Origin of the sequence: Acinetobacter gandensis (genome assembly GCF_001678755.1) — a bacterium.
Taxonomy (GTDB): domain Bacteria; phylum Pseudomonadota; class Gammaproteobacteria; order Pseudomonadales; family Moraxellaceae; genus Acinetobacter; species Acinetobacter gandensis.
In genome coordinates this window covers 173,014-230,684 of record NZ_LZDS01000026.1, presented here as the reverse complement: position 1 = coordinate 230,684, position 57,671 = coordinate 173,014, and the positions used below count along the sequence as shown (strand labels likewise).

Genomic DNA, 57,671 nt, shown 5'->3' with positions numbered 1-57,671 from the left:
GTCTAGATCACGCTGACCATTTAAATACTCAGAAAGACCTGGTTGGTTGTCTTGATTGAAGTATTTATTTAAGTAACCACGACGCATATCGGCATCAACAATCAGTACGCGCTTATCACTCTGCGCCAAAATAGTCGCTAAATTCGTTGAAACAAAAGATTTACCCACTTCAGGTGCTGGACCTGAAATCATGATCAAATTATTTTTTGCAGACGATAAAGCAAAGTGAATTGCAGTACGCATACTACGTAAACTTTCAATCGCAATGTCATCACTGTGTTTAACAGCAAGTACAGGAATTGTTTTCTTCTTCTTCAACAGTTTAATGCGGCTTTCTTGAACTGGAGAACGCGGTACCGTTGCATAGACAGGTAGATCAAGGTTGTTTTCGATTTCAGTTGAATCTTTGATACCTGAACGCATCATATTGCGAAGGAGTGCTAAGAGTGTTCCTAAGAAGCCACCTAGGAAAATAGAGAGAATTAAAATTTGTAATTTCTTAGGTGCGATTGGCGCAATAGGTTCAACTGCTGTGTCAACAATCCGTACATTACCAATTTCACCTGCTTTCGCAATACGTAATTGTTGATAAGAGTTAAGTAGAGCAGTGTACAGTTGTTGTTTTACTTCAACTTCACGATAAAGTTGTAAATAACGACGCTGTAAATCTGGAAGCTTTTTCAAAGTTGTATTGAGTTCACCAATTTTGCTATTGATTGCACCAAGTTGTGCATTCATTTGCTGCATCACTGGATGTTCACTAGTGTACTTTGCAGACGCCTCAGCTACTTTTTGTTCAAGCTGTGCTTTTTGGGTTTCGAGTGTAATACTTTGAGTTAAATACAACTCAGACTCTTTAGTGACATCTACCGTATTAAACTCTTGACGGAATTTGTTAAATTCGCGTTCCGCAACATCCAGTTGTTGTTTTAGTTCAGGGAGTTGTTCATCAAGGAATTTTAATGTTTGTGCACTTTCAGCTGAACGTCTTTCAATATTTTGATGACTGTAGGCTGCAAGGATGGCATTTAAAACTTGTGTAATATGTTCTTTATCTTGCCCTTGGTAGTCTAGTCCCAGCACGCCCGTCATTTTACCCTTTTCAGCAACAGAATAATTTGCCAAAATACTGTCAACTGCAGCAGGTAGAGACTGCTTTTGAATTAGGTAGTGATCTTTTAACTTGTCGCGGGTAAAAATCGAAATATCCCACGATCCATCAGTGGTACGTAATGAATTCGCTTGATTGAGCTTCGCAGTCAGAATTTTTTCTTCAGTTTCGGTATCTATCAGTGTAATGAGATTATCTTCGAAGCTTAAACTGAGGTCTTTATCACGATATACGTTAGGCACATTAAATTGACGGACTTCAAAACTTTTTTCATCGTCTTTAAAAGTTACTGATTTATTTTTATATTCTGTGACATATTCATGCGGGGAAAATAAGCGATCAGTGAAAGAATTTTCTGTACCGGAAATTTTTAGGTCGAGATGTAAACTCTGAATGACATTACCAAGAACTAAACGTGATTTAAGAATCTCAATTTCTGCTTGGGCAGGCTGCTTTTGATCAATCATGCCTGATAGATCACCTAAGAGTGCAGCAGAAGTCCCTTTACTCTCTTCCACTTGTACTAAAGCATTGACTGAATAAGTATCCGGTGTTGCTCTTAAATAAAGTAAAGCACAAACAAGACTTAAAATTACACATAGAGCAATTAACTTCCACTGTGCAATCAGAGAGAAAAATAATTCTTTTAAATCAATTGTATCTTCTGTATTGGTATTTTGGCTCATAATCGTACATCAAAAGTTAAATTTGTTTAGTCCAATCTGCAACGCAAGATTGGATCAGTTCTGAGGTCTGGTCAAAAAAAGCCTGATCATGCTGGTATGGGTCAGGCACATTTTTACCTTGCCAATGACCTAAACGAAAAGTCTTTCCTTTTGCAAATGGCCATGTCTGTTCAATATGCTTTTGTTGATTTGAACTCATGACCAAAATTAAATCTGATTTTTTGATCAGTTCAGCATTTAATTTTTGGGCAATATGTCCACTCATATCGATGCCAATTTTTTGCATACAGTGTTGCGCTTTTGCATCAGCAGCATGCCCAATCATACCTGAGATTCCAGCTGAATAAATATTCAGGTCGGGATGATCTTTTTTTAGGAGATACTCAGCCATTGGACTACGGCAAATATTACCCACACAAACGACGAGGATATTCTTAAAATGCATTATTGACCCATTCTATCAAAGTTATAAATTATATTTGAGAATGGAATCACCTGATTGATTACACGTTGCCAACGTGCCAACCCAGATGCATCGATATAGACGATATCATTACTACGCATTTTAAATTGATTGGCCAAACCGAAGTCACCAATACTGGTTAAATCTAAATGGTAAATTTCAGTCATCGGGCTGTTCATATCGCTACGCACTACGTAGATTTTACCTCGACTTGCTGAAAGTGAGTTAATACCTAGACTTTCACCTAGGACATCACTGAGGCTCATGCCTTGTTCACGCATTGGTAAAGATTGGTTTTTACCAGACTCTCCCATCACATAAATTTTTTGGTTTTCACGTGAGTTGACATAAATTGTGTCATTCGGTTTGATGAGTAAGTTGTGTAAAGAATATCCAGCTTTTTCAAGTTCAATACTATTGAGTGCATAACTTTGTCCATTTCTAACCAAAGTTAATGAGGCATTGTCACCAAATTGACTATTTACACCACCGGCAAGGCCAAGTGCAGTGTAGATGCTTGTAGGCTGATCGGTAAGGTTAAACTGACCGCCTTTCATTACATTACCTTGCACTGAATAACGCTGGCCTTGGTAGGAAAGCACACGAACGATCACATCAGGTGTTTTTAAGTAACGTGCTAATTGGTTACGTAATTCTTGATTGACTTGATTGAGTGATTTACCTGCTGCTTTATAACGACCAATGATTGGGAATTGAATGTAGCCATTTTGATCAATCTGATAACCATTTGACTTAATGGCTTCTTGGTTGCTAATTGTATTTGTAGGTGGTGTTATTTCTGGATATGCCCATAAATAAATAGATAAAATATCACCTGAACTTAACCGATAATTTTTTTGTTGCTGATTAAAAAGGTGTGCAAAATTTTGTTGATTAATTTGCGCAGGCTGAACCGCTGCTAAATTATCTTGGGATAATTTAATCACATTTACAGTAGACCCGAGCTCAGTTTGATAAGTGCCTTCTTTAGGAAGGTCATATGTTTGAAGACCTGATGTAATTGCACAACCCGTCATACCTAAACTGAGTGCTAACAAGAAGCTATAACGATAGTAACTCACTCGAAATCCTACTTATAAAAATAATTGAATTGTAAAAAAGGCAAAAGCCTGATTTTTAAAATATATAACGGAACATTTTATACTATGTAAAGTAAACATCCTAGGATTTGCTGTCAAAATGTGTTGCAGCAATGTAATGAGTTTTGTGTGAAATAAAACACATTTTCTTTCAAGAAGAAAAAATAATTTAATTTACAAAATAGGTATTAAAAATCAAATATTAATATATTGGTTAAAAAATAAACGTTTAATTTTGCAGTTATAATTTTCGATTACGAAAAATAATAATTCTCGAAAAATATAAGGGCGATTTCTGCTATATTATGAGGCGTTTTTCACATGATTAAATCATAAATTATAAGGCTCTGGAATGTTGCAACTCTCGGAACTAAAAATTGCTGTAATTGGGTTGGGCTATGTGGGTTTACCACTAGCTGTTGAATTTGGTAAAAAAGTACCTGTAGTGGGTTTTGATATTCACCAAAAACGAATTGATGAGCTGCGTTCAGGGCAGGACCATACGCTCGAGGTATCTCCAGAAGAATTAGTACAATCTACACATTTAACATATAGCGCAAATTTAGAAGATCTTAAATCTTGTAACTTTTTTATTGTTACTGTGCCAACACCAATTGATGAGTTTAAGCAGCCAGATTTAACGCCCCTTGTTAAAGCCTCGACCAGTATTGGCCAGGTACTTAAAAAAGGCGATGTCGTGGTTTATGAATCTACTGTATATCCAGGTGCGACTGAAGAAACCTGTATTCCAGTTCTGGAACAAGTATCTAGTCTAAAATTTAATCAGGACTTCTTTGCCGGTTATAGTCCGGAGCGAATTAACCCGGGTGACAAGCTGCACCGTGTCACCAATATTCTGAAAATTACCTCAGGTTCTACGCCTGAAGTTGCTGAATTTGTGGATCAGGTGTATAACCTGGTGATTGAAGCAGGTACGCATAAAGCAACCAGTATTAAAGTGGCTGAAGCGGCAAAAGTAATTGAAAATACTCAGCGTGATGTCAACATTGCCCTGATTAATGAACTGGCCGTGATCTTTAATAAAATGGGAATTGATACTGAAGCAGTATTGCAGGCTGCCGGTACTAAATGGAATTTCTTGCCATTCCGTCCAGGTCTGGTCGGTGGACACTGTATTGGGGTGGATCCGTATTACTTAACACATAAGGCTCAATCTTTGGGTTTGCATCCAGAAATAATTTTAGCGGCACGCCGTTTAAATGACCGTATGGGAGAATATGTCGCAACTCAACTGATCAAAGAGATGGTAAAAAAACGCATACAGGTAACTGGATCAAAAATTCTAGTAATGGGTTTGAGTTTTAAAGAAAACTGTCCTGATATCCGTAATACCAAAATTGTAGATATGGTTAAAGCTTTAAAAGAATATGAGCTTGATATAGATATCTATGATCCTTGGGTTAATCCTTCAGAAGCAGAATTAGAATATGGTTTAAGGCCTATAAAAGAATTAATTCAAAATAATTATGATGGAATTATTCTAGCTGTAGCTCATGAGCAGTTTAAACAAATGACGGCTAGAGAAATACATACTTTAGGCAAGCCTTTACATGTCTTATATGATTTAAAATATGCATTAAATAAACAAGATAGCTCAATTCGATTATAGGATAATACTGTGAAAAAGAAAGTATTGTTAGTATTTGGTACGAGACCAGAAGCTATTAAGATGGCACCATTAGCTTTAGAGCTAAAAAAAAGAGCTAGTTGTTTTGAAACTAAAGTCTGTGTTACTGGGCAACATAGACAAATGTTAGATCAAGTACTTGATCTTTTTAGTCTTGTCCCTGATTTTGATTTAAATTTAATGAAAGAAGGACAAACCTTATCTGATATCACCTCTGGTGTACTAAAAGGTTTAGAAAAAGTTTTCGCTGAATGGAAGCCAGATATTGTATTAGTACATGGTGATACTGCAACAACTTTTGCAGCCTCTTTAGCCGCATATTATCATAAAATTCCTGTGGGTCATGTAGAGGCTGGTTTACGTACAGGCGACATTTACTCCCCGTGGCCGGAAGAGGCTAATCGTAGATTAACCGGAGCCTTAACTACATATCATTTTGCACCAACTCAGTCATCTTATAGTAATTTAATTAGAGAAAATATAAACCCTAAAAGTATTACTATCACAGGCAATACAGTAATTGATGCCTTGTTAACAGTGAAAAATAAGGTAGAAACAGATCGAGCTATTATTAAACAATTTGAACAGCAATTTGATTTTTTAGATCCAAACAAAAAACTGATTTTAGTAACAGGACATCGTCGTGAGAACTTTGGTCAAGGTTTTTTAAATATTTGTTCAGCTTTGGCTAATATTGCCAAGCAGTATCCTGAGGTTCAAATCGTATATCCTGTCCATTTAAACCCGAACGTACAAAAACCTGTCAACGAATTGCTCTCTGATATTTCTAATGTTCATTTGATTGCACCTCAGGATTATTTGCCTTTTGTGTACTTAATGAACCGCAGTTATTTAATTTTAACTGATTCTGGGGGTATTCAAGAAGAAGCGCCTTCATTAGGTAAGCCTGTGTTAGTGATGCGAGATACTACAGAGCGTCCAGAAGCAGTGGAAGCAGGTACTGTTAAACTAGTTGGTACTAATGCACAACTAATCCAACAGTCAGTTATCGAGCTTTTAGAAAATCCAGATTTATATCAAGTAATGGCAATGGCACATAACCCATATGGGGATGGAAAAGCAGCTAAAAAGATTATAAATATATTAATTGATGATTTAAGCACGAATTAATTTTTTTATAAATATGTACTACTGAAGAAATTATATGTAATGAATTTATATTTAATAGTATTAGTGATTTTCCTTTTTTCTAGTATTCATTTTATTGAGTTTCTTAGTTTTTACTCAAGAATTGCAGGTATTAGAACGGATAATCGATTGATTTCCTACTCTTTACAACAAACTGCATTTGTTGGAACAAGATTCTTTTTTATTTTTTTAATGCCAGTTTTAGGTTTTATTATAGATAGTAGAATTGATAAAAATACATACTTGATTATGGTTATTTTTTCACTTGTATTTGCTACAGTAAGCTATTTAATAGCATATATTTTGAGAGAAAAAATTATATTTTTTTTTATTAGTGTTATTGAGGAATATAGTCAAAATACTGGCTATCTTAAATCAATATTAAAGAGTATTTACAAGACTTTATATATTGGGGATATCCCTAAATATAAGGTAAAAGGTATAATTAATAAAAAAATGGTATTTTTTTCAGCTTTAATTTTTTGCTCCTATAGTATTGCAGTTTTTTTATCTTTTTATTTTGCCTTAGTTTTTTACGAGTTTAGATCAACAATCAGTCAGCTTTCGGGAGTGGTTAATGCTTTTGCTACTTTAGTGTTAACTTTATATATAGAACCTCGGATATCAAGATCAATAGATAAAAAGTTACTAAATGCTGAATTTGATGTATATTCGCTTTTACTAGGACGTTTCTTAGGAGTGGCCATTATTTCACCCGTAATAGTTGTGTTAGTAGGTTTAATATGACTAATCTATTAGATAAAAAAAATATTCATAATTTTTTTCTATTTATTGCTATATTTTCTTTTTTTATATTACCTAGATTTGTGGCAAATATAAGACTAGAAGAAATTGTTACAGTAATATATGCTTTTTTTGTATTACCATATTTTATATTATTCTGCTTTGATAGGAAAATCATGCCATGTATTATCTATTTTATTTTTTTAATATTTAGCTTTTTTTTAAGTTTATATAGTGATGTTTTATATTATGATATCCAATTTTTTAATTGGATATATTTTTCTAAATATTTTTTATTTTTTTCATTTATTTGTTTAGGGTATTTTAGTGGGAAATTTAATTCCTTTAATAATACTACTATAAAAATAACATTATATATATGTTTGGGACTTAATTTTCTTTGGATATTCTATCAGATTATATCAGGGAATCTTGGATCTTTACTGGGTGCAGATAAAGCTTTTTCATATGGTTTAGCATTAATTGGAGAAGCAGCAGCATTTCAAGTTGGCTCTTTACTATCTTTATTTTTCTTTATAAGTCTAAGTTTCTTTTATGAAAAAGAAAGTTTAAGTTTTAAAGTTTTAGGGTTTTTATTGGGGTTATTTTTGGCTTATGCCGTATATTTAACCCAGTCTAGAGTAAGTCTATTAGGTGTTTTGTTGGGATTTATTATATATATATATGTTAGAACTAATATATTTTATAAGTATTTAATTATAAGTTTTTCTGTAATTGCTTCTATGTGGTTATTTAGTATTATTAAGATTTCTATTTCTAAAAGTGATAATAATAGATTCACTTTAGAAGGAGTTTTAGCTTCATATGAGGCTAGGGGAGGGGATATATGGGCTGAACCAATTGGGAAAATAAATGAAAATATTTTTATCGGGCATGGTTTGGGTGCTTTAAGTCATTTTAATAAAAATACAAATGAAATGCATAATTATTATCTTAAGCTTCTTTTAGAAGGGGGGATTTTTTATCTAATTGTTTTTATATTATTTTTGATTAGTATTATTTTCTTAAAAAATAAACAAAATAAATATTTCATTTCCATGAAATTATATTTATTTTGTTTATTGCTTTCTGGATTCTTGCAAGATAGTTTTTCATCAAATAAAGCAGTAATTCCTTTATTTTTTTTAATTGGCTATTTTTTATATTTTATCAAGTTTAAAGGTGTCAGAAAGAATGTCTAAGCATATTCTAGTTATCGTTGAAGATTATCCAAGTGAAATTAATGCCTATCCTATGGCTTATGTACATACTAGAAATAAGCTTTATTTAAATGAGAATGTTGATCTTAAAATTTCAATACTTTCATTTAAAGCCAAAAAATCATATGTATGGGATGGTATTCAAGTTTATTCTGAGAAAGAAATTAAAGAAATAGGTCTTCATAAATTTGATTCCTTTGTTTCGCATGCGCCAAATTTGAAAAATCATGTTAGATTTTTAAAAAAAAATAAAATTGAAAATGTGACTTTTTTTATTCATGGTCATGAAGTTTTAAAAGTAAATAAATACTATCCTAAGCCTTATAGTTGGGATAAAGAAAAAAATAAGTTATTAAGAATAATATATGATTATTTTAAGCTTAATATAATTTCAAATTTTTTTATTCGCAGTAGTAGTTTTAAGTTCGTATTCGTTAGTAACTGGATGAAAGATGAAGCATTAAAAAATTTAAAACTTCAGTACTTGTCTAAAACTTTTATTATTCATAATCCAATTAATGAAATTTTTTCAGTAAATACTTATGATAAAGAAAGTAAAAAAATATATGATTTTATTACTATAAGACCATTAGATGGCTCCAAGTATTGTATGGATGTGGTGTATAGATTAGCTAAAAAATATCCTGAATTTAAATTTAAAATAATTGGTAAGGGCGATTTTTTTAAACATAATCCTAAATTAGATAATATTGATTGGGATGATAGGTTTTACAAGCCAAATCAATTACTTGACAAATTGAATGAAGCTAAGGTTGCCTTAATGCCTACTAGATTAGATTCTCAAGGAGTTATGATGTGTGAATTGGCTACTTATGGTATGCCAATAATTACTTCAGATATCCCTATTTGTTATGAAATGCTTGGCAAGTATAATCAAGCTTATTTTATTAGTAATGAAAATCCTGAATTAATGTTTCAAAAAATTATTTCAAACGAAGATTTTTTTGTCAATAAAGAATCAAATCGAAATTTTTTATTAGAAAAATTTAATATTCAAGAGATTTCTAAACAAGAGCTTAATGTTATTCTAGATTTATTATGAAAATTATTTACTTACATCAATATTTTAATACTCCTCAAATGTCTGGTGGCACACGTTCTTATGAAATGGCTAAGCGTTTAGTTGCCGCTGGTCATGAGGTTCATATGATAACCTCTTGGGTTCAGGAGACAAATCATCTAGATTGGTTTAATGAAGAAATTGATGGAATAAAGGTCCATTGGTTTCCTAATCCATATAGTAATAAAATGTCTTATAAACAGCGGATTCAGGCATTTTTACGCTTTGCTTATGCTTCTATGCAAAAAATAGCGACTATTCCTGCTGATATAGTTTTCGCAACAAGTACGCCTTTAACTATTGCCATACCCGGTGTTCTTGGTGCACGTAAACAAAAAATTCCGATGATTTTTGAAGTCCGAGATTTATGGCCTGAAGTACCTATCGCTATGGGAATTTTAAAAAAGCCGTATCAAATATTCTTAGCCAAAAAATTGGAAAAATGGGCTTATAAAAATTCTGCCCATATAGTAGCTTTATCTCCAGGTATGAAAGAAGGAGTAATTGCAACTGGTTATCCTGAAAATCAGGTGTCAATCATACCAAATAGTTGTGATAACGATCTATTTGAAGTGCAATCTAATGATTTTGAAATTTTTAAGTCCCATAACGCATGGCTCCCTGAAGGAGATCTAATCATATATACCGGTACATTTGGTATAGTTAATGATGTGGGTATCGCTGTTGATCTAGCTAAAGAATTAAAAAACCGCCAATCGAGTATTAGTATTTTGTTAATAGGAGATGGATTGGAGTTCGATAAAGTTTATAAAAGAGCTATAAATGAAGATGTATTAAATCAAACTTTATATATTCGTAAACAGGTTCCTAAAACAGAGATCCCTTATTTTTTAAAATATGCTGCTATGGCTTCTAGTTTTGCAATAAATATTCCAGCTATCCAAGCTAATTCTGCAAATAAATTTTTCGATGCTCTTGCTGCTTCAAAACCTATATTAATTAATTATGGTGGATGGCAAAAAGATATTATTGAAAATAATCAATGTGGTCTCGTAGCTTGGGGGAAATCAATCAAAGAAACGATTGATGATGTAGAAAATTTTTTAAACAATAAAGAAAAATATAATCAAGCATGTAGAAATGCAAAATCTCTTGCTTTAAATGATTTCTCAAGAGATATGTTGGCAAAAAAATTAGAAGCCATTTTAATAGAGGGTGCAAGAAAACAAGGAAAGTTTAATGATTAAACGCCTTCTCGATATTATCATCGCCTCCATCGCCCTGATCCTGCTTTCACCACTTTATGCCTTTGTGGCTTACAAAGTGAAAAAAAATCTGGGCTCTCCGGTCTTGTTTCGCCAGGTGCGTCCCGGTTTACATGGCAAGCCCTTTGAAATGATCAAGTTCCGTACCATGAAAGATGCTGTAGACTCACAAGGCAATCCGTTGCCAGACAGTGAGCGCTTGACGCAATTTGGCAAAATGCTACGTTCAACGAGCTTGGATGAAATGCCTGAGCTTTGGAATGTCATAAAAGGTGATATGAGTGTGGTTGGCCCACGTCCATTACTTATGGAATATTTACCTCTCTATAATGCAGAGCAAGCAAAGCGCCATGATGTTCGCCCAGGTATGACAGGTCATGCACAAGTAAATGGTCGTAATGCCATTAGCTGGGAAGAAAAATTCAAGCTGGACACATGGTATGTCGAAAACCAGTCAACCGTATTGGACTTTAAAATCATGTTGAAAACTGTGCAAAAGGTTATTGCTAAAGATGACATTAGTGCAGAAGGTGAAGCGACCATGACAAAGTTCACAGGCACTAAACCGGAGCAACATCATGACTGAAACGCTGTATGCGATTTATGGCGCTTCTGGCTGCGGCCGAAGCCTTATGCCTGTTGCAAGAGAGCATTTAGCGCGTACAGGTATTCAGGCTGACATCTATTTTATAGATGACAATCTAGCGGAACCGACTGTAATTAATGGACATCAAGCAATTAGCTACGAAATGTTCAAGGTCTTAAAGAGTTCTCGGAAATCAGTTTTAATTGCGATCGCAAATAGCAAAGTGCGTGAAAAATTGGCAAATAAACTCGATCAAGATGAAATTGAACTTTGGTCGGTTCAAGCGAATAATACTATTATTATGGATGGGGCTATTATTGCCGCAGGTGCAGCATTAAGCCCATTTGTAACAGTAACGTCAAATATTCAAATCGGTAAATGTTTTCACGCAAATTTATACAGTTACGTCGAACATGACTGCATTATTGGTGACTATGTCACATTTGCACCAGGTGTAAAATGCAATGGCAATATTCACATTGAAGATCATGCCTATATTGGTACTGGTGCGGTGATCAAACAAGGTACCCCAGACAAACCATTAGTGATTGGTAAAGGTGCTGTGGTTGGTATGGGGGCAGTCGTGACTAAAAGTGTTCCCGCAGGTGTTACTGTTGTAGGTAATCCAGCCCGAATTTTAGAGAAGAAATAAAGATTTTTAAAAAATCAATTTAGGAAAGAGATATGTTAAACACTGCATTTGAACCGTGGCCAAGCTTTACGCAAGAAGAGGCAGATGCTGTATCAAAAGTTTTACTGTCAAATAAAGTAAACTATTGGACGGGTCAAGAATGCCGTGAATTTGAAAAAGAATTTGCCGCTTTTGCAGAAACTCAATATGCCGTAGCTTTGGCAAACGGTACGGTTGCACTCGATGTTGCACTAAAAGCCTTAGGTATTGGGGCAGGGGATGACGTGATTGTGACTTCACGTACGTTTCTCGCTTCTGCAAGTTCCATAGTGACGGCTGGTGCAAACCCTATATTTGCAGATGTAGAGTTAGATTCACAAAATATATCTGCGCGTACGATTGAAGCTGTTTTAACACCAAATACTAAAGCTATTATTTGTGTGCATTTGGCGGGTTGGATGTGTGATATGGATCCAATCATGCAGCTAGCGCACGATAAAGGCATTTATGTTATTGAAGACTGTGCACAGGCACACGGTGCAAAATATAAAGGTAAATCTGCGGGTTCAATTGGTCATATTGGTGCATGGTCTTTCTGTCAGGATAAAATCATGACCACTGGCGGTGAAGGCGGTATGGTCACCACCAATGATGAAGCGTTATGGAAAAAAATGTGGTCTTATAAAGACCATGGTAAAAACTTCGACAGTATTTATAACAAACAACACCCGCCAGGTTTCCGCTGGTTACATGATTCGTTTGGCACCAACTGGCGCATGATGGAAATGCAAGCAGTCATTGGGCGTATTCAGTTGAAAAAAATGGCTGAATGGACCAAGGTCCGTAACGAAAATATGCAGAAAATCTATGCAGCCTTTGCTGAAACACCATATATTACTGTCTCACAACCAAGTGAGGAATATGTACATGCAGCATATAAATGTTATGTGCAAGTGAATGCAGAGCATTTACCAGAAGGTTGGTCACGTGATCGCATTATGAATGAAATCACGGTACAAGGTGTCCCATGTTTTAGCGGTTCATGCTCTGAAGTTTACTTAGAACATGCTTTTGATGAAACGCCTTGGCGCCCTGAACAGCGTTTAGCAAATGCACAAAAACTTGGAGAAACTAGTCTGATGTTTATTGTGCATCCAACCTTAAGTGAAAGTAGTTTAAGTACAACAATTCACGCAATTCAAAGTGTACTTTCAAAAATTTAATTCATTTTCTGTGTGGCGAGTCTCAGTAATTGAACTCGCTTACATTTTTACATTTGTTTAAAAATGCTAGATCGACTAAAAACATTTTTAGTTCAATTATATAAATAGCATAGAGAAGACTAATCCTGTGAAATCAGTCATTATGCCCTTGGTGAATTCTCCTCGATACGCCAAACAATTATTTTTAGTAATTTTAGATTTTTTAGCGTTTCCAGTTCTCATTTGGTTTTGTTATGCGTTACGTGAATTTAATTTAGGTGCTGAAGTTGTTCCTAATATCGCATACGGCTCACTTTGGGTAAGTACTCTTGCTGTAGCTATGTCACTCATTTGTGGACTTTATCATTTTATTGTTCGTACATTTAACGAAGTTTTTTTTACGCGTTTAGCAATTGCTACAGGATTAACAATCTTAGGTTTATATGCTTTAGCGTATTGTAGTCATGCATTTATACCAACTTCAATTCCGTTGATGTTTGGTTTTTTAATGTTTGCTTGGGTGTGGTTTAGTCGTAGCGCAATTCGTTTTATTGTGAGAGCGAGTTTACAGACGAATATGCCCAAAAGAAAAATTGTGATTTATGGTGCAGGTTACGCAGGTCAACAAATTGCGGCTATGTTAAATCGTTCTGATGAGCATTTTCCATTATTTTTTATCGATGATGATGAGTCACTTACAGGGCAAATTATTGGTGGATTAAAAGTTTATAATGCTGATCAAGGACTTAAACATCTCAATAATGAAAAAATAGATGAGATATTAATTGCGCTTCCTTCAGTTGGACGTACACGTAAAAGTGAAATTGTTCAATTTTTAGAACCTGCTCATATCAAAATTACTGAAATTCCTGGCTTAACTAAGCTTGTAGATGGTGATATCCAAATTTCAGATATTCGTGAAGTCGATATTATTGATTTATTAGGTCGCGATCCAGTACCACCAATTCCTGAGCTGCTCGCTAAAAATATTCATAATAAAGTGGTGATGGTAACAGGAGCAGGAGGCTCAATTGGGTCAGAGTTATGTCGGCAAATTATTAAAAACCATCCACAGAAATTAGTAATATTTGAACTCACTGAGTTTGCACTATATAGCATTGATAAAGAGCTACGTCTGAATTGTAATATTGAAATTATTCCAATTTTAGGAACAGTATTAGATGAAGCTAAACTTGAGCGAGTCATTGAACAATACCGCGTGCAAACGGTTTACCATGCAGCGGCCTATAAACATGTTCCACTTGTAGAGTGTAATCCATTAGCAGGTTTGAAAAATAACTCTGTAGGGACTGCATTTAGTGTAAATGCAGCTGTTAAAAAAGGCGTGGAAACCTTTGTATTGATTTCAACTGATAAAGCAGTTCGCCCAACCAATGTGATGGGTGCTTCGAAGCGAATGGCAGAGCTATATTGCCAAGCAATGGCTGAGGCGCAAAATCAAACACAAATTAGTATTGTGCGTTTTGGTAATGTTCTAGGTTCTTCAGGTTCGGTTGTACCTTTGTTTAAACAGCAAATTGCCAAAGGTGGACCAATTACCGTTACACATCCTGATGTCACACGTTACTTCATGACAATACCCGAAGCATCACAATTGGTTATTCAGGCTGGAGCTCTCGGCACAGGTGGTGATGTATTTTTGTTAGATATGGGAGAACCTGTTCGAATTCAGGATTTAGCACGTCAAATGATCGCTTTAAGTGGTTTAAAAGTTCGTGAAGAAGGAACAGATATTGGCGATATAGCAATTCGCTATTCTGGACTACGTCCTGGTGAGAAATTGTATGAAGAGCTATTGATTGATCAGGAAGATACTCAAGTGACTGATCATAGTCGTATTCTCCGCTCATTTGAAAAACATTATCCTTTAGAACAGTTATTGCCTATTTTTGAGCGAATTTCAGGGCTTACAGCAATTGAGAGTGATGTTGAGTGGGCTATTGAGCAATTAGAATTGCATGTAGATGGTTATATCCGTGGCAAAGAAATAAAAGTGAACTAATATCATTATTCTTTGAAAAATAAAACTGAATAAAAAGGGCGCTTAAGCGCCCTTTTTAATACCCTCAAATTATTCCACCGTCACAGACTTCGCCAAGTTACGTGGCTGATCGACATCTGTTCCACGTAGCACTGCAACATGATAAGAGAGCAGTTGTACTGGAATGCTATACACAATCGGTGCCAAGATTTCATTCACGCTTGGCACATAAACCACGTGTTGACGCTCTTTGGCTTTAATCCCACTATTTTCATCAGCGAAAACAAATAACTCACCGCCACGTGCTTGGACTTCTTCCATATTTGATTTGAGTTTATCCAGCATGTCATCTTTCGGTGCTAGAATCACAACAGGCATGTCGTTATCCACTAAAGCCAATGGACCATGTTTAAGTTCACCGGCAGCATAACCTTCTGCATGAATATATGAAATTTCTTTGAGTTTTAAAGCACCTTCAAGTGCGATAGGGAACTCAGTACCACGGCCTAAGAATAAGCAGTGATTTTTTTCAACAAACAGCTCAGATAAACGCAAAATTTCTGCATTGTTTTGCAGCGTATCTAAAATCACCTTAGGCGTATGCCACAAGTCTGCAATAATTTCAGCAATTTGAGTTTCAGAAATGGTCTGCTTAATTTGCCCCATTTTTAGAACTAAAAGCATGAGTGCTGCAAGCTGCGTAGTAAATGCTTTGGTTGAAGCGACACCAATTTCAGGGCCTGCAAGTGTCAACAAACTATAGTTGGTTTCACGGACCATTGAAGACGTCGCAACGTTACAAATGGTCATGGTGGTAATATCTAAACCCTTAGCGCCAGCACGCTTTTGTGTATCACGCAGTGCAGCAAGCGTATCGGCAGTTTCACCAGATTGAGAAATACACACATACAGGGTGTTATTCACAATCACTGGTGAGCGGTAACGGAACTCACTAGCAATTTCAACTTGGCAAGGTACGTCAATGAGTTGCTCAAACCAATATTTGGCAATCATACCAGCGTGGTAACTGGTACCGCAGGCAATGATTTGTACTTGCTGAATTTTAGTAAAAGCATCAGTCGCATTGATTAAGAAATCATCACGTAGTACATTGCCATTTAATGCCTGAGAGATCGTTTGCTTAATCGCTTCAGGTTGCTCATAAATTTCTTTGAGCATGTAATGCTTGTATTCACCTTTCGATGCGTTACTTACCGTTGCATCTAGCTCTTTAATTGGGCGGTTCACGAGTTGACCATCAACAAATACTTCAATGGTATTACGGGTTAAACGCGCAATATCACCTTCTTCAAGGTAAATGAAGCGATTGGTAATTGGAAGTAGTGCCAATTGGTCAGAGCTAATAAAGTTTTCACCAATACCTACACCAATCACAAGTGGTGAACCTTCACGTACCGTGATTAATTCATCAGGATGGTCGGTATGTACGATACCCAGTGCATAAGCGCCTTTGAGTTGAGGAACAACTTGCTTTACCGCTTCCAATAAACTTGGCGTACTTTTTAGGGCATCATTGACTAAATGTGCAACAACTTCGGTATCTGTTTGTGAGGTAAATACATAGCCTAAAGCTTCAAGATCATCTTTAAGCTCTTGATAGTTTTCAATAATACCGTTATGAACAACAGCAACTGTGCCAGAAATATGTGGATGGGCATTATTCTCTGTTGGCTTGCCATGGGTTGCCCAGCGCGTATGTGCAATCCCGACAGAACCTGTAATGTCAGCTTCTTCTACAGCTTGCTCTAAATTTGCAACTTTACCAACACGACGTTCGCGAAGGACGTGACCTTTATTGATCAGTGCTAATCCTGCTGAATCATAACCACGGTATTCAAGGCGTTTTAAACCTTCTACTAAAATATTGGTAATACTACGTTCTGCAACGCCACCGACGATACCACACATAATTTTATCCTCTTATTTCTTCAATTTTTGGGGACGTTGATAGTTTTCTTTGGCAAATTGCTTAGAACGTTCTACCGCAAGGCTATTGTCTGCCACGTCACGTGTAATGGTTGAGCCAGCACCCACTGTTGCACCATGACCAATGGTGACAGGAGCGACTAATGAGCTGTTTGAGCCAATAAAGGCATTGTCACCGATAATGGTTTTAAATTTGTTTGCGCCATCATAGTTGCAGGTAATGGTGCCTGCACCAATATTTGATCCAGCACCCACTTCAGCATCACCTAAGTAGGTGAAGTGATTGGCTTTAGAGCCTAAGCCAATGCTTGAATTTTTTACTTCAACAAAATTACCAATATGTACTTCTGCAGCTAATTTTGCACCTGGGCGTAAACGTGAGAATGGGCCAATTTGCGTATTTTCACCCACAATAGCACTGTCAAATACACTATACGGTTGAACTTTGGTGCCTGCGGCAATTTGCGTATTTTTTATTACACAACCAGCACCGATTTCGACATTGTCACCGAGCTCACAATTGCCTTCAATGATCACATTAATGTCAATGCGAACATCTTGACCTGCTTTTAATGTGCCACGTAAATCAAAACGAGCAGGGTCGATGAGGTGAACGCCTTGTTGCATTAACTGTTTTGCTTGGAAATTTTGAAATTCACGCTCTAATGCCGCTAATTGTACACGGTCATTCACACCTTCGACTTCGAATGCACGCTCTGGTTCTACAGATGCAACTTCGAGACCGTCAGCAATCGCCATGGCAACGATATCGGTCAGGTAATATTCACCTTGCGCATTATTATTGCTCAATTTTGGTAGCCATTCATGCAATTTGGCATTGCTCACTGCATAAATACCGGTATTAAATTCTTTGATTTTACGTTGTTCTTCAGAAGCATCTTTATGTTCAACAATGGCTTGAATCTTACCATTTTCACGCACAATGCGCCCGTAACCTGTCGCATCAGCAACCGTTAAGGTCACTAAGCCAATACCTGTTTGAGTAGATGCATTGAGTAGTTTTTGTAAAGTATCTTCACTAATGCATGGAACATCACCAGATAAAATCAGTGATACACCTGTTTTAGCCAAAACGGGCAGGGTTACTTTCACTGCGTGACCTGTTCCCAATTGTTCAGCTTGTTCAACCCATTTTATATTTTCATGGGCAAATGCTTTTTGTACTTGATCACCGCCATGCCCATAGATGGTAATTATTTCTGCTGCTTGTAGTTTTTTTGCAGTGTGAATGACATGGCCGAGTAAAGGTTGTCCTGCAAGTGGTTGTAATACTTTGGGTAAATTTGAACGCATACGTGTTCCTTTACCTGCAGCAAGAATAATAACGCTCGTAGACATTTTAAATCCTAGGTGTTTCTATTACATAGACGAAATATAAAAATAAATACAGATGCAAAGCGCAGCCCAAAGGCCCGCAATAATATCGTCAAACATGATGCCAAAACCGCCACCCACTTGACGATCAATGACACGAATAGGCCAAGGCTTCCATACATCGAATAAACGGAATAGGGCAAAACCAATCAGTGCCCAAGTCCAGTTCATTTGTCCGAGGTATAAAACGGGAAGGAAAGTAATAGACTGTCCTGCAAACTCGTCCCAGACAATGCGCCCATCGTCATGCACGCCCATCACTTTCGCGGTTTGACCACAAATAAATATGCCGACAATTGACATGATGATCATGACAATAATGGAGTTGATAAATCCAATTGCAAGCCAACCAGGAATAAACAATAAAGCAAACGCAGAGCCAAATGTTCCCGGTGCTTTGGGAGCAAGACCAGAACCAAAGCCCACGCCACAGAATGCGATTATTCTGTTGGCCCAAGACATTTGTTTGAAGTTAATGGCTGGTTTATGCAAAATGCTGATATCCCTGAAATTTTAGTATATGGTCAGTGCCGTAGTTTTTGTAACGCAGCCCGAGTGGCTCAGTAATTTGACCAATTTTATGAATGTTTACATCTAATTCTAGTTGCAGAAGTTTTTGATAATTCTGCGGGCTTATTGTAAAGCATAACTCATAGTCATCACCACCCGCGAGTGCATACTGCCATTGGGATTCTTGTTGTAATTGTTTTACATGGTCGTCGATAGGAAGTTGATCTAACTCGATTTCTGCACCCACTTTAGAGGCATGCAAAATATGTCCTAAGTCCTGAGCCAAGCCGTCAGAGACATCGATCATGCTATGAGCTAAGCCTTTGAGCTGTTGACCAAGTTGGCAACGTGGTGTTGGATAATCTAAACGCTTTTGCAGTGGGTGTCCTAAATGCTGTATTCCATACGCAGCATCGCCAACTTGACCGCTGACACAAATGAAATCACCAACTTGAGCGCCTGAGCGGGTTACTGCTTTGCCTATATCGACCCAGCCTAATGCTGTGACTGAAATCGTCAGATGAGGACTTTGAGTGGTATCCCCACCGATTAAACTCACACCAAATTGATCGCAACAATCATATAAACCCTGACTAAAGCCTTTGAGCCATTCATGATCAATTTGGGGTAGGCTTAATGCCAGTAAAATACTATGCGGTTTGGCGCCCATTGCAGCAATGTCAGATAAATTGACGGCAACAGATTTCCAACCAATGGCATGTGGGTTGGTGTCGAGAGGAAAATGACGTCCAGCAACGAGAGTATCGGCACAGATGACCAATTGTTGCTGTGGAGGAGGGGTGAGCAAGGCTGAGTCATCACCGACTCCTAAATCGACAGCACTGCTGCTGTGACGATTAAAATAGGTATCAATGATAGAGAACTCAGCCATACAACGTGCTACTTAATAAATTAATTAGCTTGTTGCTTTTCTGCTGCACGCAATGTAGTCGCTAAACGATCCAATACACCATTGATGTACTTATGGCTGTCTGCACCGCCAAAATGTTTAGCTAACTCGATCGCTTCATCGAGTACGACACGGTAAGGAATCTCAAGGTGTTCTTTGAGTTCATACGCGCCTAAACGAAGGGTTGCAAGTTCAACGCCATCTAAGGCTTCAACTTCGCGATCGAGTACAGGGATTAAAAGCGCATCCAATGCTTCATGATTGGCAACAACCTCGGTCAATAACTCGTGGTAATAGCCGAGATCTACCTTGTGCATGGCATTTTCCACACGCGTACGTGCTTCAATCTCATGCACAGGATTGCGGCTCATTTGCCATTCATAAATTCCTTGTACAGCAAAGCGACGTGCTTTACGTTTTGCTGCATAAGTTGCTTGAAGTGTTTGCGACATAGCGTTAAATAGCCTTTAACAAGTTAACCATTTCAATAGCAGTCAAGGCAGCTTCACTACCTTTATTACCTGCTTTTGTACCCGAGCGTTCAATCGCTTGTTCAATACTATCCGTAGTCAATACACCATTAATTACTGGTAAGCCAGTGTCTAGACCAACAACGCCTAAACCTTTGGCACATTCGCCAGCAACAAAATCGAAGTGAGGCGTGCTACCACGAATCACTGCGCCAAGCGCGATGATGGCATCGAAACGATCTGAAGCTGCAAGTTTCTTTGCAACCACTGGAAGTTCCCAAGCACCTGGTGCATGAACAACAGTGATATTATCCTCTGATACGCCATGACGTTTCAATGTATCAACGGCACCTTCTAGCAAATGTTCAACAACAAAGCTATTAAAACGACCAACTAAAATCGCATAACGGTCTTCGTTCGCGAGATGTAACATACCTTCAATACGGCGAACTGCCATAGCAACCTCGATTATTTCTCTGATGTTTGATTTGCGGTGATGTATTCCACCACTTCTAAGTTAAAACCTGATAATGCATTAAAACGTAATGGCGAGCTAAGAAGCTTCATTTTTTCCACGCCTAAATCACGTAAAATTTGTGCGCCGACACCAATGGTTTGATACTGCTGAGACAGTGCCGCATTGGATTTAACATTTTTCGGTGCAGTTAAATTTTCTAAAGCAGGGCCTAAGTCCTGTAAATGACGCTGACCAATCCACACTAAAACACCACGATCGCTGGATGCGATTTCTTTGAGTGCTTTATCGAGATTCCACGCCGGAGCGCCATCTTGTTTATTCAGTTTTAATAAGTCACGAACTGGGCTGAAACCGTGTACACGTACAGTGGTCACGCCTTGCTTTGGTTCGCCTTTAACCAGTGCTAAATGAATATCTGGATTACCAATTTCACGGTAACGGAACAATTCAAATGTACCGTATTCTGTATCTAGTGTTTGCTGGTCTAGACGTTCAACCGTTTGTTCATTGGTCATGCGGTAGTGAATCAGATCTGCAATGGTCCCCATTTTTAAGCCATGCTTTTCAGCAAACACTTCAAGGTCTGGGCGACGCGCCATAGTGCCGTCTTCATTGATGATTTCACAAATCACAGATGCGGGTTCTAGGCCGGCTAAACGCGATAAATCACAGCCTGCTTCAGTATGACCTGCACGGTGTAGTACACCACCTGGCTGCGCCATAAGCGGGAAAATATGGCCTGGCTGAACAATATCAGCAGGTTTTGCATGTGCTGCTACAGCAGTTTGAATGGTATGTGCACGTTCAGCAGGAGAAATACCAGTTGAAATGCCATTTGCTGCTTCAATCGATAATGTGAAGTTTGTACCGTGCTGTGCACCGTTTGCATCGACCATTAAAGGTAAATTTAACTGCTGGCAACGCTCTTTACTTAAGGTTAAGCATACAAGACCACGCGCATGCGTAATCATGAAGTTGATATCTTCAGGGCGTACGTGGGTCGCAGCGATGACAAGGTCGCCTTCATTTTCACGATCTTCATCATCCATCAGGATGACCATTTTACCTGCACGAATATCAGCTACGAGCTCTTCAACAGTATTGAGCGGCATCAATCTTCACCTTTTTGTTTGTCTCGAATGACATTTACTTGCATTGATTGTTGCATAGTCTAACGTTTTTTTGCGTCCTTTGCCTATGCTTATGAGTTTCCTTTACTGGCTCATTGTTATACACAGTCGTCAGAACCTTGAAAAGAGGACTTTATTTGAATTGTGCCATTTATGCTGAATCTTTAAACACTTGAAAAGCATAAAAATGGGTAAGCTTATACAGATTTTAAATAATTCAAATGAAAAAGATGAACAGTTTGTCGGAAAACTGTCGGTCTTTAACTCCATGAACTGTCACATAAAAATGAATCACGTTGATACGGCGGGATGACTGTCTAAATATTGCCGAATAATCATCTTATTGGCGTCTAAAATGTTTTTTTGCAAATGTGGATCAGTAGCTGCTCGCGCAATTAAAATGGCACCGGCAAGTTGGCAGATGATGGCCCAAGCGAGTTCTTCGCTACCGAGATGCTGACTAAATAAAGCGTGACCACGCAGTAATTCAGTTTCATATATCAACTTAGTGTCCTGATCTGCACGCGCTACTTCACTCGCAAGCGTGGGGAGTGAACAACCTTGCTCGGGATGCTGAACATGTGCAGGGGTTAAATAGCGGTCAAGCTCAAATTCAATCCAATCTTGCGCATTATCATGTGGATTGTTTTGCCACATATCAAAACTGTGTTGTAACTCATGTTCAATTAAGGCTTTAAGTAGCTCTTGTTTAGACGAAAAATGTGAGTAAAAGGCACCACTGGTGACGCCGGCGGCTTTCATGAATCCATCCACACCTGTTGCGGCAAAGCCGTCTTTTTTCGCAATTTGTCCGCTGATCGTTAAAAGTTCTTGGCGTTTTTTTTGTTTGTATTCGGGTTTGTAGCGCATCTGCAATACCCTTGAAAATAAGATTGACGATAAATTAACCATAACATAGTATTCGTTATAGTAACGATCGTTATTTAATAATGTGTGGTTTAAAACCGACGCGTAAATAAAATGAGCGTGGAATAAAAATAAAACAGCAATGGAGTGAGACTATGCAACAACTCAATCGGACTTCGTCAAAAGTCGCTTTAGTGATTGGTGCAGGTGATGCAACTGGTGGTGAAATAGCCAAGCGGTTTACCCGAGAGGGTTATATTGCCTGTATGACACGACGAAATGCAGACAAATTACAGCCTTTAATTGATGAGATTGAACAACTCGGTGGCAAAGCCTATGGTTTTGCTTCTGATGCACGTAAAGAAGAACAAGTCATTGAGTTGGTAGAGCAAATAGAGTCCAGTATTGGTGCTATTGAGGTGATGGTCTTTAATATCGGTGCCAACGTCCCTTGTAGTATTTTGGAAGAAACAGCGCGTAAATATTTTAAGATTTGGGAAATGGCTTGTTTCGCTGCATTCCTCACGGGACGTGAAGTGGCGAAGCGCATGGTGACACGTGAACGAGGCACGATTATTTTTACAGGGGCAACCGCTGGGAAACGTGGTGCCGCAGGCTTTGCCGCTTTTGCTGGGGCAAAACATGCGCTTCGTGCCTTGGCACAAAGCATGGCACGTGAACTTGGACCAAGAAATATTCATGTGGCACATGTAGTGGTTGATGGTGCAATTGATACCGATTTTATCAAAGATACATTCCCTGATCTTTATGCTAAAAAAGAGCAAGATGGTATTTTAAATCCAGTACATATTGCGGAAAATTATTGGCATCTCTCACAGCAACCACGGGATGCATGGACGCATGAATTAGATCTGCGACCATGGATGGAACATTGGTAAGCACTGATTTAAAAATATTAGGAAAATAAGCAAAAAAGGACGAAAAAAATGAAAGTAATCGAGTTTTATTTTGATGTTGGCAGTCCATATAGCTACATCGGATTTCACCGTATTCAGCACATTGCTGAGCAATATCAGGCAGAGATTATCTGGAAACCGATGTTATTGGGTGGGGTGTTTAAAGCTACTGGCAACAGTAGTCCGATGGCTGTGCCTGCAAAGGCACGCTATTCCATGCGGGATCTTAAGCGCTGGTCAGATCTATGGCAGATTCCCGTGCAAATGAATCCGTATTTTCCAATCAATACTTTGCAGTTGATGCGTTTGATAACCGCAGTCCAGTTATTTCAGCCTGAAGCATTTCTCAATGTGCTGACGGGTATTTTTAACGCGATGTTTGGTCAGCCACGCAATTTAAATGACCTACATGAATTAATTCAATTGATGCAAGAGCTTGGATTGGATGTAGCGCAAGTTAAATCGTGGCTTGAGGATGAAAAAGTAAAGTCTGAGCTTAAAGTTATTACCGAAGAAGCCATTGCACGTGGTGTGTTCGGGGCGCCAAGTTGGTTTGTCGATGATGAGTTATATTGGGGTGTCGATCATTTACATTTTGTTGAGCATGCCTTGTCTGCAAAATGAATGACCCAGCGCAGCAAACTGTTCATTCAATTTAAACGTAGCTCTAATAAAAAAGCGAACCGAAGTTCGCTTTTTGTTTTTCAATATTCAGACTTAGAAGAATCCCATTGGCTTGGTGTCATAGCTCACCAACAAGTTTTTGGTTTGTTGATAATGATCAAGCATCATTTTGTGGTTTTCACGGCCAATACCTGATTTTTTATAACCGCCAAATGCTGCATGGGCTGGGTAAATGTGGTAGCAGTTAGTCCAAACACGGCCCGCCTGAATCGCACGGCCTGCACGGTAAGAAGTATGCGCTGAACGTGACCAAACACCTGCACCTAGACCATAAATGGTGTCATTGGCAATTTTAATGGCATCATCAAAGTCTTTAAAGGTTGCTACTGAAAGCACAGGGCCGAAGATTTCTTCTTGGAAAATCTTCATGTCATTGGTGCCTTTGAAAATGGTTGGTTCAATATAGAAACCTGTACCGACTTCATTACGTGGATCACCACCAGTAATGAGCTGTGCACCTTCATTTTTACCTGTAGCGATACAGCCTAAAATTTTGTCTTGCTGCTCTTGCGATGCCTGTGCACCAATCATGGTGTCTGTATCAAGTGGATGACCCGTCTTAATACGTTTCACACGCTCTACTGCCATTTCCAAGAATCGATCTGCAATGCTTTCTTGTACCAATGCACGTGATGGACATGTGCAAATTTCACCTTGGTTGAGCGCAAACATGGCAAAACCTTCGAGTGTTTTATCTAAGAATTCATCGTCTTTGTCCATGATGTCTTCAAAGAAAATGTTCGGTGATTTCCCACCGAGTTCCAATGTCACAGGAATGATATTTTCAGTGGCATATTGCATGATCATTTGTCCCACAGCGGTTGAACCGGTGAAAGCAATTTTGGCAATACGTGGATTAGTCGCCAATGGACGACCAACTTCTACACCATAACCATTGACGATGTTGAGTACGCCTGGTGGTAGAATATCTTGAATTAATTCAGCTAAAACTAAAATACTCACCGGTGTTTGTTCTGCAGGTTTCAATACAATACAGTTACCTGCAGCAAGAGCCGGTGCAAGTTTCCATGCAGCCATCAAGATAGGGAAGTTCCATGGAATGATTTGCCCAACCACACCCAACGGCTCGTGAAAATGGTAAGCAATGGTATTTTCATCAATTTCAGAAATACCACCTTCTTGTGCACGGATACAGCCTGCAAAATAACGGAAATGATCAATACACAGTGGAATATCTGCAGCTAGAGTTTCACGGATCGGTTTACCGTTGTCCCATGTTTCAGCCACTGCCAGAAGCTCAAGATTCTCTTCTAAACGATCAGCGATTTTTAACAAAATATTGGAACGCGTGGTTGGTGAAGATGCATTCCACTGCGCTTTTGCTTTGTGCGCAGCATCGAGAGCCAATTCAATGTCTTCAGCTGATGAACGTGGCACTTTGGTAAAGACTTTACCATCTACAGGGGAGATATTTTCAAAGTATTCGCCTTTGACAGGTGCGACCCATTCGCCACCAATCAGGTTTTCATACTGAGCTTTAAACTGAACTTTTGAACCGGGTTGATTAGGATCGACATAACGCATATAAATCTTCCTTTGCTTGTTTATTATGATCTGGTCTTGCTGCTTTACCTTAGCTGTCTACAGCTTTGGTATAAGGTACTTTTGTACATTATTTGATTAGCATAGCTTGTATAAGGTTGGAAAAAGGTTGGAGACAAGAAGGTTTACAATATTTTTTTCAGCCCTTAAAACAAAAGCCGTTAAAATGGATTTTCAGTCATGAATTGTTGTGAGAATAATGAATGATGATGCAGCAGGATTTATTAGAAAAACGACAGAATATTGAACGGTTAAGGCAGCGAACCAGTCTGTCTAAGCAGCAAAATTCGCAGCTCAATGAGAGTATTGCGAGCTCTTGGCAACGCTCTGCACAGGCGGAAATTCCTGAGCATCGTGTTGCTGCGCCTTTACTTCCAATTCCTTCAAATTCGCAACCAACGGCCTTACAGCATGCCTTACAGCATTGCGCTGATGAGTTGAAACATATTGCCCAGCAGTCTTCGATGGTGCTTGCAGTGGGTGATGTGGGCAGTACCATTATTTGGAGTGCTTCAAGCCGGCAAATGCAAAGCGCTGCTGAAAGCGTACATTTTATTGCAGGTGGGCAGTGGCGAGAAGAATTGGTCGGCACAAATGCGCTGGCATTGACACTTAAAACACAGCAATCGAGCTGCGTATTTTCCAATGAGCATTACATGCCTTCGGTACATGATTGGGTTTGTTATGCTGCCCCAATTATTGATCCGCATACCCGACAAATTTTGGGGGTCATTGATTTATCAACAGTGTGGAAAAACCATAATAGTCTGGGTTTATTGGCCGCAGAACGTTGTGCTTCGATTATTCAATCAGCGTTATTAGAGTTTCAAAAGCAGCATTTATATATACGAGCATTTTCAGTGCCGCAAGTGCTCTTTAATGGCAAGGTGATGGTACTGACGCCGCGTCAGATTGAAATACTCACGATTTTAGCGTTGTGCCCGCAAGGCATGACTTTGGATACATTGCATCAAGCTTTATATGGCGAACGCAAAGTCAGTATCGGTACTTTAAAGGCTGAAATGTCGCAGTTGCGCGATATTTTGGGTGGTATGTTAGGTTCACGACCATATCGCTTATTGGCGCAAGTGGAAGCCGATTTTTTGCAAGCTGAACAGGCACTCGATGCTGGTTATCTCGATTCGGCCTTAAAACTGTGTTCAGGTATCTTCTTGGCGAAAACTGAAAGCCCATTTTTATGTGCATGGCGAGATTGTTTGGAATCACGTCTGAGTCAGGCGATTTTTAATGCCAAAGAAACCGATGTGCTGTTAAAACATGTGGCACGTTTCCCTGAGGCGATTGATGCTGTTGAGCGTTTAATTGAGTTGATGCCTGGCAATCATCCTATTCATCAAACTTTATTAAAATTTAAACAGCACCCATAGCTTATTCATTTGTGAAACATCCGTTATTTAAGCGTTGATTGGTCTATAAACCTTTACTGTTCAGCCATTGGAATAAATTGTGATAAACCTGTTCGCGTGCTGATTTCTCAGAAAGGACTAAGTCATGTAAACCATTTTGGATACTTTGAATAGTTACATCGCCCTGAATTTTTTTGGCATATTTTTGAATGTCTTTTACCCCTAAAATAACATCACTGCTTTGAGCCGATTTACCCCATTTTTTGGGATTTTTAGTTTGATGTGAATGCATCACTAATACCGGTACATCAATCGTCACACCTTGATGAATTTCCTTTTGAGCTTCATAAATACTGCGGACGAAACTGATGTATACCATTGGGTAGCGAGTTTTTTTCCAGTCTAAATTAAAGTCCCACTCACCTTTTAAATCTTGATGTAGGCTCGCCGTATACCATTTATTCAGCTCACTTGGGAATTTTAAATTTGGAAAAGTCTTTGCCAGTCTACTGAGCTGTGGAATCCCCAGCGCACGCTTAATCGGATTCATATTAAAGTCATAAAATGGGCTGTTACACCACAAGGCTTTAATTAGAGGATGATTGGGATGATGGGCTGCATATAAGGTCGTGGTGAGGCCACCTGTGGAATGACCGCAGAGCAGTAAGGCATCGTGACCTTCAGCGGAGATAATCTCAAGGGCCTGGTCAATTTCAGCATCGTACTCGGGGAGGTTGTGCACATTATAATATTTTTGATGCGGTAGAATTGATCGTCCATACTTTCTTAAATCTAGTGCGTAAAAGTCGAAGCCATGCTGATTAAATTGTTCGGCCATTTCGGTTTGGAAAAAATAATCAATAAAGCCATGAATATACAGAACGGCTTTAGATGTGGACTTTGCTGCTTTTTTTCGAACTAATGTGGCAACAACAGCACCTTCGTAATCATCCGGAAAATGAAGTGTGGTTTGTTCATAGCCCGTGCCTAAAATGTCGGGTTGATAGTGCACTGCTGAATGCGTCATTTTTATAGTGTTCCATGTTCTTGAATTTATACTTTATCCTTGATGAGACATGGCATTTTGTCAAATTAAATAATGAAGGTAGGTGGAATAATTTAGAAAGAGAAAAAGAACAACCTGAGCATGAAAGTGACCCGTCCTTGGTCAGCCTTTCCTGAATGAATGTGAAATGGATACTCAGTTGAGCCTGCAAAAGCTGAGATTTTGCAGGCACTCAGGTTGCTAGCATGAAGCAAGAAATATAGAACTTAAACAGCTGCTTTGAAGTCAACAACAGATGCACTTGGTTTTAATGCTGCTTTAAAGATATCGACCACTTGAGCATGAGTCGCTTTACGTGGGTTGGTCAGCATGCAGGCATCTTTTTGTGCATTTTCAGACATTACGCTTAAGTCTTGTTCTTTCACACCGAGTTCAGACAGACTTGATGGAATACCAATGGATGCTGAAAGTTCACGAATTGCTGCAATTGCTGCATAGGCTGCTTCAGTCACAGTAAGACCATCAGTTGGAACACCCATCAACTGTGCAATACGTGCATAACGATCAGGGCAAGCGATCAAGTTGAATTCACAAACGTGCGGTAATAGTACGGCATTACACACACCATGAGGTAGGTTGTAGAAGCCACCCAGTTGGTGTGCCATTGCGTGAACATAACCAAGAGACGCATTGTTAAATGCCATCCCTGCAAGATACTGTGCATAGCTCATCGCATCACGCGCTTCTAGGTTTTCACCATTGGCTACCGCAGGACTTAACCATTCGCTAATCATTGAAATAGCTTTTTCTGCGCACGCATCGGTAATTGGGTTTGCAGCAGTTGATACATAAGCTTCAACGGCATGCGTTAAGGCATCCATACCAGTTGCAGCAGTTAATGCCGCAGGTTTAGCAATCATGAGTTTTGGATCATCAATTGCGATGAGTGGTGTGCAACGCCAATCGACAATGGCCATTTTTACATGGGTTTCAGTATTGGTAATGATACAGAAACGGGTCATTTCAGATGCTGTACCAGCAGTGGTATTAATCGCAATCAGCGGAGTCATTGGCACTGTACTTTTATCAATGCCTTCATAATCACGAATATGCCCACCACCTGCAGTCACTAAACCAATGCCTTTGGCACAGTCGTGTGAAGAGCCACCACCGAGAGAAACAATAAAATCACAGCCGTTGCTGTTATAAGCGTCAACACCACTGTGTACGTTCGTATCCGTTGGGTTAGGTTCTGCGCCTGGGAAAATGTGACAGTCAACGCCAGCTTCTTTTAAGTAGCCAGCAATTGTGTCTGCCACGCCAAATTTAAATAATCCAGCATCGGTAACGATGAGTGCTTTTTTTGCACCTAAATTTTGCGCCTTGGCACCAATCTCTTTGGCACAACCTGGGCCAAAAAGTGAAACGCAAGGGATATAAAAACCGTTTGTTTGATCTGCAATATTTTTAAAAGCCATGGTGCGATTCCTTCTACCATCATTTTGAGTTGTTATGGGTGATACTCACCTGAAATGAGTATTGCGAGGGCACACAAAGAATGACACCTACCAAAGACCTACCAAATTTATGGATTTGTATTAATACCTAGTAAGTTTTTGATTTTATATTTTATTTATAAAAATAATATTGAACGATATTCGCTAAAAGTCGTAGTCATTCTGCGTCATTTGAATCAAAAGATTAAAATAAATGTGTTTGAAATTGGTATGAATCGCTTTGGTCTTATCAGATTATAAAATCTTGCTTAAAGTAGTATCAATTTACTAAATGCCCCAAAGAGCCCAAATCAGGATAGGCTATACAAAACAAAGAGATTCAGAACCGTTAAATCTTGTGCTGAAGACATTCAGCGAGAAAGATTAATTAAATGAGTTAAATAATGCCCAGTCAAAATGTAAATACCAAACGTCCTTTATATATCCCTTATGCAGGGAACACACTTTTAGAACTCCCACTTTTAAATAAAGGTTCTGCATTCACTGAAGATGAACGTAAGAGCTTTAATCTACACGGTTTAATTCCTCATGTAACAGAGTCCATTGAAGAACAAAGTCAGCGTTCTTATCAGCAATATTGTGCTTTCAATAGTGACATCAATAAGCACATTTATCTGCGTAATATTCAAGATACCAATGAAACGCTGTTTTATCATTTAATTGAAAATCACCTCAGTGAAATGATGCCGATCATCTATACCCCAACGGTAGGTGAGGCATGTCAGCGTTTCTCGGATATTTATCGTCGTCATCGCGGGATTTTTATTTCCTATCCTGACCGTGATCATATCGATCAGATTATTCATAATGTAAATAAAAAGAATGTGAAAGTGATCGTGATTACAGATGGTGAACGAATTCTTGGTTTAGGTGACCAAGGGATTGGCGGTATGGGGATTCCCATTGGTAAATTGTCGTTGTATACCGCATGTGGTGGCATTAGTCCCGCTTATACGTTGCCGATTACGCTCGATGTGGGGACAAACAATCAGCAGTTATTGAATGACCCGATATATATGGGATGGAGTCAGCCCCGTATTAGTGGCGAAGAATACTACGACTTTGTTGAAAAGGTGATTAAAGCCATTCAGCAGCGTTGGCCGAAAGCATTAATTCAATTCGAGGACTTCGCACAAAAAAATGCGATGCCGTTATTGGAAAAATATCGCGATAAAATCTGCTGTTTTAATGATGATATTCAAGGGACAGCAGCGGTATCTGTCGGAAGTTTAATTGCAGCATCACGTGCTGCGGGCAAACAACTCAAAGATCAAGTGGTCACTTTCTTGGGTGCTGGGTCTGCGGGTTGTGGTATTGCAGAGCAAATCATCAAGCAAATGGTGGCTGAGGGTTTAACCGATGCACAAGCACGTGCACGTGTGTTTATGGTCGACCGCTTTGGTTTAATTACTGAAAATCAGCCGAATCTTTTAGATTTCCAACGTAAACTTGCCCAATCTACAGACAATGTTGCACATTGGGCTGATGCCGAATCTATGATTTCACTGTTGGATGTGGTGAAAAATGCCAAACCTACGGTACTGATTGGCGTTTCGGGGCAACCGGGATTATTTAGCCAAGAAGTGATTGAAACCTTGGCAGCCAACTGCGAACATCCAATTGTATTGCCACTTTCCAACCCGACTTCCCGTGTAGAAGCTGTACCTGCGGATATTTTGCAATGGACCAAAGGCAAAGCACTTATTGCAACAGGTAGCCCATTTGCGCCAGTGAATTATCAGGGGAAAATTCATCATATTTCACAGTGCAATAATTCGTATATTTTCCCAGGGATTGGGTTAGGGGTGATTGCTTCAGGTGCGAAACGTGTGACTGAAAATATGTTGATGGCTTCGAGTACGGCTTTGGCAGATTGTTCACCAAAATTGCAAGATCCTGAAGCAGATCTATTGCCAAGTCTGGATCATCTGCAAGACATTTCGAAGAAAATTGCATTGAAGGTTGCACTAGCTGCCATTGCGGATGGTGTGGCACCGAATGTTAGTGTTGAAGTTTTACAGCATGCCATTGAAGGAAATTTCTGGAAGCCTGAATACCGTGATTATGTGTGGGTAACATACTAATATTTATTGTGTAATTTTTTAGAAAAGGTGTATTACCCGTCGTAATACACCTTTTTTACGGTTTAGAAGATTTGAGCATAAAAAAGCCCCCATCTTTCGATGAGGGCTTTTTGAATTTGGAGCGGGAAAGGAGACTCGAACTCCCGACCCCAACCTTGGCAAGGTTATGCTCTACCAACTGAGCTATTCCCGCGGAGTCTATCCAATTTTTTAAATAAAAAACCGAATGAAAAAATTTTGGAGCGGGAAAGGAGACTCGAACTCCCGACCCCAACCTTGGCAAGGTTATGCTCTACCAACTGAGCTATTCCCGCGGAGTCTATCCAATTTTTTAAATAAAAAACCGAATGAAAAAATTTTGAGCGGGAAAGGAGACTCGAACTCCCGACCCCAACCTTGGCAAGGTTATGCTCTACCAACTGAGCTATTCCCGCATAGCCACGTATAATACATTAAGCATTTTTCAGGTCAATAACTTTATGAAGAATGCTGTATCGTTTGCATAAAATAAAAACAATTTGATTAAAATTAAGCTCATTTTTTGATTTTTCTAATGAAATAAACTTTTTTGGCTGAACCAACTGCGTTTTAAGCTTGTCAAGATATAAGAACACTATCAATAACAGGCTATACTAAAGCCAATATTAGGTATACATGTTGGAGAACCCTTTTGAGTTTGGAACAACAATTAATTGAGCGCTTACAAACGTTAGCGCCAACACATCTTGAAGTGGTGAATGAATCTGCTGGTCATGGTGGCTATTTTCCAGGTAAAGAATCGCATTTCAAAGCCGTCATTGTGAGTGAGGTTTTTGCAGGCTTGCGATTGGTACAGCGCCATCAGAAAGTTTATGCTGCGGCCGGTGATCTATTGAGTCCTGGTAAAATTCACGCGCTTGCCATTCATGCATTTGTTCCAGAAGAGTGGAAAGGTCAAGCAACACCAAGCCCTGAATGTGCGCATGCACCAAAATCATCATAAGGTGCGGCATGGAAACTCAATTACTGATTAAAATCATTCATATGTGCGGCGTTGCATTGGGTTGTTTCGCAATTTTGATTCGTGCATTTACCTTATTTAAAGGGACGCAAGGCAATTTACCTAACCCCGCAGGGCGCAAGTTATTTGTTGCATTGCAACATGGCTCAATGACTTTGATTGCTTTAACAGGTCTTGTTTTACTGTACATGAAGAACTTTGATGTCCAGCCGTGGTTTTATGCCAAAGTGGTATTGTTCTTGGTGTTGTTATCATCATTGTCGAAAGCCTATAAAAAAGATGACAATGCAATGTTAGTACAACGGCGCGCTGGCTTATTTATTGCAGCAGTTGCGCTTATTTCTATTATTACATTGGTTATAATCAAACCAGTTTTTGGATAGTTTAAAAAAACAGATCCACATGGCCGAATTCATGGCCTGAGTACAAAAATATAAAAGATCAGAGGGTTTTGAATGCGCACACGTGTGGTGTTTAATCAAAAAGGTGGGGTGGGTAAGTCGAGTATTACCGTGAATTTGGCTGCAATCAGTGCACATCAAGGTTTAAAAACCTTGGTCATCGATCTCGATCCACAAGCCAATTCGAGTCAGTATTTACTCGGGGATGATGCGACTTATTCAGCAGATAAACCTGCCTTAGAGCCAAATATCGAAAATTATTTTGATGAAGTATTGGGTTCGCAGCAAAGCAAAGGTTTATTAAGCAATGCTATTGGCTCGATTTTAAAAAATCGTACCAAAGGTCTAGAAAGCTATGTGCATCAATCACCGTTTAAAAATTTAGATGTGATTCCTGCTAGCCCAAATTTGGGTGCGTTGGCACATGCTTTAGAATCTAAACATAAAATTTATAAACTGCGTGATGCCTTGCAACAGTTGAAAGGTCAATATGATCGCGTGTTTATTGATACGCCACCGGCATTTAACTTTTTTACCTTGTCTGCATTAATTGCTGCTGATCGTGTACTGATTCCATTCGATTGTGATGTATTTTCTAAACGTGCATTACAAACCTTGATTGAAAATGTTTTGGAAACTCAAGATGATCATAACGATCATTTAGAAATTGAAGGCATTGTGGTGAATCAGTATCAGGCGCAGGCAAAATTGCCGCGAGAAGTGGTACAGCAGTTGAAAGATGAGGGTTTACCCGTATTAGAAAGTATGCTGCCGCCATCAGTATTAATGAAAGAATCTCATTATAAAAATCAACCGTTAATCCATTTAGCTGCAGATCATAAATTGACGCAGGCCTATCAATCATTGTTCAATGAAATTGAGCAAAAGTAGTATCGAGAATTTTATGAAAGCGCTTCAATTAGGTTTGCTTGCTGTAACTACTGTGTTGTTGACGGCATGTGCAAGTACGCCAAAACCGGCTTATGTTTCGCCGACGCAATATCAGTCATTGAGCTGCCAACAGCTGCAAAGCGAATATAACCGTATTCATCAATATATTGAAAATGGCGTCGAAACGCCTAAACGTACGGGTGTAGGCGTCGGTGTCGGTCTTGGGGGTGGTTGGGGTAGCCGTGGTGGTTGGGGGATTGGCCCAAGTATTTCGGTCAATATGGGACAATCGTCAAATACCAAACGTACTGAACTTTCACGTGTTTTAGGTGAACAAGAAGCCATTGTGCAAGCTGCAAAATTTAAAGGTTGCCCAATTATTGTGAGAACCAATACGGCCACTGCTGCAAAATCTTAAAGGATCAATTTGCGCGTTTTTGCAATTTGAGCATGAGAAAAGTGTAATAAAATTTGTCAGCTGACCAAAGGTAAGCTGGCTTTTTTTATGCTCAAAGAAAGTCATTAAACTGTCATATTTAAAGAATTATAAGTTATTAAAAAATATTAATTATTCAGCATAACTTTGTTTTGAAATGAAAAATATTCAAAGCTTTGTTCAGCATTTTCTTTTCTATAAAGATAAATAGATGTGACCTGTGGCGTACTTGTTTTTAAGAATCTATTTCGGCTAAGGTGTGCGCTTTGCAGTATTTGAATAGGTTTATATGATTGAGAGTTGGCTTTTTGTATTGGCGATGATGGCGGTTTTAATGACCCCAGGTCCGTCAAATGCATTACTTGCAAGCTCTGCCCATCAACAGGGAATGGCAAAAACCATCGTGTTGGTTCCAGCGGAATTAATGGGATATTTTTATGCGATTAATATTTGGGCATTGATCATTCATTTATCGGCACCAGTATGGCCGAACCTTATTCATATCTTACATTTTCTCAGTATTGTTTATGTTCTTTGGTTGGCTTTTCATCTATGGAAGTCAGCACATTTACAGCAGCATAATCAAAAACATCCATCGATTCAGCCGCGTGAATTGTTTTTGACTTCCCTTAAAAATCCCAAAGCAATTTTATTTGCAGCGGGCATTTTTCCACTCGAAACGTGGAACAGCCCACTGAACTTTGTGATGGTATTTGCTGTGTTTGCATTGGTTTTACTGCCAGTCGCATTGTTCTGGATGTCATTTGGCCGCGCAATTTTATCGGGTCAAAACCAAAAAATTAAGGCCGACCTTTTGTATAAAGGATCGGCCCTGATGCTCATCTTGTGTATGTTTCCAGTGGTCTTTCGCTTTTTTGCTTAAACTTTAATGAGAAAAAATTAAGCTTATTTTTTTAATTTTGAGCGAATATAACCAATAATTCCCGGTAAGACACTGATAATAATGATGCCAAAAATAAGATGGGTGAAATTGTCTTTTACAATCGGCATGTTGCCAAATAAATAACCAAGGGTAATAAACGAACCTACCCAGCAAATGGCACCGATCATATTAAAGGTAATGAAATATTTATAATTCATGCTACCTGCGCCAGCAACAAAAGGTGCAAAGGTACGTGCAAAAGGTACAAAACGCGCAAAGATAATGGTTTTACCACCATGCTTTTCAAAAAACTTTTGTGTGTTGACTAAATGTTGGCGGTTAATAAAGCGGGAATCAAGTTCAAAGACACGCGGGCCAATATATTTACCAATATGATAGTTCAGCGTATCGCCTAAAACGGCGGCTATAAATAACAAGGCAATGAGTGCCCAAGGATCCATTGCTCCGGTAGAGGCAGCTAAGGCGCCTGCAGCAAAAAGTAAACTATCGCCCGGTAGAAAAGGCATGACTACAAGGCCAGTTTCGACAAAAATAATCAGGAACAGAATTGCATAAATCCAAACGCCATAATTACGAATAAATTCGAGCAAATGGTCATCAACATGTAATATAAAATCAATCAGTTCCATGAGTCTTTCGTACGTGAAATAGTGCTCAGATGCTATCAGCCTGTGCCTTTAAAGTCAGTATTAAAACGTAAATAATTTGCCGAGACTTCGTTGCATAAATAGAATGATGGGTATTAAAAAACTATATTTAAAGCGAATAGTAAACGACCTAAGCTGTGCACATCTTCTGAACAATATTCAAATTAGGTCTGAACATGTTAAATCCAAATGTAGTGTTAAAAAATTTAAGTCAAAACACACAGTTCAATGCAGTGATGAGTCTCGTTGCGCGGGTATTGATGGCGTACATTTTTATTGTGGCGGGCTGGGGTAAAGTCACCGCATACCAAGCGACAGCGGCATATATGGAGTCTATGGGGGTGCCTGCTGCCTTGTTGCCGATGACCATTTTGGTTGAATTAGGTGGTGGCTTAACCTTGTTATTTGGCTTTCAAGCTCGATTTGCAGCATTGGGTTTAGCGGTATTTAGTTTAATTACTGCATTTCTTTTCCATGGCAGCGCTGAGGATGGTATTAACTTTATGAAAAACTTAGCCATGACAGGTGGTTTATTTTTCTTAATGTTGCACGGTGCTGGAAAATTCAGTCTGGATCATGTGATTGAAAAATAAATTGCGTCATTAAAAAAGTGGCCAGTGGTCGCTTTTTTGCCTTTTAAAATGCAGATTTTTGAACCGTACATATATCGTTTTTTTATCCATTGATGGACTATTTTTGACCCTGTCCGAATAGTGTGCGAAAGCCTAAGAAAAATGATAGAATATGGCGCTTATATTCGTTGCCTGCATAGTTGTTTGCCATGACTACCAATACCCAAATTACTGAAGACCGTATCCTTATTTTGGATTTCGGTTCTCAATATAGTCAGCTTATTGCACGTCGTGTACGTGAAGCTGGTGTTTATTCAGAAATGTACGCATTTGATATGTCAGAAGAAGACATTCGTGCATTTAACCCAAACGGGATCATCCTTTCAGGTGGTCCAGAAAGTGTTTATGAAGCGGGTAGTCCACGTGCTCCTGAAGTTGTATTCAACTTAGGCGTGCCAGTACTTGGTATTTGCTATGGTCTACAAACCATGTCAGAACAACTTGGCGGTAAAGTAGAGCCAGGTGATGTACATGAATTTGGTTATGCAGAAGTAGACATTCAAGTTCGCGACAAATTGATTGGCGATCTTGAAGATACAGCAAACCAACTCAAAGTTTGGATGAGCCACGGTGACAAAGTAACAGCGATTCCGGAAGGTTTCCAAGTGACTGCAAGCACGCCAAGCTGCCCATTTGCAATGGTTTCTGATGAAGCACGTCGTTTCTATGGTATCCAATTCCATCCTGAAGTAACGCACACTGCAAAAGGTGCTGAGATTTTATCGAACTTCGTACATGGTATCTGTGGTTGTCGTAACCTTTGGAACTCTGAAAACATCATTGACTTACGTGTTGAACAACTTCGCGCGCAAATTGGTGATCAAAAAGTTCTACTTGGTCTTTCAGGTGGTGTAGATTCATCTGTTGTAGCTGCATTGCTTCACCGTGCGATTGGCGACCAATTGACTTGCGTATTCGTAGATAACGGTTTACTTCGTTTGAACGAAGGCGAGCAAGTGATGGACATGTTTGCGAAAAACATGGGTATCCGTGTGATTCGTGCTGATGCTGAAGATCGTTTCTTGACTGCACTTGCAGGTGAAGTTGATCCTGAGAAAAAACGTAAAATCATCGGTCGTGAGTTCATTGAAGTATTCGCTGAAGAAGCACGTAAGCTTGATGGCGTAAACTTCCTTGCTCAAGGTACGATTTACCCAGACGTAATCGAATCTGCTGCAACCAAAAATGGTAAAGCACACGTGATTAAATCACACCACAATGTGGGTGGTTTACCAGAAGATTTAGCATTTGAATTGGTTGAGCCTATCCGTGATTTGTTCAAAGATGAAGTACGCCGTTTAGGTACGACTTTAGGTCTTCCTTATGAAATGCTTTACCGTCACCCATTCCCAGGCCCAGGTCTTGGTGTTCGTATTTTGGGTGAAGTGAAAAAAGAATATGCTGATATTCTTCGTCTTGCTGATGACATCTTTATGCAAGAACTTCGCGCAAGCGGTTGGTATGACAAAACTGCGCAAGCATTTGCTGTATTCCAACCTGTTAAATCTGTTGGTGTAGTGGGTGATGGCCGTCGTTATGCATGGGTTATCGCTCTACGTGCAGTTGAAACAGTTGACTTCATGACAGCACGTTTCGCTCACCTTCCATACGATTTAGTCGACAAAATCTCGACACGTATCATGAACGAAATTGCTGACGTTTCTCGTGTTGTTTATGACGTATCGTCTAAACCACCTGCAACAATTGAATGGGAGTAATTTAGGGATTTCAAGAAGCGAAGCTTCTTGCCTAAATTACGCCAAGAGCTACGCTCGCGGCAGTGAGGGGTTTCAAGAAGCGAAGCTTCTTGCCTAAATTACGCCAAGAGCTACGCTTGAGGCTATTCAGGGTAACCTGAATATTTCAATAAAAAAGGACGCTTTGGCGTCCTTTTTTTATTTCTATAAAGGTCATTTATATACAATTGACCATGATGGATCGTTTTAATTTTCAAGTTTTGCATCACCACTAGTTTTATGTGTAAACGACTTCCATGCCCTTGTGGTTTTACGTTCAGGCTTCATTGTTGGGTCATAACGTTCAACACGGTTACGTCCATTTTCTTTGGCACGGTAAAGCGCAATATCAGCTTGTTTAATTAATTCAGATAAATTTTGTGTATGTGACTTTAACTGTGATACCCCAATAGATACGGTAAATTGAATACGGTGATCGGCGCGGTCATGCAAAAACTGATGCTGAATACTTAAGCGAATACGCTCAGCGATGAGCATGGCATCCTGAATTTGTGTTTCCGACAACAATGCAATAAATTCTTCACCACCAAAGCGGGCAAGAACATCTTTATGACGCATTTCTTTACGTGTTGTTTCAGCAATTAATTTTAAGACTTGATCGCCAACATCATGACCATAGCTATCATTTATTTTCTTAAAATGATCGACATCAAACATCAATAAACAGGTGCTGGCTGGGGTCGGCCACTCATGAATACGGTGCTCTGCCATTTGTACAAACTGGCGCCGGTTATATAGTTGAGTCAATTCATCGGTATGCGCTAAGTTTTTCAACGTATGCATATTCCAGTCGTCTAATAATGTGCGTAAAAAATGACGACGCGCATTCAAAGTATTATTCCAACTCATGTGAATACTAATCATCCATACTGGAATAGAGACAATGACAAAGATCAGGGCCTGTTGCCAAGCCAAAAGTTGGGTCACTGCCACATAAACAAAGGTCGTGATGAGTGCAGAACAATACAGCGCTGGCTTAAACTGAGTTTGTACGCAGACGTTGGCAACCAAGATAAAAATAGCCGCGCCATAAATATAAGAAGTAACAAAAGGACTATTTGAAAAGAGTAGTAGACCAATCCAAATAGCCGTACAACAGACCGTACCCACAGGTAAAATCATGTCTAACATGCGAATGTCTTTTTTATATTTAAATAAATAAAAGCTCACAATGAGCGCGACAATGATCATGGCTACACGAGATAAGCCTGACCAAAACATCATGTCTGGAATAATAAAAATATCGGCAAAAAAATACAGCAGGAAAGTAATCTGGGCAATGTAGTTGACCTGACGTAAGTAGGGCAACTGATGCGCATACTGATGCTTTAGAAAATACGCTCTAAACTGTAAAGGGATACGTGCATAGGGATCAGCAAGTGCGTCTTCAATCACAGCACGATTTGCTAGGTCACATTCCGATAATTTCAGCATATGTGTCTGATTTTTATTTTTTCCCTGCACAGACGAATCAGTCCGGGAACTCATTCGTACATCTACAGACATGATCCTTCTCCAATCAGATTGGGCTTAGCCGTAGTATGGATAAAATGGTTAAAAATTGATCTACCTGAAATTGGGTATTTTTAGACTTGTTGATAAAAAACAGAGATTTATAGTGTTACAAATTGTTTATTAAGATGCTGTTTTATAAGTTGATATTGAATTGCGTCCCATGTTTTTTGCTTGATAAAGTGCCTTATCTGCAAGTTGTATGACGTGATGTAAATCGCGATTTTTGGCATTAAACTCTGCGATTCCAATCGATACGGTAAACTTAAGTTCTTGCTGCGTTTCAAGTTTCACACCAGAATTTTCAATTGACTTACGAAGTCTTTCTGCGATTTCTATCGTTTGATGCAGGTTGGTATTGGGTAAAAGAATAATAAATTCTTCACCTCCAAAACGGGCAAGAATATCTTGGCTACGTAACACGTGACGGCAGGTATCAGCAATTTGCTGTAAGACAAAATCACCGACAAAATGCCCAAATTGATCATTAATAGTTTTAAACCGATCTACATCAAAAATAAGCAAGGCGGTAGGGTGCTGTAATTTATTTTGGCTATGAATATGATAATTGGCCAATTGCATAAATTGACGGCGGTTATTGAGCCCAGTCAACACATCCGTATGTGCCATGATGTCGAGTGCTTCGCGGTTTAACTGATCTAACTTATTATGTAAAAACACAATGCGTGATTTCTGGGTCGAATTCCAGCTGATATATAAGCTAAACATCAAGACTGGGTTATAAATCAGCGCAAAGATTTGTAGCTGATGTAAGTTTTTAGACACTGCAAAATAGACGCCAATGTACATAATCAAGCTGATCAGCATTGAAATAATGACCGCAGCTTTAAAACGAATTTAAATACATAAATTGGCTAAAACAATAAAAACCAAAGATGCATATAAATAAATAGGTACATCGGGGCTTTGGGATAAATTCACCAGCCAAAACCAAATAGCAGTTGCGCCCACAATGGAAGCGGGCAGCATCAAATCAAAGACTAAATTACTTTTACTGTATTTATAAATGGCAAAGGTAATCAAGGTCATGCATAAGGTGTAAGAACCTTTGACTAAAAATGCAATAAAGCCTATATCTGGCAGCATGAACCAATCAGCAAAAATGTAGGAGAAATAGGCCAATTGAGCGACCAGATTGACTTGTAGAAAAAATTTAAATAGTTGGGCTTGCTGGTAGCGAAAAAACTCTTGGCGGAATTGGGCAGGAACACTGATAAAGGATTGCTCAAGTGCTTTTTGAATCAGTAGTCGAGATTCTTTTTTATACTCGTTGATCATGCAGCAGGTACACCATTTGAGAGTGGTTACTAATGTTATTTTATGTAACTTTTATAATTTAACGTATTTTGTTTAAATAATAAACATCAATATGACAATGATTTAATTAATTTTTTAGTTTTAAATCATGTACTTTAAATAAAATAATCATTACACAACTTTGCAATTCACGTGATTTCAAGCTGCATTTTTCTTGTAGCGACTATTAGGAAGATTTTCTTTTGATATGTATTTGACGTCATATCAAGCAACAAAAAAACTATTGTCCTATTGCTGTGATTCAGCGTATTAATGGGGACAAATTCGCTTAAAAAAATACAGATATAATGTAAAAAACTTCCGAGCTAAAACCATGCTTACGATGGTTTAGCCAGATTATTAAGGGTATCCATATGACTAATGCCAATTACACCGAATTATCTCACTCGGACGATTGCGAAAAATATGTCAACCAATTTATTCAAGAATTTCCATTGCGTAGTGCCGAAATTGGGCAAGGTACAGTGATTAAACGTGCTTTACCAAGTCGTTATAAACGCATGATTGGTGCATGGTGTTTCTTGGATCATGCTGGTCCCGTACATTTTCCGCAAGGTGATGGCTTAGATGTAGGCCCACATCCCCATATTGGTTTGCAGACGTTTACGTGGATGATTGATGGCACAATGATGCATACCGATAGCTTGGGTACACAGCAATTAATACGTCCGAAACAAGTTAATTTGATGACGGCTGGATACGGTATTTCACATACAGAAGTGGCACCGGATACAGAAACTCAAATGCATGCGGCACAGCTTTGGATTGCGTTGCCAGACGATAAAATTAATATGGCTCCCCAGTTTGACCACTATCCAGAACTACCCGTTGTGAGTCAAGATGGTATTGAATTTACAGTATTGGTGGGTGAGTTTCTTGCAACCAAATCGCCTGTACAGGTACATACAGAACTTTTAGGGGTTGACCTTCAGGCCAATGAAAGCACGACGACACAGTTGGTACTAAATCCAAAGTACGAATATGGTTTTATGGCACTTGAGGGCACAGCGACAATTAATGGTCATGAGCTCAATGATGACAACATGGTGATTTTAGAGCCAGGTTTAAGCCAAGTAAAAGTTGATATACATGCAGGGAGTCGCATCTTACTACTGGGTGGTGAGCCTTTCGAGTCGCCGATTTTACTGTGGTGGAACTTTGTTGGACGCACCCAAGAAGAGCTCAATACCGCACGAGAGCAATGGATTAATCACGATGAACGATTTGGTTCAATCCCTGACTATGAAGGTCCACGTTTGGAAGCGCCAGCATTCCCTGAAAAAATGCGTGCCTCACGTTAACGACATTTGCTCAAATTAATTTAAGCATCAAAACTATGGCTCCAGCACTTAATTTACGTTTGGATGCTGTTAGCCAATAATAGAATCGAAAACAATAAGGAACACAATATGGGTATTGTTGCAAAGGCTAAAGTACTAACATTGAACGCACCATGGTCGGGTGAAATTCAGAGTGGGCAGCATCAATTAATTACCGATAAGCCAGTATCTTTTGGTGGTGGTGATTTGGGTTTGGCACCTTATGATTTGCTTTGTTCGGCTTTAATTTCCTGTACCATGATTACGCTACGCATGTATGCACAGCACAAGGCAATTAAATTGGGTGAGTTTAGCGTTGAGGCAGATTTTTGTGCCAATAAAGAAGGCGTAGAATGGATTGATCGTCGGTTGAATTTTCAAACCCCTTTAAGTGACGAGCTTCAGCAAAAAGTCTTGGCAATTTGTGAAAAAACGCCTGTCACCAAGACCCTATTACGCAGTCTAGACATTAAAACAGGACTCATATAATGTATGTAAAAATAAAAGTTTTTTATATGTTTAGGCATCAATTAAGCGAATAAAAACCTGTACATGTTGGTAATAAGCCAACGATAAAAAGTATGACTGCCAGATAACAAAAAATTCGATTTGAATACAGCAGGAGATGAACCCATGCGGGTATTACATCATTTAGAAAAGTCCCGTTCCTTTCGTATTTTATGGGCCATGCAAGAGTTAGGCTTAGATTATCAAGTCAAGCTGTATAAGCGCTTGCCGAACTTTTCTGCGCCAGTTGAATTAAAAAGCATTCATCCTTTGGGAAAATCCCCCATTTTGGTTGATGATGGCTTGGTATTGGCGGAGTCGGCTGCGATCTTGGAATATTTACAAGAGAACTATGATCGTCACGGTTACTTTGCACCGAAAACGCAACAATCTCGACTGCAATACCGATATTGGATGCATTATGCAGAAGGTTCCCTGATGCCTTTATTGGTCATGCAATTGGTGATGACCAATGTGCCACAGCATGTACCTTGGGTCATCAAACCTATTGCCAGTCGCGTGTGTGATGGGGTCAAGCGGGGCTTTATTCGCCCACGTTTAAAAGATCAAATTTATTTTATCGAGCAGCATTTGGCCGAGAATGAATATTTCGCAGGGCCATTTAGCTTTGCAGATATTCAAATGACATTTCCGTTGGAAGCGTTACTCACACGTAGTAAAGGTGAATATCCGCAGATTCAAGCATTTTTGCAACGCATGCAGCAGCGTGATGCTTACCGTCAAGCGAAACAACGTGAACATCAAATCGAGTCGGAGCAACGCATTAGCTAACCATACTGAAATAATGAGACTTGGATTTTAGCTGACGTGATAAAGACGCTCTTTCGGAAATACCACTTTAAATAATGAACCACGATTTTCTTTCGATTCAATTTCTAAATATGCTTGATGTTGCATCAGTACATGTTTGACGATGGCCAGCCCTAAACCGGTGCCACCTGTTTGACGACTACGCGCGCTATCGACACGATAAAAACGTTCTGTCAGTCGTGGCAAATGTTTAGGATCAATACCAATACCGGTATCTTCTACGGTGAAATAACCGTGCGTTCCATCATCATGCCAACCGATAGTCACCGTGCCACCTTTGGGAGTGTACTTGATGGCGTTGGTCACCAAGTTGCTAAAAGCACTAGCCAGTTCGACATCTGAACCAATCAAGTCGCAATGGCTGTCTATTTCTAAGTTCAGCGTGTGTCCATAATCCACGTTATAGGCATGTGCGTCGTCATATAATTGGTTCATTAAACTTGGCATTTCAATGATTTGATTTTTTGCTACTTTTTTATCATTTTCTAAACGCGATAACAGCAATAAATCATTCACCAATGCATTCATACGCCGAGTTTGTGACTGCATTTGATCAAATGCACGTTTCCAGCGTGGATTTAAGTCTTCTTGGTCGGTAAAAGTCTCTATATAACCACTGAGTACGGTAAGGGGTGTGCGCAGCTCATGTGAAATATTATCGACAAAGTCTTTGCGCATTTGTTCGAGGTTATGCATACGGGTAACGTCATAGGCCACCAATAAACGGCTTTCTCGACCAAAGCGTGTCAATTTCACTTGCACATAGTGATCTTCCAACACGGATGATTTCATTTTCAAACCATCTGGTGCGAGGTCAATATTGGTGAAATATTCGATAAAACTTGGTTGACGCAAAATACTCAAAATATTACGGCCATGATCGAGTTGCTGAATGCCGAGTAATTTTTCCGCGGCAGGGTTCCACCACTCAATTTGATGTAGTTCATCAATTAACACCACAGCTTCAGCCAAAGCGACCAATGAAGACTGAGCACGATCAATCAAACCGACCATTTCAGCTTGAACAATACGTTCTTGGCGCTGTGCACGGTAAACATTGAACAATAAAGCGCCCCAAATACCGTCTAAATTGGGCGGTACATCGTAGGGGCGGTTGGAAATCCAATCATTGACCAAATATAAAGAACGTAATTGCAGGGCAAAAAATACCCCAAAGGCGGTTAAAATGCAGACCCATAAATATCCGATACCAAAGCCGATTAGTGCGGCAATCAGCAGGAAAAAAGCCAGTAATCTTAGATCCTGTTTGGCAAAAGTCCATAAACTGCTATAACGAAACTTTTTGTGTTCACTGGCAATTTCGGGGACCGGATATGGTTCGTACATAAATAATGAATGACCTAAAAAACTAACCTAATACTGCATCGGCACGTGTAGAGAAACGATAACCAGTGCCACGAACCGTTTGGACATAACGGTCTGCGTTAAAAGGTTCTAAGACTTTACGTAGACGACGAATATGAACGTCAATGGTGCGGTCTTCAATATACACGTTTCCGCCCCAGACTTGATCAAGTAATTGCGCACGAGTGTAGGCACGTTCAGGATGGGTCATGAAGAAAGCCAATAAGCGGTATTCCGTTGGCCCCATTTCTAAAATGGTATTGCCAAAGCTCACACGCTGACTCACCGGATCTAGGATCAAACCATTTGCATCAATGGTTTTTTCACCGCCCAGTGCATTTGAGCGTCGTAGAACTGCTTTAATACGGGAAACCAATTCGCGGGTAGAAAATGGCTTGGTCATGTAATCGTCTGCACCTGCGTCAAGACCTTGGACTTTATGGTCTTCTTCGCCACGTGCAGTCAACATAATGACAGGAATTTCAGATAGATTTTCATCACGCTTTAAGCGACGGCAGAGGTCAACACCGCTGACACCACCAGGCATCATCCAGTCCAGTAATACCAATGCAGGGCGCTGATCCACAATCATTTGGTGCGCTTGTTTGGCATCTTCGGCTTGCTGGCATTGAAAACCTGCCATATCGAGCGAAGTATGGATCATTTCCCGAATCGGGAGTTCGTCGTCGACGATTAAAATATAGTCATCTTTCACAGCGCAATACCCTATTTCATGTAAACGGTGGACCGTTTTATATTTATGACAGGCTTATTACAAAGATTAATTATGACAGTATCATTGCAAAAAGAATCTTTCATTCCGCTTTAGAAAGAAATTGTGACAAATTAAATGCTGAAAGATTCAGCTAGATAGGCTTTGCATCATCTTTCTGTCATTAAAAAAATATTGTAAATAATCGCTCATATCTCGGATGCTTATTTTTTTACTGCGCTTTTATTCAGTGACTGCGGCTCAGAAAACGTATCGAGCAAAGCTAAGAACACCGCGCTGCATGATGATAAGACTTCTTCCATCGGCTGCTTATATCCGCTCATGACCCAACGAATTGCAATTTGGGTCACATAACCATTGAGACCTGTAGCAATCATTGAGATTTCACGTTCTGATTTATTGATATTCGGCATCATTAGCATGACAAAGGCATGAATCATACGGTCAAAACGCGACATGGTTTCATGTATGGTGGCCTGGTTATGCAGTTCTTGAACTAACATGGCATCAATATAAATAATGCGTGCCATACGTGGATTATTCTTTAAGGTCATCAATAGCGCTGTTAAACCCGCTTCAATCATTTTTTTTGAATCCGTTGATGCCTGCATAATGGCTTGCATCACGTTTTGCTGTAACTCGTCGATCAGTTTTAAGAAAATAGTTTGGAACAGTTGTTCACTTTTCTTAAAGGATTCATAGAAATAACGTTCTGTCAGTTTTGCTTCCAGACAAATATCTTTAACAGTAACTGAAAAAAAGCCATGCGTACCGTAGGCTTCAATGCCAGCTTCGATGAGCTTTTCACGACGCGCTTGTTTGCGCTCACTCAGCGAAAGTCCTTTAAACTGACGTTCCTTCACATTTTTTGCCTGTTGTTGTTCTGTATGTTGGGTAGAATCTGTCATGGAAAATATACGCTGAATTGAAGCTAAATTTGCTTGTATTTTATCAATAATTCAAGCTCAAACCTATGTTTAAGTCTTGGCTATTTTGACAGCATAGCACGTCCTGAGAAGATATTGACAATATAAATTGTCAAAACTATATTAAGTAGATGAACTGCGCATATTCGCGTTTTTAACCACAGTAGTGGCGCAATGGGCAGCATAAAGGAATAAGGAATCACAATGAAAAACTTCAAAAATAAAGTGGCTGCCATTACAGGTGCAGGTTCAGGTATTGGTCAACAGTTAGCAGTTTTATTAGCGAAACAGGGTTGTCATTTATCACTGAGTGATGTGAATGAACAAGGGCTTGCAGCGACGGTTGAATTGGTCAAAGCACATAATGTTCGTGTAACCACTCAAAAGCTCGACGTTTCAGATCTTGCGGCAATGAAAGCTTGGGCAGCCAAAACTGTGCAAGACCACGGCTCGGTGAATATGATTTTTAACAATGCAGGTGTGGCTTTAGGTACAACTGTTGAAGGTGCAAGTTACGAAGAACTTGAATGGATTGTGAATATTAATTTCTGGGGTGTGGTCTATGGCACCAAAGAGTTCCTACCGTATATTAAACAAAGCGGCGAAGGTCATATCATCAATATTTCGAGTCTATTTGGTTTAACTGCGCAACCTACTCAGTCAGCGTATAACGCAACTAAATTTGCGGTACGTGGTTTTACGGAATCACTACGTCAAGAATTAGATATTGAAAACTGTGGTGTCAGCGCACTGTGCGTACATCCGGGTGGTATTCGTACCAATATTGCCAATGCAGCTAAAATGAATGATAGCCTGAAAAGTTTGGGTATGAATCCACAAAAATCTGCGCAATCATTTAATAAATTCCTACGTTGCCCACCAGGAGAAGCAGCGCGTCAAATTATAGAAGCTGTACAAAAAGACAAGCGTCGTTTACTGATTGGTAATGATGCGAAAGCGATTGATTTAATTCAACGTTTATTGCCAACGGGTTATCAAAAATTGACAGCCTTGGCGACCAAAATGGGGAAATAAGCTTGAGCCAAAAAAAGCCTACGTGAGTAGGCTTTTTTTATGTCAGAACACTATTAAAGTACGGTAAAAAGTGAAGCCAAATCTATTGCATGAAAAAAGATATAAACATTGAATTATTTGCTGATTTTAAATAAGCAAGTGTTGAATATTCAACAGCATACGCGCATGAAAACCAACAGAATTTATCGGATTAAATTAAATAAATATAATAAAAACAATAATTTATATTTTTGGCACACTTGTTGCCATATTAAAGCGAATGCAAACACTCAACCTATGGAATTTTTATGAGCACTTTATCGCATCTACCGCTTAATCCACTTCGTGTCGCGCAGCTTTGTTGTTGCATGATGACACAAGTGATGATGCGCGCTTAATTTCCGCCGTCTGTCTCAGTACCGCAGCAACACATATTTGAATAAAGCTGAAGTGACTGAGGACATCTAATTTAAAACCCACGCAGTACATTCACTCCATGCAATTGCTATGGGGTTGGGGGCGCTTTGCGCTTTGGGAAATATAAAAGTGAATTGAGAGTATGAAAAGAACCACCTTAACGATTGCTGTTGGATTGATTCTAGCAACCAGCAGTCAACTGAGCTTTGCCGCAGATAATGCGCTACAGCAAGAATTAACTGTTTTAAAGCAACAAATAGAAAGCTTACAGCAACGCCTAAATGCAGTTGAGTCGGCGTCACCGAAACAAAAACACAGTGAGGTGAACACGACAGATGAAACCTTGAGTGCGGATGTTGCAGGTGAGGAGCAAGCAGCGGAGGTGACCGCTGCAACCTCTGAAGATATTGATGGTTTACGTGCTGATATTGAAAATTATAAATATGATCAATCGCGCCAGTATGAACGTCAAACCACCAAATCAACGCGTGATACCACTTTGTATGGCACCGTGCAGTTACGTGCCAATGCCGTGGATGATACAGGTGTGATTGGTGCGACCAAATCGACCTTTGATATTGGGACGGCTTTGATTGGGGTACGCGGTAATTTATTCCGTGACTATAACGAGGGCAAGAATCTCGATTACCAATTATCTTTCGGTTATGGCAAACGTAATGATGGCACTAATAACAGCAACTTTAACCTGTTAGATGCTTTCGTTCGTTATAACGCTTTAGCGACCAATGCGGGGCCGGAAACGGCAAAACTGAACTTTACTTTGGGTCAACAACTGTTGCCTTTTGGTCTGGATGTTCAATCCCCTGAAGATTTACGACCGACGATTAGTACCGCTTCCGCATCTACTTATTTAGGTTTATTTAATCGTCAGAATGGCTTTATTGTTCGTGGTGATGTGAAACCGTTTGTTGATTATGGATCGAATTATCGTGCGCCTTTGTTTGAATATGCCTTGGGTGTGACCAATGGTAATGCCAGTAACAAAGCTGATGACAACAATGGCAAAGATTATATCGGGCGTGTTGCATTTACCTTACCTGTGGATTACGCCAGCATTTTCCGTGAGCTGAAATTTGGTGCTTCGTACATCAAAGGTGAATCTAAGTTAAATACCGCTGGTATTAGCGACAACTCGGCAAAACGCGATCGTTTAGGCTTTGATTTGTATTACAACCATGCACCGTTTGGTGCCACCTATGAATATGTCCAAGGTAAAACCGATTATGTGGATGTCGCAGCGCAGGAGATTAAACAAGCCAAAGCTGAAGGGCATACCTTTACTGCATTCTATACCTTAGGCGATCAGTTTTATAACAGCATTAAATCGAATGCTAAATTTGATGACTTTTGGCCTAAGTCTGTGCAGGGCTATTACCGATTTGATCGCTTTAATCCAAATAAAAATCTTGCCAATTATTTAGATACGGTCAGTGGTCGTATTGGTGAATATGACATTCATTCACTGGGCTTAAACCTGTTTTTTGCGCAAACCACCAAATTCCAATTACAGCTGAATCACTATCTATTTGATGTGGAAACAGCAAATCAAAAAGACACCAACGAACTGCAAGCGCAGCTTCAATACACATTCTAATCCAATGATTTAAATATATAGGACGATTAAAAATGAATATTTTTTCAAAAAAAATTGCAGCAACTTTCTTGGCACTTTCTGCACTGGGTTTAAGTGTGCAATTACATGCGGCTAACCCGAAAGAAATCCGTATCTCAGTTTCGGGAGCGGGTGAAGGTGGTAAACCACGTGTTGGTGGAGGTTTTTTAGCGACTGCCCAAGCGAGAGGGGTATTAGAACAAGAGTTTAAGAAAGACGGTATTAAAGTTACTTGGCTATTTTTCCCCGGCGCTGGTCCAGCAACCAATGAAGCTTTAGCCAATGGTAAAGTTGATTTTGCAGGACATGGAGACTTGCCATCATTGGTGGGGCGTTCAACAGGTTTAAAAACCAAAGTGCTGTTCTCCACTGGTCGTTTTGGCCCGACCTATGTGGTGGTACCAGCAGGTTCAAATGCCAAATCATTTGCGGATCTGAAAGGCAAAAAATTCTCGGTATTTAAAGGTACCAATGGTCAAATTGTATTTAACCGTGTGTTGGCAAAATATGGCTTTACCGAACGTGATTTACGCGTTATTTCACAAGATGCTTACTCTGCCCGTACTGCTTTAGCCACAGGTGATATTGATGCGACGATTACATCGCCATTTAGCCTACAAGCGCGTGGAGTCGCTAAAACTTTACTGGAAATTAAAGATCCCAAAGTTGCACCGATTGCACATTTTTGGGTAACTGAAAGTTTTGAAAAGCAATATCCAGAGGTGGTTCAGCGTGTTGTCACCACCTTAATCAAACAAGCTCAATGGAGTTCACAAGAAGCCAATCGTAGTGCGCAATACAAATTGTGGGCACAAAGCGGTATCCCATTGGTTGATTATCAAAAAACATGGGATGGCTGGAACTTAAAAGACCGTACTACGCCATTACTGGATGAATTCCATCGTTCGCAAATTGACAGTGCCTTAAAAATTGCCAAAGACGCGCGCTTAATTCGCCGTGATGTTGATACCAAAACATGGTACGAGCCTAAGTATCTGAACAATGCTTTGAAAGAGTTAAAACTTGAAGGTTACTGGCGTCAATTTAATGCTCAAGGTCAGCCGAAGTAAGTCCGACTATGAGCATAAACCCGATTGAAAGCAATGTTGTAGCTAGCCCTTTAACCAGCAAATTTATGAGCAGTTTCGTGCTGCTCACGATTTTGGCAGGGCTAGGCGTTGGTGTGGCACGTGTGTTGATCTCGCTCTATGCCGTGCATTTAGAGGCCAGCGAATTGCAACTCGGATTGATATCAGCAGCGCAAAACTTCGGCATTTTACTGATGGCTTTACCCATTGGCGTGTTAGTTCAGCGTTTTGGCTCACTCAAAGTGTTTAGTTTGGGAAGTTTATTTGGCGCATTGCTTTATAGCCTGACCCCATTTCACAGCAGTGCTTGGTATTTATTGGCGGTGACTGCATTGGTGAGCTTTGTGTTGCCCATGCGTTTTGTCTCCATCAATACCGTGTTTTTGAGCAACCTTAAACGTTTAGGCCCAGCACGTGCCGGCTGGTTTCGTGGTTCGCACATGATGGGTTTTTTTCTGATTGCACCTGCTCTAACTGTGCTGTTGATTGAGCATTTGGGTTATAGCGGTAGCTTTTATGTGGTATCGGCATTGTTTTTAGCAACCTTAGTATTTGCGCCGTGGTGCTTTCAACGTGGTCATCAAAATGCCAGCAATACTTCGGGCTTTCAATGGCGTGATGTGATTGCACCCTTAAGTCTGATCAAAACCCATGCTTCACTGCGGGTGATCTGTACTTTGGAATTTTTAAGCAGCCTTGCAAATAATTATTTTGGCTTTTTTATCGTGGTGATTGCGATCCAAAGCTTTGCCTTATCTGAGCCAGTGGCGGTGATGCTATTAACCGTACAAGGCATCGTCTTTGTCGGCTCATTGTTTAGCATGGGGGGGTTGGCTGAGCTGATGGGCTACCAGAAATTTTATGTGATTGGGCTGAGCTTGATGGCAGCAGCATTACTGCTTTTAGCATTAACCCATACCACGCTGTTGATGTGGCCAGCATCGGTCATGTTGGGATTGGGTTTGGGCATGTTGCACATTGCTAACTTTATGTCTTTTGCTCGTGTCGGTGAGCAAACCGCAATGGCAAAGATTTCACCAATTTTGGCTTTGGTCGGCCCATCCGGTGGCATGGTGGGTGGTGTGATTGGTGCTGTATTTGGTGCCAGTGTTGGACTACAAAATTTATTTTTCCCGATCGGACTGGCGTTTATTGGTCTGATTATTTTGATCAGCAGAGATCAGGCATTTATTCAATTTTTAAAACCTGATGTAACAGAATAAAGCGTAAAAGGACAAGAATTATGAGCCTAACGGATGTATCTGCACATTCGGTTCCCTTGCAAAGTGACCGAAGTGTTTTTGATTTTTTGAAGAGCTATTTAAAACTAACTTTGCAAGTGGCGTGTGGACTCCTGTTGCCGGTTCTTTTTCTGGGGCTATGGTATGTCGCAACTTTAAAGCAGTGGTTACCTGAACAAATTTTACCTGCGCCGAGTTTGGTATGGCAAAGCACTGCTGAGCTGTGGCAAAGCGGTGAGTTAGGCTTTCATTTTGCTGTCAGTGCCAAGCGTATTTTATGGAGCGTACTGATTGGTGCCAGTGTGGGTGTACTGCTTGGAACCGTGTTGGGACTGGCAAAACGCAGTCGCGATTATGTCTTTCCGACTGTCAATTTAATTGCACAATTTCCAATTGTCGGCTGGATTCCGCTACTGATGATTTTCTTGGGTATAGATGAAGCTTTAAAAATTGCAGCGATTTCTTTAGCGGTATTACCACCGCTGCTGATTGCAACTTATAAAGGTATTACTCAAGTGCCACATAGCTTGATGGAAGTGGCAGATGTATACCAATACAGCAACTGGCAGAAATTGAAAAATGTCATTCTGCCTGCGGCATTACCAAGTGTGATTAGTGGTTTACGTCAAGGCATTATGCAAGCGTGGTTGGCACTGGTGTTCGTCGAGTTATTAGCAAGTAGTGAAGGTATTGGCTACCTCATGGTTTGGGGACGTCAATTGATGCAGATGGATTTGATTTTCATGGCCATTATTTTGATCGGCATAACGGGCTATGTGTTGGATACGGTATTTGCTTGGCTCGAAAAAACCGCACGCTTTCATGCAACTCGAGTAGGAGTACAGCTATGAGTCATACTGTTTCTTTCAATCGAAATGCAGTGCGAATCCTGCAAACAACGCTCAAGGCTGTGCTTTTACCTGTGGTTTTTATTGCGCTTTGGGCGGTGGCTTCACAGCAAAACTGGATTGATGCCAAATTGATTCCATCTCCCTTATTGGTGCTGCAAAAAGCCGTTGCGGTGTTACAACAGCCGAGCTTTATTGATGGCTTAACTGAAAGTTTAGCCCGTAACTTTATCGGCTATGGCATAGGGGCAGTGGCAGGCGTGTTATTCGGTATTTTAATTGCCAGCTCACGTCTATCGAATTGGTTAATGGCACCGAGTTTTCATGTACTACGTCAAATTTCATTATTTGCATGGCTGCCATTGATTTCGACCTTTTTAGGGCAAGGTCACGGCGCAAAAATTCTTTTTATTACTTTATCTGTGTTTTATCCAGTAGCACTACATACCTTCGAGGGCGTTAGCAGCATTTCGCATAAATATCGTGAAGTTGCCGCAGTCTATCAATTTCCTCGACTGTTCGCGTTCCGTAAGTTGATCCTACCTGGTGCATCGGCACAGATATTTGTTGGTCTACAACTTGGGCTGATTTTCGCTTGGCTTGCCACAATTGGTTCTGAATTTTTACTGGCGAATTATGGCAATGGCTTGGGCAACATCGTGATTCAGGGGCGACAGGCATTTGATGTTGAACTGATTATTTTTGGCATGTTGTTGATTGGTACGGTGGGCGTGTTGTTAAACAGCATTCTGACATGGATCGAACGCAAAGTTTTGGCGTGGCAGCAGGCGGGATAGGAGTACATAAAAATGAATAAATTTCCAAAATTGTGGTGCAATCTTTTACTGGGCACATTAATCGGTAGCACTGTCATGGTGGGGTGTAGCAGCCCACAGGTTGAACAACATGCGGCAGTGCATGAATTACGTTATCAAAGCTATCCAGGCCTCGTATCCTTACCTGAATTGGCACAAGACTTAGGGTATCTCGGCGATATTAAATTAAGTTACGTCGGTTCAGTTCAAGGTGGTCCGCAAGATTTATTGACCTTGGTTGCAGGGGATGTGGATTTTGCCGGAGCGTTTAATGGTGCTGTGGTGAAAGTGATTGCTGCAGGTCTGGATGTTGTACCGGTCGTGGCATCCTACGGCAGCGATGCCGAGCAAAATGTCGGATTTTATGTATTGGAAAATAGTCCGATTCGTAGTGCTCGTGATTTTATCGGTAAAAAAGTTGCAGTAAATGCCTATGGTGCGCATTACGACTTTGTAGTGAAAGACTATTTGGCACGACATGGGCTAACTGAACAAGAAATTCGTCAAGTCGAACTGATTATGTTACCGCCTGTGAGCTCTGAACAAGCGCTGCGTAACGGGCAAATTGATATTGCCGTGTTCTCCGGCATCTTAGAAAAACGTGCTTTAAAGACAGGTGGGGTCCGCAGTATTTTTAAAGATATTGATCTGTATGGGCCATTTACCGCAGGCAGTTATTCAATGCGTGGCGACTTTATTCAGCAAAACCCTGAAGTCGCACGAACGTTTGTTAGTGGTGTTGCTCAAGCCCAAGAATGGCTGCATCGTACGCCGAAGCAACAAATCATTGCTCGTATGGAAAGCATTATTGAAAAGCGCCAACGCAATGAAAATACCGTATTGATCCCTTATTACACAGGAACTGGGGTGCATGAAATCGGGGGTGTGCAAAAAGATCAGGACTTCGCACCCTGGGTCAAAGCCTTAGAACAAGAACATAAATTAAAACCAAATCAAATTGATGTGAGTCGCATATATAGCAATGAATTTAATCCCTATGCGACCACACAGCAATTAAAAGGAATATAAGCATGAGCAGTGCATTACATTTAGATCATGTGCGTAAGGTATTTCCTGCACAAAACCATAGCAGCAGTAAAAACTATAAACCTGAATTTATCGCCGTGGAAAATGTCACTTTAGATATTCGCCAAGGTGAATTTGTGTCTATAGTCGGGCCAAGTGGCTGTGGTAAATCGACGCTACTGGACTTGATTGCAGGCTTGACTAAGCCATCATCTGGGCAAATTTTACTCAGTGGTAAGCAAATCACTCAGCCCGGTTTAGACCGTGGCATTGTGTTTCAACAATATGCACTCTATCCGTGGTTGAACGCATTAGAAAATATTGAATTTGGTTTAGAAGCCAAAGGCGTGGCTAAAAAAGAGCGCCGTGAAAAGGCCGAGTATTATCTCAAATTGGTTGGTTTGAGCGGCTTTGAAAAGCATTATCCCAATGAACTTTCGGGAGGGATGAAACAGCGTGTCGCGATTGCCCGCAGTTTGGCCTATGAACCGGAAATTTTATTGATGGATGAGCCTTTTGCTGCGCTAGATGCACAGACCCGTGAAACCTTACAAGGCGAACTGATCAATATTTGGAAAAGCTCGAAAAAGACCATTGTCTTTATTACCCACAGTATTGATGAAGCGATTTATCTGAGTCAGCGTGTGGCGATTATGACCTCAAGGCCGGGTCGTATTAAAGAAGTGATTGAAATCCCACAAAGCTTACGTAGTGCAAGTGAAGATGTACGTTCACTGCCTGAATACGGCAGAATCCGCCACAAAATTTGGTCATTGCTCAGTGAAGAAGTCATCAAAGCGCAAGCGCTCGAAAAAGATAAACAGCTTGCCCATAACTAAAATATTCAGAGGATTCACTCATGTCATCAACAAAACAAGCGATTAGTTATTCGCAAAGTTATAGTGCTATAAAACCGCGATTCCAATTTACTTGGCTTAATACTGTGTTTAAGCGCACAATTGCCATTGTGGTATTTTTTCTGCTTTGGGAGGTTTTGCCGCGTAGCGGAATTGTTAACCCAGCCTTTTTACCGCCTTTGTCTGTCGTTCTTGAAACCACTTGGCAGCTTTATCAAAGCGGTCAATTGGGTATACATTTTTTTGCCAGTATTCAGCGTTCGATTATTGGCTTTTTGTTGGCCTTAGCCATTGCTATTCCATTGGGGCTAGTAATTGGTTGGTATAAATTGGTTGCAGAAACCCTAAACCCTTTGTTAGAACTGTTCCGAAATACCACGGCTTTGGCATTAATGCCGTTGTTTATTTTATTTCTTGGCATTGGTGAAACTTCTAAAATTAGCCTGTTGGTCTATGCTTGCACGTGGCCCATTTTATTGAACACCATTACTGGCGTACAAACCGTTGATCCTTTATTGATTAAATCTGCACGTACCATGGGGTTGAAACCTTATCAGTTGTTCCGAAAAGTCATTTTACCGGCATCTGTACCCACGATTTTTGTCGGTATCCGTTTGGCCGGGGCGATCTCTATTTTGGCATTGGTAGCGGTTGAAATGTTTGGTGCCAAAGCCGGTTTGGGCTATTTGATTATTTACTCGCAATTTAGCTTTGAAATACCGCAGATGTTCGTGGGTATTTTGGTCATTACTTTAGTGGGTTTAGCCTTTAACTATTTGCTTATTGGCCTGGAAAAATACTTCACGGCATGGAAGCGTAATCCGGTGGAATAAATCAAATAAAATGATTATTTAAATAAAAAACCTCGAAATTTATCGAGGTTTTTTTATATGTTAAATATTTATTCTGAATAACAAGACTGTTATTTAATAATTATTTTTGATTATTAATAATGATTATCTGATCGATTATTCTATTTGAATTAAATAGGGCCTATTTATAATAAGCCATATTTAATTAAACGTGTGCGTATCACATTACGGGTCACACCGAGCAAACGAGCAGTATGCACCTGATTGTATTGGCAGTGTTGATAAGCACTGCGGATAAATTTCTCCTCAATCAGTTCATTAATATTGTCTTGCTTGAGCTGATCGGCAGCTTGAAAAATCTGTAAAAAAGTCTGTTCTAAAAGCTGTCCCGCATCCTGAATATTTTGAATATTGCTCAGTGCTGAAGTGGCCTTATGTATATTAAACGGTTCGATTCGAGAAGCATATGATGCAGTTTGGATACCGGAAAAGCTAATATCTTCAGGTTCAATCACACCATTTTGACTGACTAAAATCGCATGCTGAATCGTATTTTCCAACTCACGAATATTACCCGGCCAGCTATGTAAGCTGAGCTTTTTGAGCGCCAATTGACTCAAGCGCAAAGGCGTCTCATGGGGATTGGTTTGATAGACTTGTATGAAGTGTTTGACTAAGGGCAGAATGTCAGCACGCCGTTCTGCTAAACGTGGTATGCGGAGTAATGCGACATGCAAACGATAGAATAAATCTTCCCTGAAACGTCCGTCCTGTACGGCATGCTCTAAATCTACATTGGTCGCTGCGATAATTCGGACATTGATCGGAATGGGTTTGAGTGAACCGACACGCACGATCTCACGTTCTTGTAAAACGCGCAGCAATTTAACCTGCATAGACAAAGATAAATCACCAATTTCATCTAAAAACAGTGTGCCATTGTGTGCTGCTTCAAACCATCCGACACGACTATTAATGGCACCGGTAAAAGCCCCTTTTTCATGACCGAATAATTCACTTTCAACTA

The 57,671-nt window shown here is 39.7% G+C and carries 55 protein-coding genes and 3 tRNA genes (2 of these 58 only partly in view); 33 read left to right on the top strand and 25 right to left on the bottom strand.

Annotated elements, in window-relative coordinates:
• The 3 genes in view from A9J31_RS11100 to A9J31_RS11090 are tightly spaced (at most 16 nt apart) and all read right to left on the bottom strand, a layout consistent with a single transcriptional unit that may run on beyond the window.
• On the bottom strand, positions 1-1,797 hold the 5' portion of the coding sequence (locus A9J31_RS11100; protein WP_067765639.1) for a polysaccharide biosynthesis tyrosine autokinase. 390 nt of this gene lie to the left of the window's left edge; the window shows 1,797 of its 2,187 coding nt (coding positions 1-1,797); the start codon lies at positions 1,795-1,797; the stop codon falls past the left edge of the window.
• A gap of 16 nt (positions 1,798-1,813) precedes the next feature.
• Positions 1,814-2,242, bottom strand: coding sequence for a low molecular weight protein-tyrosine-phosphatase (locus tag A9J31_RS11095; RefSeq protein WP_067765636.1), 429 nt, complete (start codon positions 2,240-2,242; stop codon positions 1,814-1,816).
• Positions 2,242-3,297, bottom strand: a complete 1,056-nt coding sequence (locus tag A9J31_RS11090) for a polysaccharide biosynthesis/export family protein (RefSeq protein WP_067765767.1) — start codon at positions 3,295-3,297, stop codon at positions 2,242-2,244. The genes A9J31_RS11095 and A9J31_RS11090 overlap by 1 nt, the downstream gene beginning before the upstream one ends.
• Before the next feature lie 415 nt (positions 3,298-3,712).
• Between A9J31_RS11090 and tviB the strand changes: the two genes are divergently transcribed.
• From tviB to A9J31_RS11040, 10 genes are all read left to right on the top strand, one after another.
• Positions 3,713-4,990 (top strand): Vi polysaccharide biosynthesis UDP-N-acetylglucosamine C-6 dehydrogenase TviB, encoded by a 1,278-nt coding sequence (gene tviB, locus A9J31_RS11085; protein ID WP_067765633.1) that lies wholly within the window; start codon positions 3,713-3,715, stop codon positions 4,988-4,990.
• A 9-nt stretch (positions 4,991-4,999) separates the two neighbouring features.
• Positions 5,000-6,139: a non-hydrolyzing UDP-N-acetylglucosamine 2-epimerase gene (gene wecB / locus A9J31_RS11080; RefSeq protein ID WP_067765630.1), complete on the top strand. Its 1,140-nt coding sequence runs from the start codon at positions 5,000-5,002 to the stop codon at positions 6,137-6,139.
• A gap of 39 nt (positions 6,140-6,178) precedes the next feature.
• Positions 6,179-6,904, top strand: coding sequence for a lipid II flippase family protein (locus tag A9J31_RS11075; RefSeq protein ID WP_067765627.1), 726 nt, complete (start codon positions 6,179-6,181; stop codon positions 6,902-6,904).
• Entirely contained in the window at positions 6,901-8,103 is a 1,203-nt protein-coding gene (locus A9J31_RS11070; RefSeq protein ID WP_067765624.1) for an O-antigen ligase family protein, read from the top strand. The genes A9J31_RS11075 and A9J31_RS11070 overlap by 4 nt, the downstream gene beginning before the upstream one ends.
• The gene (locus A9J31_RS11065; protein WP_067765621.1) at positions 8,096-9,184 is read left to right on the top strand and encodes a glycosyltransferase; all 1,089 of its coding nucleotides are present in this window, start codon (positions 8,096-8,098) and stop codon (positions 9,182-9,184) included. Before A9J31_RS11070 ends, A9J31_RS11065 begins: the two co-directional genes overlap by 8 nt.
• Positions 9,181-10,410 (top strand): glycosyltransferase family 4 protein, encoded by a 1,230-nt coding sequence (locus tag A9J31_RS11060; protein ID WP_067765618.1) that lies wholly within the window; start codon positions 9,181-9,183, stop codon positions 10,408-10,410. Before A9J31_RS11065 ends, A9J31_RS11060 begins: the two co-directional genes overlap by 4 nt.
• Positions 10,403-11,014: a sugar transferase gene (locus A9J31_RS11055; protein ID WP_067765615.1), complete on the top strand. Its 612-nt coding sequence runs from the start codon at positions 10,403-10,405 to the stop codon at positions 11,012-11,014. The genes A9J31_RS11060 and A9J31_RS11055 overlap by 8 nt, the downstream gene beginning before the upstream one ends.
• Positions 11,007-11,666, top strand: a complete 660-nt coding sequence (locus A9J31_RS11050) for a NeuD/PglB/VioB family sugar acetyltransferase (protein ID WP_067765612.1) — start codon at positions 11,007-11,009, stop codon at positions 11,664-11,666. The genes A9J31_RS11055 and A9J31_RS11050 overlap by 8 nt, the downstream gene beginning before the upstream one ends.
• 32 nt (positions 11,667-11,698) lie before the next feature.
• Positions 11,699-12,868: a DegT/DnrJ/EryC1/StrS family aminotransferase gene (locus A9J31_RS11045; RefSeq protein ID WP_067765609.1), complete on the top strand. Its 1,170-nt coding sequence runs from the start codon at positions 11,699-11,701 to the stop codon at positions 12,866-12,868.
• Between the two features lie 127 nt (positions 12,869-12,995).
• Positions 12,996-14,870, top strand: a complete 1,875-nt coding sequence (locus A9J31_RS11040) for a polysaccharide biosynthesis protein (RefSeq protein ID WP_067765606.1) — start codon at positions 12,996-12,998, stop codon at positions 14,868-14,870.
• Positions 14,871-14,939: 69 nt separating this feature from the next.
• Here A9J31_RS11040 and glmS read toward each other — a convergent pair whose 3' ends face one another.
• The 8 genes from glmS to A9J31_RS11000 form a co-directional block, all read right to left on the bottom strand.
• The gene (gene glmS / locus A9J31_RS11035; protein WP_067765603.1) at positions 14,940-16,778 is read right to left on the bottom strand and encodes a glutamine--fructose-6-phosphate transaminase (isomerizing); all 1,839 of its coding nucleotides are present in this window, start codon (positions 16,776-16,778) and stop codon (positions 14,940-14,942) included.
• A gap of 12 nt (positions 16,779-16,790) precedes the next feature.
• The gene (gene glmU, locus A9J31_RS11030; RefSeq protein WP_067765600.1) at positions 16,791-18,155 is read right to left on the bottom strand and encodes a bifunctional UDP-N-acetylglucosamine diphosphorylase/glucosamine-1-phosphate N-acetyltransferase GlmU; all 1,365 of its coding nucleotides are present in this window, start codon (positions 18,153-18,155) and stop codon (positions 16,791-16,793) included.
• A gap of 21 nt (positions 18,156-18,176) precedes the next feature.
• Positions 18,177-18,653: a phosphatidylglycerophosphatase A family protein gene (locus tag A9J31_RS11025; protein ID WP_067765764.1), complete on the bottom strand. Its 477-nt coding sequence runs from the start codon at positions 18,651-18,653 to the stop codon at positions 18,177-18,179.
• Between the two features lie 22 nt (positions 18,654-18,675).
• Entirely contained in the window at positions 18,676-19,593 is a 918-nt protein-coding gene (gene thiL, locus A9J31_RS11020; protein ID WP_067765597.1) for a thiamine-phosphate kinase, read from the bottom strand.
• 20 nt (positions 19,594-19,613) lie between these two features.
• Positions 19,614-20,063 (bottom strand): transcription antitermination factor NusB, encoded by a 450-nt coding sequence (gene nusB, locus A9J31_RS11015; protein WP_067765594.1) that lies wholly within the window; start codon positions 20,061-20,063, stop codon positions 19,614-19,616.
• A 4-nt stretch (positions 20,064-20,067) separates the two neighbouring features.
• Positions 20,068-20,538 carry a 6,7-dimethyl-8-ribityllumazine synthase gene (ribH, locus tag A9J31_RS11010; RefSeq protein ID WP_067765591.1) on the bottom strand — a complete coding sequence of 157 codons (471 nt, stop codon included), beginning with the start codon at positions 20,536-20,538 and terminating at the stop codon, positions 20,068-20,070.
• Positions 20,539-20,549: 11 nt separating this feature from the next.
• A complete protein-coding gene (ribBA, locus tag A9J31_RS11005) occupies positions 20,550-21,671 on the bottom strand; it encodes a bifunctional 3,4-dihydroxy-2-butanone-4-phosphate synthase/GTP cyclohydrolase II (RefSeq protein ID WP_067765588.1) in 1,122 nt (373 codons plus the stop codon).
• Between the two features lie 309 nt (positions 21,672-21,980).
• The gene (locus A9J31_RS11000; protein ID WP_067765585.1) at positions 21,981-22,559 is read right to left on the bottom strand and encodes a TetR/AcrR family transcriptional regulator; all 579 of its coding nucleotides are present in this window, start codon (positions 22,557-22,559) and stop codon (positions 21,981-21,983) included.
• A gap of 152 nt (positions 22,560-22,711) precedes the next feature.
• On the opposite strand from A9J31_RS11000, the gene A9J31_RS10995 reads away from it, so the two are divergent.
• Both A9J31_RS10995 and A9J31_RS10990 read left to right on the top strand, forming a co-directional pair.
• A complete protein-coding gene (locus tag A9J31_RS10995; protein ID WP_067765582.1) occupies positions 22,712-23,455 on the top strand; it encodes an SDR family oxidoreductase in 744 nt (247 codons plus the stop codon).
• Between the two features lie 48 nt (positions 23,456-23,503).
• A complete protein-coding gene (locus A9J31_RS10990; protein ID WP_067765579.1) occupies positions 23,504-24,097 on the top strand; it encodes a 2-hydroxychromene-2-carboxylate isomerase in 594 nt (197 codons plus the stop codon).
• Between the two features lie 93 nt (positions 24,098-24,190).
• Here A9J31_RS10990 and exaC read toward each other — a convergent pair whose 3' ends face one another.
• Positions 24,191-25,702 carry an acetaldehyde dehydrogenase ExaC gene (exaC, locus tag A9J31_RS10985; protein ID WP_067765576.1) on the bottom strand — a complete coding sequence of 504 codons (1,512 nt, stop codon included), beginning with the start codon at positions 25,700-25,702 and terminating at the stop codon, positions 24,191-24,193.
• A gap of 221 nt (positions 25,703-25,923) precedes the next feature.
• Here exaC and A9J31_RS10980 point away from each other — a divergent pair, with 221 nt between their 5' ends.
• Positions 25,924-27,108 (top strand): helix-turn-helix domain-containing protein, encoded by a 1,185-nt coding sequence (locus A9J31_RS10980; RefSeq protein WP_067765573.1) that lies wholly within the window; start codon positions 25,924-25,926, stop codon positions 27,106-27,108.
• A gap of 43 nt (positions 27,109-27,151) precedes the next feature.
• On the opposite strand, the gene A9J31_RS10975 is transcribed toward A9J31_RS10980, so the two are convergent.
• Positions 27,152-28,114 (bottom strand): alpha/beta hydrolase, encoded by a 963-nt coding sequence (locus A9J31_RS10975; protein WP_067765569.1) that lies wholly within the window; start codon positions 28,112-28,114, stop codon positions 27,152-27,154.
• A 245-nt stretch (positions 28,115-28,359) separates the two neighbouring features.
• On the bottom strand, positions 28,360-29,571 hold the full coding sequence (gene mdh / locus A9J31_RS10970) for an iron-dependent methanol dehydrogenase (protein ID WP_067765566.1): 1,212 nt from the start codon (positions 29,569-29,571) through the stop codon (positions 28,360-28,362).
• Positions 29,572-29,993: 422 nt separating this feature from the next.
• On the opposite strand from mdh, the gene A9J31_RS10965 reads away from it, so the two are divergent.
• A complete protein-coding gene (locus tag A9J31_RS10965; RefSeq protein WP_067765562.1) occupies positions 29,994-31,694 on the top strand; it encodes an NAD-dependent malic enzyme in 1,701 nt (566 codons plus the stop codon).
• A 117-nt stretch (positions 31,695-31,811) separates the two neighbouring features.
• Here the strand turns inward: A9J31_RS10965 and A9J31_RS10960 are convergent.
• The 3 genes from A9J31_RS10960 to A9J31_RS10950 all read right to left on the bottom strand — a co-directional run bounded on the left by A9J31_RS10960 (position 31,812) and on the right by A9J31_RS10950 (position 32,128).
• Positions 31,812-31,887 (bottom strand) — tRNA-Gly (locus A9J31_RS10960).
• Between the two features lie 45 nt (positions 31,888-31,932).
• A tRNA-Gly gene (locus A9J31_RS10955) sits at positions 31,933-32,008 on the bottom strand.
• A 47-nt stretch (positions 32,009-32,055) separates the two neighbouring features.
• Positions 32,056-32,128: transfer RNA gene (locus A9J31_RS10950), tRNA-Gly, on the bottom strand.
• Between the two features lie 236 nt (positions 32,129-32,364).
• Here A9J31_RS10950 and A9J31_RS10945 point away from each other — a divergent pair.
• The 5 genes from A9J31_RS10945 (at position 32,365) to A9J31_RS10925 (ending at position 35,305) form a co-directional block, all read left to right on the top strand.
• Positions 32,365-32,676 carry a BolA family protein gene (locus A9J31_RS10945; protein WP_067765559.1) on the top strand — a complete coding sequence of 104 codons (312 nt, stop codon included), beginning with the start codon at positions 32,365-32,367 and terminating at the stop codon, positions 32,674-32,676.
• 8 nt (positions 32,677-32,684) lie between these two features.
• A complete protein-coding gene (locus A9J31_RS10940) occupies positions 32,685-33,077 on the top strand; it encodes a SirB2 family protein (protein ID WP_067765556.1) in 393 nt (130 codons plus the stop codon).
• Between the two features lie 72 nt (positions 33,078-33,149).
• Complete coding sequence (locus tag A9J31_RS10935; RefSeq protein WP_067765553.1) at positions 33,150-33,986, top strand: ParA family protein; 837 nt, start codon at positions 33,150-33,152, stop codon at positions 33,984-33,986.
• A 13-nt stretch (positions 33,987-33,999) separates the two neighbouring features.
• Entirely contained in the window at positions 34,000-34,404 is a 405-nt protein-coding gene (locus A9J31_RS10930; RefSeq protein ID WP_067765550.1) for a hypothetical protein, read from the top strand.
• A gap of 307 nt (positions 34,405-34,711) precedes the next feature.
• The gene (locus A9J31_RS10925; RefSeq protein WP_067765547.1) at positions 34,712-35,305 is read left to right on the top strand and encodes a LysE family translocator; all 594 of its coding nucleotides are present in this window, start codon (positions 34,712-34,714) and stop codon (positions 35,303-35,305) included.
• Between the two features lie 23 nt (positions 35,306-35,328).
• Here A9J31_RS10925 and A9J31_RS10920 read toward each other — a convergent pair whose 3' ends face one another.
• On the bottom strand, positions 35,329-35,955 hold the full coding sequence (locus tag A9J31_RS10920) for a DedA family protein (protein ID WP_067765544.1): 627 nt from the start codon (positions 35,953-35,955) through the stop codon (positions 35,329-35,331).
• Positions 35,956-36,149: 194 nt separating this feature from the next.
• On the opposite strand from A9J31_RS10920, the gene A9J31_RS10915 reads away from it, so the two are divergent.
• Both A9J31_RS10915 and guaA read left to right on the top strand, forming a co-directional pair.
• A complete protein-coding gene (locus A9J31_RS10915; RefSeq protein WP_067765541.1) occupies positions 36,150-36,566 on the top strand; it encodes a DoxX family protein in 417 nt (138 codons plus the stop codon).
• 188 nt (positions 36,567-36,754) lie between these two features.
• The gene (gene guaA, locus A9J31_RS10910) at positions 36,755-38,323 is read left to right on the top strand and encodes a glutamine-hydrolyzing GMP synthase (protein ID WP_067765538.1); all 1,569 of its coding nucleotides are present in this window, start codon (positions 36,755-36,757) and stop codon (positions 38,321-38,323) included.
• Positions 38,324-38,548: 225 nt separating this feature from the next.
• Here the strand turns inward: guaA and A9J31_RS10905 are convergent, their stop codons facing one another.
• The 3 genes from A9J31_RS10905 to A9J31_RS10895 form a co-directional block, all read right to left on the bottom strand.
• Positions 38,549-39,868, bottom strand: a complete 1,320-nt coding sequence (locus A9J31_RS10905) for a GGDEF domain-containing protein (RefSeq protein WP_067765534.1) — start codon at positions 39,866-39,868, stop codon at positions 38,549-38,551.
• A 129-nt stretch (positions 39,869-39,997) separates the two neighbouring features.
• Positions 39,998-40,702 (bottom strand): GGDEF domain-containing protein, encoded by a 705-nt coding sequence (locus A9J31_RS10900; RefSeq protein ID WP_067765532.1) that lies wholly within the window; start codon positions 40,700-40,702, stop codon positions 39,998-40,000.
• Positions 40,703-40,732: 30 nt separating this feature from the next.
• Positions 40,733-41,173 (bottom strand): hypothetical protein, encoded by a 441-nt coding sequence (locus A9J31_RS10895; protein ID WP_067765528.1) that lies wholly within the window; start codon positions 41,171-41,173, stop codon positions 40,733-40,735.
• Between the two features lie 392 nt (positions 41,174-41,565).
• On the opposite strand from A9J31_RS10895, the gene A9J31_RS10890 reads away from it, so the two are divergent.
• The 3 genes from A9J31_RS10890 (at position 41,566) to A9J31_RS10880 (ending at position 43,830) form a co-directional block, all read left to right on the top strand.
• Positions 41,566-42,513, top strand: a complete 948-nt coding sequence (locus A9J31_RS10890; protein ID WP_067765525.1) for a pirin family protein — start codon at positions 41,566-41,568, stop codon at positions 42,511-42,513.
• Positions 42,514-42,621: 108 nt separating this feature from the next.
• Complete coding sequence (locus tag A9J31_RS10885) at positions 42,622-43,020, top strand: OsmC family protein (protein ID WP_067765522.1); 399 nt, start codon at positions 42,622-42,624, stop codon at positions 43,018-43,020.
• Between the two features lie 144 nt (positions 43,021-43,164).
• On the top strand, positions 43,165-43,830 hold the full coding sequence (locus tag A9J31_RS10880; RefSeq protein WP_067765519.1) for a glutathione S-transferase family protein: 666 nt from the start codon (positions 43,165-43,167) through the stop codon (positions 43,828-43,830).
• A gap of 27 nt (positions 43,831-43,857) precedes the next feature.
• On the opposite strand, the gene phoR is transcribed toward A9J31_RS10880, so the two are convergent.
• The 3 genes from phoR to A9J31_RS10865 form a co-directional block, all read right to left on the bottom strand.
• Positions 43,858-45,216 (bottom strand): phosphate regulon sensor histidine kinase PhoR, encoded by a 1,359-nt coding sequence (phoR, locus tag A9J31_RS10875; RefSeq protein WP_067765516.1) that lies wholly within the window; start codon positions 45,214-45,216, stop codon positions 43,858-43,860.
• Positions 45,217-45,238: 22 nt separating this feature from the next.
• A complete protein-coding gene (gene phoB, locus A9J31_RS10870; protein WP_067765513.1) occupies positions 45,239-45,949 on the bottom strand; it encodes a phosphate regulon transcriptional regulator PhoB in 711 nt (236 codons plus the stop codon).
• Positions 45,950-46,170: 221 nt separating this feature from the next.
• A complete protein-coding gene (locus tag A9J31_RS10865; RefSeq protein ID WP_067765510.1) occupies positions 46,171-46,875 on the bottom strand; it encodes a TetR/AcrR family transcriptional regulator in 705 nt (234 codons plus the stop codon).
• Between the two features lie 222 nt (positions 46,876-47,097).
• Here A9J31_RS10865 and A9J31_RS10860 point away from each other — a divergent pair, with 222 nt between their 5' ends.
• From A9J31_RS10860 to A9J31_RS10820, 9 genes are all read left to right on the top strand, one after another.
• Positions 47,098-47,928: an SDR family NAD(P)-dependent oxidoreductase gene (locus A9J31_RS10860; protein WP_067765507.1), complete on the top strand. Its 831-nt coding sequence runs from the start codon at positions 47,098-47,100 to the stop codon at positions 47,926-47,928.
• Positions 47,929-48,466: 538 nt separating this feature from the next.
• Complete coding sequence (locus A9J31_RS10855) at positions 48,467-49,939, top strand: porin family protein (RefSeq protein WP_067765503.1); 1,473 nt, start codon at positions 48,467-48,469, stop codon at positions 49,937-49,939.
• Positions 49,940-49,971: 32 nt separating this feature from the next.
• Positions 49,972-51,027 (top strand): ABC transporter substrate-binding protein, encoded by a 1,056-nt coding sequence (locus tag A9J31_RS10850; protein WP_067765499.1) that lies wholly within the window; start codon positions 49,972-49,974, stop codon positions 51,025-51,027.
• A 77-nt stretch (positions 51,028-51,104) separates the two neighbouring features.
• Positions 51,105-52,268 carry an MFS transporter gene (locus A9J31_RS10845; RefSeq protein WP_162270490.1) on the top strand — a complete coding sequence of 388 codons (1,164 nt, stop codon included), beginning with the start codon at positions 51,105-51,107 and terminating at the stop codon, positions 52,266-52,268.
• A 20-nt stretch (positions 52,269-52,288) separates the two neighbouring features.
• Positions 52,289-53,137: an ABC transporter permease gene (locus A9J31_RS10840; RefSeq protein ID WP_067765493.1), complete on the top strand. Its 849-nt coding sequence runs from the start codon at positions 52,289-52,291 to the stop codon at positions 53,135-53,137.
• Positions 53,134-53,931 (top strand): ABC transporter permease, encoded by a 798-nt coding sequence (locus tag A9J31_RS10835; RefSeq protein WP_067765490.1) that lies wholly within the window; start codon positions 53,134-53,136, stop codon positions 53,929-53,931. The genes A9J31_RS10840 and A9J31_RS10835 overlap by 4 nt, the downstream gene beginning before the upstream one ends.
• Before the next feature lie 12 nt (positions 53,932-53,943).
• Positions 53,944-54,978 (top strand): ABC transporter substrate-binding protein, encoded by a 1,035-nt coding sequence (locus A9J31_RS10830; RefSeq protein ID WP_067765487.1) that lies wholly within the window; start codon positions 53,944-53,946, stop codon positions 54,976-54,978.
• Between the two features lie 2 nt (positions 54,979-54,980).
• Positions 54,981-55,814 (top strand): ABC transporter ATP-binding protein, encoded by an 834-nt coding sequence (locus A9J31_RS10825; RefSeq protein ID WP_067765483.1) that lies wholly within the window; start codon positions 54,981-54,983, stop codon positions 55,812-55,814.
• Between the two features lie 20 nt (positions 55,815-55,834).
• Complete coding sequence (locus tag A9J31_RS10820) at positions 55,835-56,665, top strand: ABC transporter permease (protein ID WP_067765480.1); 831 nt, start codon at positions 55,835-55,837, stop codon at positions 56,663-56,665.
• A gap of 164 nt (positions 56,666-56,829) precedes the next feature.
• On the opposite strand, the gene A9J31_RS10815 is transcribed toward A9J31_RS10820, so the two are convergent.
• Positions 56,830-57,671: the 3' portion of a sigma-54 interaction domain-containing protein gene (locus tag A9J31_RS10815; protein WP_067765477.1), read on the bottom strand. The gene runs 253 nt beyond the window's last position; the window shows 842 of its 1,095 coding nt (coding positions 254-1,095); its start codon lies beyond the right edge, outside the window — the gene reads right to left on this strand; it ends in the stop codon at positions 56,830-56,832.

Bases quoted from the DNA above. Each gene is read 5' to 3' on its own strand.
- A9J31_RS11095 (WP_067765636.1), bottom strand. From the start codon at position 2,242: ATGCATTTTAAGAATATCCTCGTCGTTTGTGTGGGTAATATTTGCCGT.
- A9J31_RS11090 (WP_067765767.1), bottom strand. From the start codon at position 3,297: ATGACGGGTTGTGCAATTACATCAGGTCTTCAAACATATGACCTTCCT.
- tviB (WP_067765633.1), top strand. From the start codon at position 3,713: ATGTTGCAACTCTCGGAACTAAAAATTGCTGTAATTGGGTTGGGCTAT.
- A9J31_RS11075 (WP_067765627.1), top strand. From the start codon at position 6,179: ATGAATTTATATTTAATAGTATTAGTGATTTTCCTTTTTTCTAGTATT.
- A9J31_RS11070 (WP_067765624.1), top strand. From the start codon at position 6,901: ATGACTAATCTATTAGATAAAAAAAATATTCATAATTTTTTTCTATTT.
- A9J31_RS11065 (WP_067765621.1), top strand. From the start codon at position 8,096: ATGTCTAAGCATATTCTAGTTATCGTTGAAGATTATCCAAGTGAAATT.
- A9J31_RS11060 (WP_067765618.1), top strand. From the start codon at position 9,181: ATGAAAATTATTTACTTACATCAATATTTTAATACTCCTCAAATGTCT.
- A9J31_RS11055 (WP_067765615.1), top strand. From the start codon at position 10,403: ATGATTAAACGCCTTCTCGATATTATCATCGCCTCCATCGCCCTGATC.
- A9J31_RS11050 (WP_067765612.1), top strand. From the start codon at position 11,007: ATGACTGAAACGCTGTATGCGATTTATGGCGCTTCTGGCTGCGGCCGA.
- A9J31_RS11045 (WP_067765609.1), top strand. From the start codon at position 11,699: ATGTTAAACACTGCATTTGAACCGTGGCCAAGCTTTACGCAAGAAGAG.
- glmS (WP_067765603.1), bottom strand. From the start codon at position 16,778: ATGTGTGGTATCGTCGGTGGCGTTGCAGAACGTAGTATTACCAATATT.
- glmU (WP_067765600.1), bottom strand. From the start codon at position 18,155: ATGTCTACGAGCGTTATTATTCTTGCTGCAGGTAAAGGAACACGTATG.
- A9J31_RS11025 (WP_067765764.1), bottom strand. From the start codon at position 18,653: ATGTCTTGGGCCAACAGAATAATCGCATTCTGTGGCGTGGGCTTTGGT.
- thiL (WP_067765597.1), bottom strand. From the start codon at position 19,593: ATGGCTGAGTTCTCTATCATTGATACCTATTTTAATCGTCACAGCAGC.
- nusB (WP_067765594.1), bottom strand. From the start codon at position 20,063: ATGTCGCAAACACTTCAAGCAACTTATGCAGCAAAACGTAAAGCACGT.
- ribH (WP_067765591.1), bottom strand. From the start codon at position 20,538: ATGGCAGTTCGCCGTATTGAAGGTATGTTACATCTCGCGAACGAAGAC.
- ribBA (WP_067765588.1), bottom strand. From the start codon at position 21,671: ATGCCGCTCAATACTGTTGAAGAGCTCGTAGCTGATATTCGTGCAGGT.
- A9J31_RS11000 (WP_067765585.1), bottom strand. From the start codon at position 22,559: ATGCGCTACAAACCCGAATACAAACAAAAAAAACGCCAAGAACTTTTA.
- A9J31_RS10995 (WP_067765582.1), top strand. From the start codon at position 22,712: ATGCAACAACTCAATCGGACTTCGTCAAAAGTCGCTTTAGTGATTGGT.
- A9J31_RS10990 (WP_067765579.1), top strand. From the start codon at position 23,504: ATGAAAGTAATCGAGTTTTATTTTGATGTTGGCAGTCCATATAGCTAC.
- exaC (WP_067765576.1), bottom strand. From the start codon at position 25,702: ATGCGTTATGTCGATCCTAATCAACCCGGTTCAAAAGTTCAGTTTAAA.
- A9J31_RS10980 (WP_067765573.1), top strand. From the start codon at position 25,924: ATGATGATGCAGCAGGATTTATTAGAAAAACGACAGAATATTGAACGG.
- A9J31_RS10975 (WP_067765569.1), bottom strand. From the start codon at position 28,114: ATGACGCATTCAGCAGTGCACTATCAACCCGACATTTTAGGCACGGGC.
- mdh (WP_067765566.1), bottom strand. From the start codon at position 29,571: ATGGCTTTTAAAAATATTGCAGATCAAACAAACGGTTTTTATATCCCT.
- A9J31_RS10965 (WP_067765562.1), top strand. From the start codon at position 29,994: ATGCCCAGTCAAAATGTAAATACCAAACGTCCTTTATATATCCCTTAT.
- A9J31_RS10940 (WP_067765556.1), top strand. From the start codon at position 32,685: ATGGAAACTCAATTACTGATTAAAATCATTCATATGTGCGGCGTTGCA.
- A9J31_RS10935 (WP_067765553.1), top strand. From the start codon at position 33,150: ATGCGCACACGTGTGGTGTTTAATCAAAAAGGTGGGGTGGGTAAGTCG.
- A9J31_RS10930 (WP_067765550.1), top strand. From the start codon at position 34,000: ATGAAAGCGCTTCAATTAGGTTTGCTTGCTGTAACTACTGTGTTGTTG.
- A9J31_RS10925 (WP_067765547.1), top strand. From the start codon at position 34,712: ATGATTGAGAGTTGGCTTTTTGTATTGGCGATGATGGCGGTTTTAATG.
- A9J31_RS10920 (WP_067765544.1), bottom strand. From the start codon at position 35,955: ATGGAACTGATTGATTTTATATTACATGTTGATGACCATTTGCTCGAA.
- A9J31_RS10915 (WP_067765541.1), top strand. From the start codon at position 36,150: ATGTTAAATCCAAATGTAGTGTTAAAAAATTTAAGTCAAAACACACAG.
- guaA (WP_067765538.1), top strand. From the start codon at position 36,755: ATGACTACCAATACCCAAATTACTGAAGACCGTATCCTTATTTTGGAT.
- A9J31_RS10905 (WP_067765534.1), bottom strand. From the start codon at position 39,868: ATGTCTGTAGATGTACGAATGAGTTCCCGGACTGATTCGTCTGTGCAG.
- A9J31_RS10900 (WP_067765532.1), bottom strand. From the start codon at position 40,702: ATGCTGATCAGCTTGATTATGTACATTGGCGTCTATTTTGCAGTGTCT.
- A9J31_RS10895 (WP_067765528.1), bottom strand. From the start codon at position 41,173: ATGATCAACGAGTATAAAAAAGAATCTCGACTACTGATTCAAAAAGCA.
- A9J31_RS10890 (WP_067765525.1), top strand. From the start codon at position 41,566: ATGACTAATGCCAATTACACCGAATTATCTCACTCGGACGATTGCGAA.
- A9J31_RS10885 (WP_067765522.1), top strand. From the start codon at position 42,622: ATGGGTATTGTTGCAAAGGCTAAAGTACTAACATTGAACGCACCATGG.
- A9J31_RS10880 (WP_067765519.1), top strand. From the start codon at position 43,165: ATGCGGGTATTACATCATTTAGAAAAGTCCCGTTCCTTTCGTATTTTA.
- phoR (WP_067765516.1), bottom strand. From the start codon at position 45,216: ATGTACGAACCATATCCGGTCCCCGAAATTGCCAGTGAACACAAAAAG.
- A9J31_RS10865 (WP_067765510.1), bottom strand. From the start codon at position 46,875: ATGACAGATTCTACCCAACATACAGAACAACAACAGGCAAAAAATGTG.
- A9J31_RS10860 (WP_067765507.1), top strand. From the start codon at position 47,098: ATGAAAAACTTCAAAAATAAAGTGGCTGCCATTACAGGTGCAGGTTCA.
- A9J31_RS10855 (WP_067765503.1), top strand. From the start codon at position 48,467: ATGAAAAGAACCACCTTAACGATTGCTGTTGGATTGATTCTAGCAACC.
- A9J31_RS10850 (WP_067765499.1), top strand. From the start codon at position 49,972: ATGAATATTTTTTCAAAAAAAATTGCAGCAACTTTCTTGGCACTTTCT.
- A9J31_RS10840 (WP_067765493.1), top strand. From the start codon at position 52,289: ATGAGCCTAACGGATGTATCTGCACATTCGGTTCCCTTGCAAAGTGAC.
- A9J31_RS10835 (WP_067765490.1), top strand. From the start codon at position 53,134: ATGAGTCATACTGTTTCTTTCAATCGAAATGCAGTGCGAATCCTGCAA.
- A9J31_RS10830 (WP_067765487.1), top strand. From the start codon at position 53,944: ATGAATAAATTTCCAAAATTGTGGTGCAATCTTTTACTGGGCACATTA.
- A9J31_RS10825 (WP_067765483.1), top strand. From the start codon at position 54,981: ATGAGCAGTGCATTACATTTAGATCATGTGCGTAAGGTATTTCCTGCA.
- A9J31_RS10820 (WP_067765480.1), top strand. From the start codon at position 55,835: ATGTCATCAACAAAACAAGCGATTAGTTATTCGCAAAGTTATAGTGCT.